General features: G+C 47.9%; 54 protein-coding genes and 1 tRNA gene (1 of these 55 running past the window's edge). 30 read left to right on the top strand and 25 right to left on the bottom strand.

Going from position 1 to position 57,671, the window contains the following annotated elements:
- The 19 genes from Q0135_RS00275 to Q0135_RS00185 form a co-directional block, all read left to right on the top strand.
- Positions 1 to 480 carry the 3' portion of a 4'-phosphopantetheinyl transferase superfamily protein gene (locus Q0135_RS00275; protein WP_297987311.1) on the top strand. Its footprint begins 63 nt before the window's first position, so the window shows 480 of its 543 coding nt (coding positions 64-543); its start codon lies off the left edge, out of view; it ends in the stop codon at positions 478 to 480.
- Entirely contained in the window at positions 477 to 893 is a 417-nt protein-coding gene (locus Q0135_RS00270) for a hypothetical protein (RefSeq protein ID WP_297987309.1), read from the top strand. The genes Q0135_RS00275 and Q0135_RS00270 overlap by 4 nt, the downstream gene beginning before the upstream one ends.
- Positions 874 to 2,364, top strand: a complete 1,491-nt coding sequence (locus Q0135_RS00265) for a beta-ketoacyl synthase N-terminal-like domain-containing protein (protein WP_297987307.1) — start codon at positions 874 to 876, stop codon at positions 2,362 to 2,364. Before Q0135_RS00270 ends, Q0135_RS00265 begins: the two co-directional genes overlap by 20 nt.
- Positions 2,361 to 2,789 (top strand): hypothetical protein, encoded by a 429-nt coding sequence (locus Q0135_RS00260; protein WP_297987304.1) that lies wholly within the window; start codon positions 2,361 to 2,363, stop codon positions 2,787 to 2,789. Before Q0135_RS00265 ends, Q0135_RS00260 begins: the two co-directional genes overlap by 4 nt.
- Entirely contained in the window at positions 2,782 to 3,516 is a 735-nt protein-coding gene (gene fabG / locus Q0135_RS00255; RefSeq protein WP_297987302.1) for a 3-oxoacyl-ACP reductase FabG, read from the top strand. The genes Q0135_RS00260 and fabG overlap by 8 nt, the downstream gene beginning before the upstream one ends.
- Complete coding sequence (locus tag Q0135_RS00250; RefSeq protein ID WP_297987301.1) at positions 3,510 to 4,739, top strand: beta-ketoacyl-ACP synthase; 1,230 nt, start codon at positions 3,510 to 3,512, stop codon at positions 4,737 to 4,739. Before fabG ends, Q0135_RS00250 begins: the two co-directional genes overlap by 7 nt.
- A 10-nt stretch (positions 4,740 to 4,749) precedes the next feature.
- The gene (locus Q0135_RS00245) at positions 4,750 to 5,172 is read left to right on the top strand and encodes an excinuclease ABC subunit A (RefSeq protein WP_297987300.1); all 423 of its coding nucleotides are present in this window, start codon (positions 4,750 to 4,752) and stop codon (positions 5,170 to 5,172) included.
- On the top strand, positions 5,162 to 6,697 hold the full coding sequence (locus Q0135_RS00240; protein WP_297987298.1) for a beta-ketoacyl synthase chain length factor: 1,536 nt from the start codon (positions 5,162 to 5,164) through the stop codon (positions 6,695 to 6,697). The genes Q0135_RS00245 and Q0135_RS00240 overlap by 11 nt, the downstream gene beginning before the upstream one ends.
- Entirely contained in the window at positions 6,687 to 7,232 is a 546-nt protein-coding gene (locus Q0135_RS00235; protein ID WP_297987297.1) for a hypothetical protein, read from the top strand. Before Q0135_RS00240 ends, Q0135_RS00235 begins: the two co-directional genes overlap by 11 nt.
- Positions 7,222 to 7,686: a hypothetical protein gene (locus tag Q0135_RS00230; RefSeq protein WP_297987296.1), complete on the top strand. Its 465-nt coding sequence runs from the start codon at positions 7,222 to 7,224 to the stop codon at positions 7,684 to 7,686. Before Q0135_RS00235 ends, Q0135_RS00230 begins: the two co-directional genes overlap by 11 nt.
- Positions 7,683 to 8,438: a lysophospholipid acyltransferase family protein gene (locus Q0135_RS00225; protein WP_297987293.1), complete on the top strand. Its 756-nt coding sequence runs from the start codon at positions 7,683 to 7,685 to the stop codon at positions 8,436 to 8,438. Before Q0135_RS00230 ends, Q0135_RS00225 begins: the two co-directional genes overlap by 4 nt.
- The gene (locus tag Q0135_RS00220) at positions 8,435 to 8,701 is read left to right on the top strand and encodes a phosphopantetheine-binding protein (protein WP_177388711.1); all 267 of its coding nucleotides are present in this window, start codon (positions 8,435 to 8,437) and stop codon (positions 8,699 to 8,701) included. Before Q0135_RS00225 ends, Q0135_RS00220 begins: the two co-directional genes overlap by 4 nt.
- Positions 8,694 to 8,972 carry an acyl carrier protein gene (locus tag Q0135_RS00215; protein WP_297987291.1) on the top strand — a complete coding sequence of 93 codons (279 nt, stop codon included), beginning with the start codon at positions 8,694 to 8,696 and terminating at the stop codon, positions 8,970 to 8,972. Before Q0135_RS00220 ends, Q0135_RS00215 begins: the two co-directional genes overlap by 8 nt.
- 766 nt (positions 8,973 to 9,738) lie before the next feature.
- Complete coding sequence (locus Q0135_RS00210; RefSeq protein ID WP_297987289.1) at positions 9,739 to 10,278, top strand: DNA gyrase subunit B; 540 nt, start codon at positions 9,739 to 9,741, stop codon at positions 10,276 to 10,278.
- Positions 10,259 to 12,409, top strand: coding sequence for an AMP-binding protein (locus tag Q0135_RS00205; RefSeq protein ID WP_297987287.1), 2,151 nt, complete (start codon positions 10,259 to 10,261; stop codon positions 12,407 to 12,409). The genes Q0135_RS00210 and Q0135_RS00205 overlap by 20 nt, the downstream gene beginning before the upstream one ends.
- Positions 12,390 to 14,510 carry a glycosyltransferase gene (locus tag Q0135_RS00200; protein ID WP_297987285.1) on the top strand — a complete coding sequence of 707 codons (2,121 nt, stop codon included), beginning with the start codon at positions 12,390 to 12,392 and terminating at the stop codon, positions 14,508 to 14,510. Before Q0135_RS00205 ends, Q0135_RS00200 begins: the two co-directional genes overlap by 20 nt.
- Positions 14,497 to 15,024: a thioesterase family protein gene (locus Q0135_RS00195; protein WP_297987283.1), complete on the top strand. Its 528-nt coding sequence runs from the start codon at positions 14,497 to 14,499 to the stop codon at positions 15,022 to 15,024. Before Q0135_RS00200 ends, Q0135_RS00195 begins: the two co-directional genes overlap by 14 nt.
- 32 nt (positions 15,025 to 15,056) lie before the next feature.
- Positions 15,057 to 15,584, top strand: a complete 528-nt coding sequence (locus tag Q0135_RS00190; RefSeq protein WP_297987281.1) for an outer membrane lipoprotein carrier protein LolA — start codon at positions 15,057 to 15,059, stop codon at positions 15,582 to 15,584.
- Complete coding sequence (locus Q0135_RS00185; protein WP_297987279.1) at positions 15,577 to 17,712, top strand: hypothetical protein; 2,136 nt, start codon at positions 15,577 to 15,579, stop codon at positions 17,710 to 17,712. The genes Q0135_RS00190 and Q0135_RS00185 overlap by 8 nt, the downstream gene beginning before the upstream one ends.
- 384 nt (positions 17,713 to 18,096) lie before the next feature.
- Here the strand turns inward: Q0135_RS00185 and Q0135_RS00180 are convergent, their stop codons facing one another.
- Positions 18,097 to 19,008, bottom strand: a complete 912-nt coding sequence (locus Q0135_RS00180; RefSeq protein ID WP_297987276.1) for a LysR family transcriptional regulator — start codon at positions 19,006 to 19,008, stop codon at positions 18,097 to 18,099.
- Between the two features lie 140 nt (positions 19,009 to 19,148).
- Between Q0135_RS00180 and Q0135_RS00175 the strand changes: the two genes are divergently transcribed.
- From Q0135_RS00175 to Q0135_RS00165, 3 genes are all read left to right on the top strand, one after another.
- Positions 19,149 to 20,690 carry a flavocytochrome c gene (locus Q0135_RS00175; RefSeq protein ID WP_297987274.1) on the top strand — a complete coding sequence of 514 codons (1,542 nt, stop codon included), beginning with the start codon at positions 19,149 to 19,151 and terminating at the stop codon, positions 20,688 to 20,690.
- 80 nt (positions 20,691 to 20,770) lie between these two features.
- Positions 20,771 to 21,202, top strand: a complete 432-nt coding sequence (locus Q0135_RS00170) for a cytochrome c3 family protein (protein WP_297987273.1) — start codon at positions 20,771 to 20,773, stop codon at positions 21,200 to 21,202.
- A complete protein-coding gene (locus Q0135_RS00165; RefSeq protein WP_297987326.1) occupies positions 21,199 to 21,870 on the top strand; it encodes a NapC/NirT family cytochrome c in 672 nt (223 codons plus the stop codon). Before Q0135_RS00170 ends, Q0135_RS00165 begins: the two co-directional genes overlap by 4 nt.
- 644 nt (positions 21,871 to 22,514) lie before the next feature.
- Here Q0135_RS00165 and Q0135_RS00160 read toward each other — a convergent pair.
- Together Q0135_RS00160 and htpG are read right to left on the bottom strand one after the other, a co-directional pair.
- Positions 22,515 to 23,906, bottom strand: coding sequence for an OprD family outer membrane porin (locus tag Q0135_RS00160; protein ID WP_297987271.1), 1,392 nt, complete (start codon positions 23,904 to 23,906; stop codon positions 22,515 to 22,517).
- A 447-nt stretch (positions 23,907 to 24,353) separates the two neighbouring features.
- Complete coding sequence (gene htpG / locus Q0135_RS00155) at positions 24,354 to 26,195, bottom strand: molecular chaperone HtpG (RefSeq protein WP_297987268.1); 1,842 nt, start codon at positions 26,193 to 26,195, stop codon at positions 24,354 to 24,356.
- Positions 26,196 to 26,527: 332 nt separating this feature from the next.
- Between htpG and Q0135_RS00150 the strand changes: the two genes are divergently transcribed.
- Positions 26,528 to 27,439 carry a hypothetical protein gene (locus Q0135_RS00150; protein WP_297987266.1) on the top strand — a complete coding sequence of 304 codons (912 nt, stop codon included), beginning with the start codon at positions 26,528 to 26,530 and terminating at the stop codon, positions 27,437 to 27,439.
- A gap of 229 nt (positions 27,440 to 27,668) precedes the next feature.
- Here the strand turns inward: Q0135_RS00150 and Q0135_RS00145 are convergent, their stop codons facing one another.
- Entirely contained in the window at positions 27,669 to 28,682 is a 1,014-nt protein-coding gene (locus tag Q0135_RS00145) for a UDP-N-acetylglucosamine--N-acetylmuramyl-(pentapeptide) pyrophosphoryl-undecaprenol N-acetylglucosamine transferase (RefSeq protein ID WP_297987264.1), read from the bottom strand.
- Between the two features lie 137 nt (positions 28,683 to 28,819).
- Entirely contained in the window at positions 28,820 to 29,980 is a 1,161-nt protein-coding gene (locus Q0135_RS00140; RefSeq protein WP_177389148.1) for an FtsW/RodA/SpoVE family cell cycle protein, read from the bottom strand.
- 1,182 nt (positions 29,981 to 31,162) lie between these two features.
- Between Q0135_RS00140 and Q0135_RS00135 the strand changes: the two genes are divergently transcribed.
- Positions 31,163 to 31,306: a hypothetical protein gene (locus Q0135_RS00135; protein ID WP_297987262.1), complete on the top strand. Its 144-nt coding sequence runs from the start codon at positions 31,163 to 31,165 to the stop codon at positions 31,304 to 31,306.
- Positions 31,307 to 31,836: 530 nt separating this feature from the next.
- On the opposite strand, the gene Q0135_RS00130 is transcribed toward Q0135_RS00135, so the two are convergent.
- The 15 genes from Q0135_RS00130 to Q0135_RS00060 all read right to left on the bottom strand — a co-directional run bounded on the left by Q0135_RS00130 (position 31,837) and on the right by Q0135_RS00060 (position 48,810).
- Positions 31,837 to 34,080 (bottom strand): DNA translocase FtsK, encoded by a 2,244-nt coding sequence (locus Q0135_RS00130; RefSeq protein WP_297987325.1) that lies wholly within the window; start codon positions 34,078 to 34,080, stop codon positions 31,837 to 31,839.
- A 159-nt stretch (positions 34,081 to 34,239) separates the two neighbouring features.
- Positions 34,240 to 35,484, bottom strand: coding sequence for a type II secretion system F family protein (locus Q0135_RS00125; RefSeq protein WP_297987261.1), 1,245 nt, complete (start codon positions 35,482 to 35,484; stop codon positions 34,240 to 34,242).
- Positions 35,481 to 37,229: a GspE/PulE family protein gene (locus tag Q0135_RS00120; RefSeq protein WP_040303655.1), complete on the bottom strand. Its 1,749-nt coding sequence runs from the start codon at positions 37,227 to 37,229 to the stop codon at positions 35,481 to 35,483. The genes Q0135_RS00125 and Q0135_RS00120 overlap by 4 nt, the downstream gene beginning before the upstream one ends.
- 5 nt (positions 37,230 to 37,234) lie before the next feature.
- Positions 37,235 to 37,774, bottom strand: a complete 540-nt coding sequence (locus Q0135_RS00115) for a hypothetical protein (protein ID WP_177389145.1) — start codon at positions 37,772 to 37,774, stop codon at positions 37,235 to 37,237.
- Complete coding sequence (locus Q0135_RS00110; protein ID WP_297987259.1) at positions 37,771 to 38,778, bottom strand: hypothetical protein; 1,008 nt, start codon at positions 38,776 to 38,778, stop codon at positions 37,771 to 37,773. The genes Q0135_RS00115 and Q0135_RS00110 overlap by 4 nt, the downstream gene beginning before the upstream one ends.
- Positions 38,771 to 39,601: an ATP-binding protein gene (locus Q0135_RS00105; RefSeq protein WP_005870282.1), complete on the bottom strand. Its 831-nt coding sequence runs from the start codon at positions 39,599 to 39,601 to the stop codon at positions 38,771 to 38,773. The genes Q0135_RS00110 and Q0135_RS00105 overlap by 8 nt, the downstream gene beginning before the upstream one ends.
- Complete coding sequence (mshL, locus tag Q0135_RS00100; protein WP_297987258.1) at positions 39,594 to 41,102, bottom strand: pilus (MSHA type) biogenesis protein MshL; 1,509 nt, start codon at positions 41,100 to 41,102, stop codon at positions 39,594 to 39,596. Before mshL ends, Q0135_RS00105 begins: the two co-directional genes overlap by 8 nt.
- Positions 41,080 to 41,484, bottom strand: a complete 405-nt coding sequence (locus Q0135_RS00095; RefSeq protein ID WP_297903512.1) for a hypothetical protein — start codon at positions 41,482 to 41,484, stop codon at positions 41,080 to 41,082. The genes mshL and Q0135_RS00095 overlap by 23 nt, the downstream gene beginning before the upstream one ends.
- A gap of 23 nt (positions 41,485 to 41,507) precedes the next feature.
- A complete protein-coding gene (locus Q0135_RS00090) occupies positions 41,508 to 42,161 on the bottom strand; it encodes a hypothetical protein (RefSeq protein WP_297987257.1) in 654 nt (217 codons plus the stop codon).
- Complete coding sequence (locus tag Q0135_RS00085; RefSeq protein ID WP_297987255.1) at positions 42,161 to 43,681, bottom strand: hypothetical protein; 1,521 nt, start codon at positions 43,679 to 43,681, stop codon at positions 42,161 to 42,163. The genes Q0135_RS00090 and Q0135_RS00085 overlap by 1 nt, the downstream gene beginning before the upstream one ends.
- A gap of 62 nt (positions 43,682 to 43,743) precedes the next feature.
- The gene (gene era / locus Q0135_RS00080; protein WP_297987324.1) at positions 43,744 to 44,613 is read right to left on the bottom strand and encodes a GTPase Era; all 870 of its coding nucleotides are present in this window, start codon (positions 44,611 to 44,613) and stop codon (positions 43,744 to 43,746) included.
- A 493-nt stretch (positions 44,614 to 45,106) separates the two neighbouring features.
- Positions 45,107 to 46,426: an HslU--HslV peptidase ATPase subunit gene (gene hslU / locus Q0135_RS00075; RefSeq protein ID WP_297987253.1), complete on the bottom strand. Its 1,320-nt coding sequence runs from the start codon at positions 46,424 to 46,426 to the stop codon at positions 45,107 to 45,109.
- Positions 46,423 to 46,971: an ATP-dependent protease subunit HslV gene (hslV, locus tag Q0135_RS00070; RefSeq protein WP_297987251.1), complete on the bottom strand. Its 549-nt coding sequence runs from the start codon at positions 46,969 to 46,971 to the stop codon at positions 46,423 to 46,425. Before hslV ends, hslU begins: the two co-directional genes overlap by 4 nt.
- Entirely contained in the window at positions 46,964 to 47,407 is a 444-nt protein-coding gene (rplI, locus tag Q0135_RS00065) for a 50S ribosomal protein L9 (RefSeq protein WP_297987249.1), read from the bottom strand. The genes hslV and rplI overlap by 8 nt, the downstream gene beginning before the upstream one ends.
- Positions 47,408 to 47,589: 182 nt before the next feature.
- On the bottom strand, positions 47,590 to 48,810 hold the full coding sequence (locus tag Q0135_RS00060; RefSeq protein WP_297880064.1) for an argininosuccinate synthase: 1,221 nt from the start codon (positions 48,808 to 48,810) through the stop codon (positions 47,590 to 47,592).
- An 88-nt stretch (positions 48,811 to 48,898) separates the two neighbouring features.
- On the opposite strand from Q0135_RS00060, the gene Q0135_RS00055 reads away from it, so the two are divergent.
- The 4 genes from Q0135_RS00055 to Q0135_RS00040 all read left to right on the top strand — a co-directional run bounded on the left by Q0135_RS00055 (position 48,899) and on the right by Q0135_RS00040 (position 52,097).
- Positions 48,899 to 49,144 (top strand): RNA-binding S4 domain-containing protein, encoded by a 246-nt coding sequence (locus Q0135_RS00055; protein ID WP_297904011.1) that lies wholly within the window; start codon positions 48,899 to 48,901, stop codon positions 49,142 to 49,144.
- A complete protein-coding gene (gene tsaE / locus Q0135_RS00050; protein WP_297987247.1) occupies positions 49,128 to 49,535 on the top strand; it encodes a tRNA (adenosine(37)-N6)-threonylcarbamoyltransferase complex ATPase subunit type 1 TsaE in 408 nt (135 codons plus the stop codon). Before Q0135_RS00055 ends, tsaE begins: the two co-directional genes overlap by 17 nt.
- Positions 49,528 to 50,250 (top strand): LPS export ABC transporter ATP-binding protein, encoded by a 723-nt coding sequence (lptB, locus tag Q0135_RS00045; RefSeq protein WP_297987246.1) that lies wholly within the window; start codon positions 49,528 to 49,530, stop codon positions 50,248 to 50,250. Before tsaE ends, lptB begins: the two co-directional genes overlap by 8 nt.
- Positions 50,251 to 51,278: 1,028 nt before the next feature.
- Positions 51,279 to 52,097, top strand: coding sequence for an ATP-binding protein (locus Q0135_RS00040; RefSeq protein ID WP_297987245.1), 819 nt, complete (start codon positions 51,279 to 51,281; stop codon positions 52,095 to 52,097).
- 454 nt (positions 52,098 to 52,551) lie between these two features.
- On the opposite strand, the gene Q0135_RS00035 is transcribed toward Q0135_RS00040, so the two are convergent.
- From Q0135_RS00035 to Q0135_RS00015, 5 genes are all read right to left on the bottom strand, one after another.
- The gene (locus tag Q0135_RS00035; protein ID WP_297987243.1) at positions 52,552 to 53,286 is read right to left on the bottom strand and encodes an arginyltransferase; all 735 of its coding nucleotides are present in this window, start codon (positions 53,284 to 53,286) and stop codon (positions 52,552 to 52,554) included.
- The gene (locus Q0135_RS00030; protein ID WP_297987242.1) at positions 53,279 to 53,560 is read right to left on the bottom strand and encodes a hypothetical protein; all 282 of its coding nucleotides are present in this window, start codon (positions 53,558 to 53,560) and stop codon (positions 53,279 to 53,281) included. The genes Q0135_RS00035 and Q0135_RS00030 overlap by 8 nt, the downstream gene beginning before the upstream one ends.
- A gap of 9 nt (positions 53,561 to 53,569) precedes the next feature.
- Positions 53,570 to 55,003: an acetyl-CoA carboxylase subunit A gene (locus Q0135_RS00025; protein ID WP_297987241.1), complete on the bottom strand. Its 1,434-nt coding sequence runs from the start codon at positions 55,001 to 55,003 to the stop codon at positions 53,570 to 53,572.
- A gap of 115 nt (positions 55,004 to 55,118) precedes the next feature.
- Positions 55,119 to 55,205, bottom strand: a tRNA-Leu gene (locus Q0135_RS00020).
- A gap of 69 nt (positions 55,206 to 55,274) precedes the next feature.
- Positions 55,275 to 55,571: an HU family DNA-binding protein gene (locus Q0135_RS00015; RefSeq protein WP_177389243.1), complete on the bottom strand. Its 297-nt coding sequence runs from the start codon at positions 55,569 to 55,571 to the stop codon at positions 55,275 to 55,277.
- A 326-nt stretch (positions 55,572 to 55,897) separates the two neighbouring features.
- Here Q0135_RS00015 and Q0135_RS00010 point away from each other — a divergent pair, with 326 nt between their 5' ends.
- On the top strand, positions 55,898 to 56,575 hold the full coding sequence (locus Q0135_RS00010; RefSeq protein WP_297987240.1) for a response regulator transcription factor: 678 nt from the start codon (positions 55,898 to 55,900) through the stop codon (positions 56,573 to 56,575).
- Positions 56,576 to 56,658: 83 nt separating this feature from the next.
- Positions 56,659 to 57,333, top strand: a complete 675-nt coding sequence (locus Q0135_RS00005) for a methionine ABC transporter permease (RefSeq protein ID WP_297902078.1) — start codon at positions 56,659 to 56,661, stop codon at positions 57,331 to 57,333.
- The last annotated feature ends 338 nt before the right edge of the window (positions 57,334 to 57,671 follow it).

Below are 57,671 nucleotides of genomic sequence, written 5' to 3'. Positions count from 1 at the left end.
AGGCGCGATAAGAAGCTGGCGCGAGCGCGAGGACATCTGCGCGAGTTTCGCGTTTCGCGGGCGCTTAAGGCGCGCTTTAAAAAACGCGGCGAATTTTGCATCTCGCACAAAAGCGCGGACGGCAAAACGATCGTCGCCGTGGCTCTAGCGAGGCAAAAGTTCGGACTCGATCTTGAAATTTTAAAACCGCGGAATTTTGCCGCGGCGAGCGAGTTTTGTTTCAACGCCTTTGAGCGCGAGCTTTTAGCGGCGGTGGACGAGAGCGAAAAGACGCTCATTTTTTATAAAATTTACACGATCAAAGAGGCGCTGATTAAGGCGCGAAGCCTAGGTTTTTACGCGCTTGCTCGCGTGGGGCTGGCGCGCGGCGCAGATGGAGAGGCTCTGGCGCTTGATGAGCGCGGCAGAGTGTGGTCACACAAGAGCTATATTTTGGAGGGCGAGATTTTGATTTCGCTAGTTTTTAGGGAGAATTTTTGAGACCTGTTTATCGTTTTTACGCTATTTCTAAAACGGCTTTCATTCTGCTTTGCACCGCGTTTTTTATAGGCGGATGCGCACACAAGGCGCCCGAGCGGATAGCGGAATTTAGCCAAAAGCAGTTCATCCTAACTGATCCTAACGGCGTGAAAAGCAGAGCCCTGATCTCCAAAATTTCGCCCGCAAGCAGCGAGGAGAGCCGCTACAAGCTCGTCTGGCTCGATATGCTAGGCGCGCCGATAGCACGCAAAATTTTATCGATCGCGGACGGCGAGGCGAAATTTCGCAACGACGGCTTCCTGCCGCCCGATTCGCAAAGCGAGCGAGTATTTTTAGCCCTGCTTGAGAATGCGGATAAAGCAAATTTCGCCATAAACGCAAAGGGGCGCCGATATGACGCAGTATCTAAGTAGTCCGGGGCTCATCTGTGCGGGCGCAAACAGCGCCGCAGAGCTTTTTGGCGCGCTGTGCGAAAAAAGATCCGCGCTGCAAAAGCTTAGCGTCTGCGGTAAAAATTTCATCTTTGGGCGCGTGGATACGCCGCTACCGAGGATCAAAGATCGCGCCTACGCCACGCGCACGAACGCCCTGGCGCTTTACGCCTGCCTCGGCGTGCAAGGACAGATCGAGCAAGCCGTGCAAAAATTCGGCGCGCACCGCATAGGCGTGGTATTTGCGACCACCAACACCGGCGTGCAAGAAAACTATGCGGAATTTTTCGCCTGCGACAAGGGCACGGGAAATTTTATCTCGCAAGACGGCGAAGGTTCCGCGCCGTGCAGCGAAATTTCTACTCCAAACGACAAAAATTTCGCCAAAATTTCAAAAAACGCGAACGATAAATTTAAAAACTTCTGCTTCGAGCGCAACTCCCACGCAAACCCCGCAAATTTTATCCGCGAACGCTTCGGGCTAAAATCCGTCGCGATCGGAGTTTCGAGTGCGTGCACCAGCGGAAACAAAGCTCTGATCGAAGCTTCGCGCCTCATTTCTTGCGGACTTTGCGACGCGGTCGTTTTCGGCGGCGCCGACGCACTCGACGAGCTCACGCTGCAGGGCTTTAGCGCGCTTGAAATTTTAAGCGAGCAGCCGCTAAAGCCGTTTTCAGAGGCACGATCAGGCACAAATCTAGGCGAAGGAGCCTGCGCATTCGTGCTCTCGCGCGAGCGCATAAGCGACGTCGCGTTTTTGGCTCACGCCGCAAACTCCGACGCCTACCACATCACCAAGCCCGATCCTAGCGCACGCATGCAGATCGCGGCGATCAAAACCGCGCTAAAATCGGCGCAGCTGCAAAGCGTCGACTACGTAAACCTGCACGGCACGGGCACTGCGGCCAATGACGCGATGGAGGCCTTGGCTATGAGCGCCGCCCTACCCTTAGCGCCAGCAAGCTCGTCCAAATGGGCGATCGGACACACTCTGGGCGCTGCGGGGGCGATCGAGCTTGCCGTATGCTACGAGGCGATCAGACAGGGCGTGATCCCGCCAAATTTTACAAACGATAAAATTTGGCGCGGCTCGGAGGCTGAAATTTTTCATAGCGCGCAGGCGCGGTACGGCGAGCGAAACGATGAAATTTTAAATAACGCAAGCGATCAAATTTTATGCAGCTCGGGCGGTGAAATTCTGCAAAACGCGCAGGGTGAAATTTTAAAAAGCGGCGCGGATGAAATTTTGACTGCGTCTAAAGCTTTGCAAGACGCAGGCGATAAAATTTTAAAATACGCCGCGGATCAAGCTTCGCAAACGAGTGAAATTCCGGCTGCGCTGTCTAAATTTAATCTCGCATGCGAAGCCAAAAAAGCGCGCGTAGATACCGCGATGAATCTAAATTTTGCTTTCGGCGGAGATAACGCCGTAACCATAATAGGACGCGTATGAGAGCCTCTAGTATCCTACCGCAGAGCGGATATATGGTCTTCGCAGATGAAATTTTAGAGATTAGCGACGGATATGCGAGCTGTGCGTTTAGCGTTAAAGAGGACTCGCCGTTTACCGAAAACGGGAAGCTCGGCAGCTACGCGTACATGGAGATCATGGCGCAGTGCATCGGCGCCTATTCGGGTCACCGAAACGGCGGCGAGGCGAGGCTCGGGTTTTTGCTGGGCGTGCGAAACCTGGATATTTCGCGCGCAAGCCTGAAAGTAGGCGAGCGCGTAATTACGACGGCGAGGCAGAGCGTAAGCGACGGTGAGGGGCTATATATCTTCGACTGCGAGATCCGCTGCGGCGGCGAACATATCGCAAGCGCCACACTTAGCGTAATGCGCGCGAGCGACGAAATGATAAAGAGTATAAATGGCTAAGAGAATTTTAATCACCGGAGCAAGCGGCGGTATCGGCGAGGCGTGTGCGTTAAATTTAGCGCAAAAAGGCTACGGCTTGGCGCTAAACGGGCGCAACGAAGCAAAGCTAAAAGACGTGGCGAAGCGTTGCTCGGATGCGGGCGCGGCGGAAGTTCAAATTTTAAAATTTGACGTCGCAGATACCGCTGCGGCGCAGGAGCATATCGAAGCAGATATAGAGGCAAACGGCGCATACTGGGGCATCGTGCTAAACGCGGGCATTACGCGAGATAACTCTTTCGTATGGTTTGAGCGCGAGGATTGGCAAAGCGTGATAGATACGAATTTAGGCGGGTTTTATAACGTCCTAAAGCCCGCGCTGATGCCGATGATCCGTGCCAAAAAAGGCGGGCGTATCGTCGTGATGAGCTCGGTTAGCGGAATTGCCGGCAACCGCGGCCAGAGTAACTACGCCGCCAGCAAAGGAGGGCTAATCGCCGCGGCAAAATCGCTAGCGATAGAACTTGCAAGCCGCAAGATCACGGTAAACGTGGTAGCTCCCGGGCTCATCAAAACGGCGATGAGCGAAGGTATAAACGAAACCGCAAGCGAGCAAATTTTAAGCGCGATTCCGTTAGGCCGCATCGGCGAGCCGAGCGAGGTGGCGCATTTGGTGGAGTTTTTGCTAAGCGAAAATTCCGCATATATCACAAAAGAGGTTATTAAAATAGACGGTGGATTATGTTAAATAGAGTAGTTATTACGGGTTTTGGCAACGTCTGTGCATTCGGGCGGGACTGGGCAAGCATAAAGCAGAATTTGGCGCAGCAAAAAAGCGCCGTAGTTTATATGAGCGAATGGGATATTTTCGGCGAGGAGCTAAACACTAGGCTTGGCGCGCCGATACCAAACTACGCGCCGCCTGCGCACTGGAGCCGCAAAGATACCCGCTCGATGGGCAAGGTAGCGATGCTTGGCGTAGATGCCGCGGGTAAAGCTCTGGCGGATGCGGGGCTTTTGGGAGATGAGCGTATAAAGGACGGCCGTATGGGCGTCGCAGCGGGTAGCTGTAGCGGCGATGCAAAGGCTACTGGCGAGGTCGTAGATATTTTGCACGGCAAGGATAGCACCTTCAACGCCAACTCATACGTCAAGATGATGCCCCACACCGTCGCTGCGAATATCGCGATCTACTACGGACTAAAAGGCAGACTCATCCCCACGGGCTCTGCGTGCACGAGCGCGTCTCAAGCGATCGGATACTCATACGAAGCGATAAAATTCGGCCTGATAGATATGATGCTGGCAGGCGGAGCGGACGAGCTACACCCGAGCCAGGCATTCGTATTTGATAAGCTCTACGCGACAAGCTGTAAAAACGACACCCCTACTCTCAGCCCCGCGCCTTTTGATATAGCGCGCGACGGGCTGGTTTTGGGCGAAGGCGGTGCCATATTCGTGCTGGAAAGCCTCAGAAGCGCACTTGCGCGCGGCGCTAAAATTCACGCCGAGATAGTGGGCTTCGGCACGACCTGCGACGGCACGCATATCACCCGCCCGCAGAGCGAGACTATGCGCGCGGCGATGCAGTTGGCGCTCAAAGACGCCGCGATTTCGCCGGATCTCATCGGGCACGTAAACGCTCACGCTACGGCGACCAGACAGGGCGACATCGCAGAATCTACGGCGACGCATGAAATTTTCGGCTCGCAAATGCCAGTGAGCTCTTATAAAGGCTATTTGGGTCATACTTTGGGCGCGTGCGGGGCGCTGGAGAGCTTCATCTCGGTGATGATGATGAACGAGGGGCTGTTCTATCCGAATCTAAATTTACAAGCTATCGATCCGCAGTGCGCGCCGCTTAGATACCTCACGCAGCCGCAGGAGATAAAGACCGACTACGTTATGAATAACAACTTCGCTTTCGGCGGCGTGAACACATCTTTGATTTTTAAAAAATTTATCAACTAAAGGAGAGAAAATGAAAAAATTTCTATTTTTCGTAGTTGCGACGCTTTTTGTCGCTAATTCGGCTTATGCCAAAAACGATATCGTGCGCTTCCCGATCGCTGCGGCACTCGCAGAGCCCGACGCTAAAGCCAAGCTTGATCCGAACATAAAATTCTACTTCGGCAACAAATCCGCAGGCAGAAAGATCACGCAGCAGCTAAGCTCGAATAAAAAAGCAAACGGCGTCGGCAAGAGCGATCAAGCCGCATGCAACCGCGCGTTTTTGTCGGCACTGCTTAGCTTTCAAGACCGAGCCAAAAAAGAGGGTGGCAACAAGGTCGTAAACATCACGAGCTACTATTACAAAAACGTTTTCGTGAGCGACAAGGAGTTTGAATGCGGCGTAGGCTCGATAATGAGCGGCGTCACGCTAAGAGGCTACATTGCAAAATAAACTAAGCTTCGGCGTAGCTTACGCAAGCGCGATAATTTCGGGCGAGCCGGCGGAGTTTTATAAAAATTTCGCCGCTTGCTCGGACGGAATTTCCGAAGTAAATTTAGGCGGAAATTCCGATCTCGCTTGCGATGCAAGTCAAAATTTTACGTATGATTTCGCGTTAAATTCTACGCAAGATTTTACAAATATTCCGGACTGTGAGCAGAACTCTATAAATCCCGCAAATTTTGCAGCGCGCGAAAATAGCGAAAGCGGGGGGCGCGACCTTGCCGCAGAAGGTCTTGATGAAAATTCTGCCAAGCTCGGCTCGGAGCGGAGATTAGATCGTGAAGCGAACGGGTCTAAATTTAGCGCCTCGCAAGGTTTTGATTGCAGCTCTGAGGGGGCGGCGGAGATTTATAAAAATTTCGTCGCCTGCGAGGATGAAGTTTTGCAAAAAAGCCTCGGAGAAAATTTGAAAATCTCTACCCGCGCTCGCTTAAAAGAGGAAATTTTAGCACTCGAAGCTTTAAAAAAAAAGCCGGCTCTTGATTATATTCCGCCGTTGCAGCGTCGCCGTTTGGGGCTCGGGGCAAAACTTTGCATCTCGCTTTTAGGCGAAATTTCGCAAAATACGCCGCAAAGTTTAGCCGAGGAGGGCTCCTTAAATCTCGCGCCTCAAAATTTAGATGCAAGCAAAAGCCGTGCCGCTGTGCAAAATCAGCAGCAGCAAGATTTTTCAAGCGAAAATTCTTTGAATTTAGTGTCGCAAAATTTAAATTCAACGCCACAGGATTTTTCAAATGAAAATTCCTTAAATTCGGCAAGGCAAAATTTGAAAGCAGTCGATGATGCCGCGACACAGCGCAAAGGGCTACCGCTCGTTTTTTGCTCGCGCCTTGGTGAGATCAACCGCTGTTTTGGCCTGCTCGGCTCGATGAGCGAAAGCGTCTCGCCTTCGAGCTTTTGTGTCAGCGTACTCAACGCGATTGCGGCGCAAAATGCGATTTTTACGCAAAATCATGCCGAAATTTCGACGATCTCTGCGGCGTGTGCGCTCGAAAACGGCGCAATAATCGCAGCTACGAGGCTGAAAGAAAGCGCGGAAAATTCCGGCTCCGCACAGGATGCGAACGAAGCAGGCAAAAACGGCGAATGCAAATCGGATAACGATAAAATCGCCCTGCTCTGCTATTTTGAGGAGGCAAATAACAACTATCTGAAGCGCTGCGACTTTGCCTGCGCCCTACTTTTGGTGCTTCAGCGCGGAGATGACGTGCAGATCGAAATTTCGCCGCACGTTGCAGACGCGACGGCACAGAGCATAGAGGCACAAAATCCGAAATCGCGAGCCGAAAATGAAATTTTACGAAGCTTTAAAAAGGGAGGCGAAATCCCGCTAGATACCGCGGTGGAATTTTTGGCTAAAATCCTCTCCGGCAAGTGCGAATGGCGCAGTAGCGACGGGGTTTTAGACTATCTTTGGCGCGTCAAAGATCCCGCCAAAATCGCAGCTTTTTTAAGGCAAAATTATGAACGTTAAAATAGCAAAATTTCATCGCATGAGCAGGCACGGCAAGACGAGCAATTTTGATCAAAATTCCGGGCTACACGGAGCTGCAAAGGCGCGAATGACGAGCTTTAAATTTAGCCGCTCCGCCGAACGCGGATATGGTGAAGATTTTAAATTTAGCCGCGCTATCAAACATAGGCTCAGCCAAACGGCGCATCTTAAAAACACGCCGAAAGGGCGCGCGCCATACGCCCCCAAATCGCGTTGCAATGAGGCGCGCCGCGAAAATGCGCCGCTGAGGCATACGCAACGAACTAAAAAAAATCCGCCTAAACGGTGCGAGTCGCGGGCTATAAAAATTTTACCGCAGCGGCGCGCGGAAGACACCGCAAAATTTCGCTATCAAGACAGATACGGCGAGCCGAAATGCTACGCGCAGCGGGCTGTAAATTTCATAAATTTAGCAGAGCAAAGCTTGGGCTACGAGTTTAAATTTAGCCGCGCGATGAATAGAGCGACCGCTCAGGCAAGATGCGCACGGCAAGGCGGTTGCGATGAATTTTAAATTTAACGACGCCGCGAGCTATAAATTTAATCAGACGGCGCGTCGTATGGCGGCGCAAAAACAGCGTGTATGGCGCTTCGCAGAAATTTTCTCGCGACGCCGCGCGTGGCAAACCGCGGAAATTTCACCGAGGCAGTACATGCGGCGAACGGCGAGAATTCTACAAAATCGCAGTTTGCCGCGCACCGCAAAAATTCTATTGCTTCGATACATACGCGGCGCCGAGATCGCCTCCGCTCAGACCATAAAAGCTCTATTACTTCGGCACATGCCGCAAGGCGAAATATCACGCGCAGAGAACCGCAAAAATTTCATTGCGATACAGCAGGCGGCAAGCCGTAGAAATTTTATCGAGATCGCGCGCATGATGCGCCATCAAATCACCGCCGATAGCCATAAAATCCCTAACGAGAGCTGCCGCACAATCTCCGCCGAAAGAGGCGCCGCGCGATGAAGCAGACAGATCCGCTAAGGCGCAAGCTCAAACAGATCGGCATCGCGCTGTGCTTCTCAAGCTTCGGCGCGCTGTGTATGATAGGCAACCTGCTCTTCCTCCCCGTAGCGCTGCTGAGGCTAAACCGCATAGAGGTCGTGCGAAATTTCGTGCGCGATTTTATAATGATCTCGTGGCGCATATTTTTGCTGCTAGCGCGTCTTTACGGCAGCATCGGCGTGAACTGGCGCTGCAAGCTCCCGCCTAGCGGCACTCTCATCATCGCAAACCACCCTAGCCTGCTTGACGTGGTGATCTTTTTAGCTCACGTGCGGCGCGCAAACTGCGTAGTCAAGGAAAGTCTGTGTAAAAATCCCTTCCTCTCCGCCGCCATCGCAGCCGCGGGCTACATCCCAAACACCGGCTCGGAAGCGATGATAGATGCATGCCGCAGCGCCCTTGAGCGAGGAGAAAGCCTAATCATCTTCCCAGAGGGCACGCGCACCGCAGATCGCATCGCCATGCACAAAGCAGCGTTTTACATCGCGATAAATTTCGCAAAAAATATGAATTGCGTCGCGATAAAAATGGATCCTAAAAGCCTAAAAAAAGGACAAGTATGGTACGATACGCCCGAGGTTCGGATGAAGTACGACCTCTACGAGCTGTGCGCGCTGGATCTAACGAGCTTTGAGCCGGATCGCCCAAACCCGATCCGAGTGCGCAAACTCTACGAAAAAATATCAAATCTATATGAAAAGGAGAATCTGTGAACGAAGAAATTTTGGAGCTTAAGGAACTGATCATTTCGGGGCTGAACCTCGAAGACGTCGCGCCGGGCGACATAAATGACGATGAGCCGCTTTTTGGCGACGGGCTCGGGCTCGATTCGGTCGATGCGCTGGAGCTAGGGCTTTTGGTGCAGAAAAAATACGGCATCGTGCTTAACTCAAAAACCCAAAATTTAAAGCAAATTTTCTCATCCGTTGCGTCTTTGGCGCAATACATCGCCGAAAATAGGAGTAAAAATGAGTAAAGATGAAATTTTTGAAATTTTAAAAAAGGCGCTCGTGGAGCTTTTTGAGATCGACGAGAGCAAGGTCGTGCCTGAGGCTAAAATTTACGAGGATCTGCAGATCGACAGCATCGACGCGATTGATCTGGTCGATTACGTCAAGAAAAACACGGGCTATAAGCTGATGCCCGATGATTTTAAAAATATCCAAACTCTCGGCGACATCGTGGATGCCGTAGCGGCGAAGCTCGATCAGGGCGCGAGTGGGGAAACTACGGGCGGCGAGAATTAAATTTCGCCGTGCGGCGCGGCAAGATCGCGCGTGCGGCGGCTTGGTAGTTTACTTTGCGGCGGCACAGAGGCAGCGGTTGGCTTGATAGATAACATACGGCGGCGTTTGTTTGACGACGCATGTTGAATTGATAACGTGCGGCGAATATTATCAAAGGTATGCGACGAGTGGCGATCGTTTTATTGAAAGAGCGTGGAGCGAGCGGCTTTTGCGGGCTTGGCGGTTAAGCGGCACGGCACAAAGCCCACTTAACCGCCACTTTTAGGCTAGTATTTAAAGCACTTTGCAGATCAAAATTTTAAAATTTTAATCTGCAAGTTCGGATGAAATTTTGAAATTTTAAAAGGCGTTGTTTCTTTTGCGACCGTCGCTTTCGTAAAATTTCAAAATTTTAAAATTTCGGCTAAATTTAATTTAGCAAATCTGATCGCGGGTGCGGCGCCGCGAGTTAAATTAAGGCGTAGCTAAATTTAAAAGCGGCACTGCTGAAATTTAAATGCGGCGAGCAAGGCTAAATTTAAATTTTAAAAGCATAGCGCCTAAAATTTGAACGCTGAAGCTAAATTTAAAGTATCGAAGTGTGGTAATAATCGCGCCGATCGCAACGATCGCGCTGCTAGCAACAAAACCAAAAACCGCCACGGCAAAACCAAAATCGCAGCAGCAAAAGCCTAGCCGGCCGCGGTAAAACAAAATTGCTGCGACAAAGCTAAAACCGCCGCGGCAGAAACTAAACCCTTGCGGCTAAATTTAAGGATTACAAAGATTGCGACGAACGATATTTTTAAAAACAGTTACCATAATTTTGAGCGTGCTCTACCCTTTCGGTCTCTATTTTTTGCACGGCGGCGCGCGGGTCTGCTTGCTTGTAGCGATGAGCGCGCTATGGGGAGCGCGAGCCGTTTTTGAAAGTAAAGATCGAGCTATTAAGGGCGCAAGCGCGGCATTTTTTGCGCTGTGCGCCCTATTTGGAGGCGGAGCGCTTGCGTATCTGTATCCGCTCATAATAAATTTCTCGCTCGCGGCGCTTTTCGCGCTCAGCCTAAGATCGACGCCCGCGATCACACGCCTAGCGCTTTTGAAGCAGCCAGGTCTCAACGAGCACGGCCGCGCCTACACGCGCAAGCTGACCGAAGTTTGGCTCGGATTTTTCGTGCTAAACGGTCTACTTAGCGCGGCGCTGCTACTACCGCGAGATAAAATTTATTGGAGCGTTTACTGCGGCGCGATCTCATACGTCCTCATCGGCGCGCTGATCGGCGGCGAGATGATTTTTAGGAAATTTTATGTTAAAAAATTTGATTAATTCTTTGAAGCCTTACGAGCGCGAAATCCTTGCTGCGGCGGCTCTTGCGCGCGATTTGGCAAAAACAGGATGCAAGCGGAGCGAAGCGGTAAACTTAAAAGGCGCGGACAAACTCCAAAGCAGCGCGGCAAGCGTAAATTTAAAAGGCGCGGAAAATTCTAACAGAAGCGCAAATTTAAAAGATGCGGAAAATTCTAGCAGTGACACAGATACCGCGCGCGCCTTGCAATCGGCGCAGACGCAAGAGCAAAAGCGCGCGCCGATGATTGAAATTTACGGCGAGGATGCGGCGGAGTTCATTGCGTTTTTTTTCGGCACGCTGATTGCGGGTTTTGCGCCCGTACTGCTGCGAGAGCCCAAATTTAGCGGCGAATTTCATCTCGGCGGCGACGTGAAAATTCTAAATCTCGCCGCATCGCAAAATTTAGACGAATTTAGCCCTCATGATTTAGAAAACATTTCGCCTCCGGGTACGGGAAAATCCGCGCCTAAAATTTCATCTAAAAACGCGCCGCAAAATCACGCGCCCTGCGAGCAAGAGGCTATCTCTTTGCGCCTACTGCGCGTAGAACAAAAATTTTATATCAAAACTTCAGGCTCCACGGGCGAGGCAAAAAATATCGAAAAAAGCCTGCGCGATATGGTTTTAGAGGCGGAATTTTTAGTAGAGAGATTTGGCCTTTGCGCAAGTGATCGATTTTTATCGGGCGTCTCGCACCAAAATATGTTCGGGCTTACCTTTAGCATCTTCGTGCCGCTGCTTTGCGGCTCGCGCACGCAAAAAGGCGGCCTAAACTACCCTGAAATCATCCTCGCAGCCGATCTTGCGGGCGCCGTGCTGATCAGCTCGCCCACGGTGCTCGGCGCGCTGTGCGAGTACGCAGACGCCGCAAATATAGCGCCTTTGGGCACCATTTTTAGCGCGGGTGCGCCGCTAAGTCCTGCGATCCGAGATGGGTTGCGCGCGCTTAGCAATGCCCGCATCATCGATATTTACGGCTCCAGCGAAACTGGCGTGATCGCTTGCAACGAGGGCGCGGGACTTAAGAAATTTGCTCCCGTAAGCGTGCAGGTCCGCACGGATATTGATAGCGGCGCGGCAAAACGCGAGAACAAGCCTTTCGATCCTACCGATCTTACGGCAAGCTCTTGCGGCGAAAATTCTATGGCAGAGCCTAAAACGCGCTGTGCGGGCGAGCAAAATGCGGACGGGCAAGACACAAGCCGTTCGGGCGAGCAGGCGTCTAAATTTAATGCAGACGTTAGCGATAAAACAGCGACCGATACAGAAAACAGCCCCACACCGAGCTCTGCGACGAAACACGATGATAAATTTACGCAGGCAGAGGGGCTTTGCGATAAATTTGGGGCAAAGCAGCCCGCCGACAAATTTTCGCAAACGGGCGAGTTTACGATCAGCTCGCCTTGGTGCGAGCGCTTCGAAAGCCGCGATTTCGGCTATGTGCGCGCAGACGAGATCACCCTTTTGGGGCGCGGCGATCGCACCGTCAAAATCAACGAAAACCGCGTGAGCCTCGATCTGCTTGAAGCCAAACTCCGCTCGCACGAATTTATCGGCGAGTGTAGGATCAATCTGCACCCACAGCGCGACCGCGCCGTAGCTCTTATCAAGCTCAGCGAGCGCGGCGAGCAGGCGTTTCGCGCAGGCGGTAAAAAGGGCGTTACGGACGAACTGAAGGCCTTTTTGAAGCCCGAATTCGGCGCGATTTTGCGCTACTTCAAGATCGCGAGCAAGCTGCCTTTTAATGAGCAGGGCAAGCTAAGCAAAAAGGACTTTTTAAGCGCTCTGCAGCGCTACGAGGTGCCCGTTTTCGAGCAAAGCGCGGAGAATGAGTTTCGCGCGAAGGTGCGCGCTAGCGACTTTTATTTCGACGGACACTTTGCGCGATTTCCGCTAGTGCCCGCGTTTATGCAGCTTCGCTTCGTATTAATCTGCGCAAAAGCCCTGGGCTACGAGCTGGACGGTACGCAAAAGATAGAAAATTTAAAATTTAAAAATTTCATCCGCCCGGGCGATGAAATTTTTATCAAAATCACCGAAGCAAGCGGCAAACTCCGCTTTGAAATTTCAAACGACAAGGTCTGCGCCAGTGGAAGAATTTGCCTTTAAGCCCGCGTTTTTGCTGCCCTACTTCAACCACCCCGCGCGCATCGCCGAGCTCGTAAGCGCCCTGGCGCCCATCGCGCCCGTGCTGATCGTGGACGACGGCAGCGACGAAGCGAGCAAAAGCGCGCTAAAGGGGCTTGCGGCTCAAATTTACACCCGCGCGCAAAACGGCGGCAAAGGCGCTGCCGTGTGCGACGGGCTGGCGTGGGCGAAGGAGCTTGAATTTACGCACGCCTTTCAGATCGACGCGGACTTTCAGCACGACGTAGGCGGGTGTGAGGAGTTTTTGGCACTTGCGGCAAAGCAGCCCGCCGCGTTGATCTGCGCCGCGCCAGTGTATGATGAAAGCGCGCCCAAATCCCGCCTACACGGACGCAAGATAATGAATTTTTGGTGCGTGGTAAATACCCTTTCGTACCGCATAAAAGACGCGATGTGCGGCTTTAGAATTTACCCGCTAGAGGGGATCGTGCCGCTTCTGCCCCGCACCAAAAGCCGCAGAATGGGCTTTGATGCCGAAATTTTAATCCTAGCTGCGCGGGCTGGGTTAGAGATAAAATGGCTCGATCTGGCGGTGCGCTACGAAGCGGGCGGAGTGAGCCACTTCGCGCCGTTTCGGGATAATTTCGGAATTTCGCTGATGCACGCTAGGCTATTTTGCGGACTTCCGCTTTGGCTTGCAAAAAGGGCGCTAAAGCGCGCCTGCGATAAATTTAAAAAGCGCGACTTGCAGGATGCTTCGCAGCAGAGTGCAGACGAAATTTTGCAAGGGATAGCGGGGCAAAACCTTTGCAGCGACGCGCGGCGCGATAGTTGCAAAGGTGCGAAAAAAGAGATGGACGGCGACGCAAACAAAAAAGCTGGTACCGAAAAATGCGGCGATAAAGTCGCAGCGCAAAGCCCGCAGGCGGAAAATTCAGCGCAAAGTTCGCTCGTAAAAGCCTCGTCGCAACATGCCGCCGCAAAAAGGACAGGCGCGATGGCTAAACACTGGAGCGAAAACAACGAAAAGGCGGGCGCGGCGCTTTTAAATTTAGCCCGCTTCGTCACGCTTCACACGCCCGATTTTTGTATGCGAGCTACCGCGCTTTTTATCTCGGCGATCTATTTTGCGCTGCTTAAAAACGAGCGACGCGCGATCAGGGAATTTTTGCGTCGCGCGCTTGATCGCGAGCCCAAGACCCGCGAAATTTATGCGAATTTTTATAAATTTTCCCTCACTCTATGCGAAAAAATCGCAGTTTGGAACGGCAAGATCGCGCTAGATCAAATTCGCGTGCAAGACGGTATGAGGGAACTTTTAAGCGACGGAACGGGCAAAATTTTAATCACTTCGCACTTTGGCAACACCGAGATCGCGCGCGCCCTTTCGGCAAGCACGGCGGGGATAAAAATTAACGTGCTGATCTTTCGCAAACACAGCGAAAATTTTATGAAATTTATCGAAAAGATGGGCGGCGGCGTGAAAATTCTTTACGTCGGCGAGCTAGGCATCGGCGAGATGCTGCAAATCAAAGAACTGCTGCAAAACGGCGAGCACATCGCGATAATGGGCGATCGCATGCCGGTGGGCTCGGATAAATTTCAAAGCGAGGATTTTTTAGGACGCAGCGCGAACTTCCCGATCGGCGGGTATCTGCTCGCCAAAATTTTGGACGCGCCGCTATTTAGCCTATGGTGCTACGAGGGGCGCAGCGGCCACGAGCTGCGGCTACAACCGCTGCCTGCGCCGCTAAAGAGCCGCGACAAGGCGCGATCGGTCGCGGCGCCGCTTAAAAGCTACGTGCGGCAGCTGGAGCTTTATGCCAAAGAATTTCCTTCTCAGTGGTATAATTTCTTTGATTTTTGGGCGCAAGGGAAAGACGCAAGCGATGCGGAGCGCGACGGCGCGCAAAATTTCGGCGAGACGGGTTCAAACGCTGCGTCAAATTTAAATGGCGCAGCGGATTTAAACGACACGGCAAGTTCGAATGCCGCGCCGAATTTGAAAAGTACGGCGGACTCGGATACTGCGCTAAATTTAGATAATTCAAATTTAGCCGCCGCAAAATCCGCCTCGCAGGACGAAAAATTTCATAGCGGAGAGAGGAATGAGAGAGTATAAATTTCGCGCTAGATTTTACGACGCCGATCCGATGGGCGTGATATGGCACGGCAACTACGTAAAGCTCTGCGAGGACGCTAGATGCGAGTTTTGGCGCGACGCGGGCTACACATATATGCAGATGAGAGATGATGGATTTATATATCCCATTATCAAAATGGAGTTTAAATTTATCGCTCCGATACTTTTTGACGACGAGGTTGCGGTAAGCATCGAGCTGCTCGAGTGCGACACAATAATAAAATTCTCCTACCGCATCAAAAGCCTATCGGGCGCGCTATTAGCCAAAGCTACTACGTCGCAAGCCGCGGTGGAGCTTGATTCCAAAAGGACGCTGTATGAGATACCGCCGCAGCTAAGGGCGTGCGCGGATAAAATTTTAGCAAAGAAAAATCCCGCGAGTAAAATTTCAATGGTAGATAAAATTTCAGCAGCAGATAAATCCGCGTCCAAGCAAGAGCGCTCTCAAAATGCCGCGGCAAATGAAATTTTGCCTAGCGATAACGAGCAGTGAAATTTAGCGAGCATAAAATTTAAAGGACTACGATGAAAATTTTAGCTTTATTTTTGGCGATTTTGGGGCTTGCGGGCGCGCTTGAAGTGAGCGATCTGGCACTTAAGACCGACAATATCGGCGGCAAATTTAGCGAAACGCTCAGCATCGAGGGCTTTGCCGAGCCCGTGCGAAGCAGCGGCGAGTTTAGGATTAAGGGTGGCGAGCTGTTTTGGACGACGCTAGAGCCCGTGCGAAGCGAGCTAAAAATCGGCGCGGACGGCGTTTTTGAGCGCAGCGGCGAGGCGTGGGTCAAAAGCGCCGATTCGCTTTTTGATAAGGACACCTTTTTGGCGATCTCGCGCCTGGACGTAGCGCGGCTTAGCAAAAATTTCTCGATCGCGCTAAGCGGCAGCAAAGATGCGTGGCGCGCCGAGCTAAGCCCCAAAGGGATGCTGCAAAATATCTTTAAAAATATCGTGATCGAGGGCGGCGCCTACGTCAGGGTGCTGCGGATTAGCAGCGCTAACGGCGACGTGAGCGAAAACGTATTTTCTGGCGTCGTGAGCTTAGATGAGTAAGAGCGCGATCCTAACGGTATTCGGCGCGGCATTCATCGCGCTTTGCGCCTTTATAGCGTTAAATTTAAACCGCGTAAATTCCGATTTTTACGAGCTAAGCGGCATTGAAATTTCGGGCGAGCAGAAACAAAGCGTCGAGGATTTCAACCGCGAGATTGCGCGGCAAATCATCGTCGCAAGCGCAGAGAAGGCGAGCTTTGACGCGTTCATTGCGGATATGCAAAAAAGCGGGCTTTTTGAGAGCATAATTTACGAAGTTAAGGACGCGAGAATGTATCAGAGCGAGCTTGCGCGCTTTGCGCCCGCGATGCTCGATGATGCGAGCGTGGAGCTTTTAAAAAGCGATCCGCAGGCCTTTTTTGAGCGTAGCGCGCGTGAGCTTTATTCAAAATTTCGTCCGCTTAGCCTCTCGCAGGACTTTTTCTCGCTCAGCCTTCACTCGCGCCTTAGCTCTCGCGGCGCAATCAAGCTTGATCCTGCGCAAAACCGCTTCATCGCGACCATTGACGGCGCGCCGCACTACCTCGCTACGGCCAAACTCGCTCCGAAAGCAAACGACGACGCGCTTAGCGCGCTGGTGCACAAGGCGCAAAAGAGCAAAATTTTAATCTCAGGCACCGCCCTTTTTAGCGCTTTGGGCAAAAGCGCGGGCGTGCGCGAAAGCTCCGTCGCTGGCGCCGTTTCGCTTAGCCTGTGTGCGGCGCTGCTGCTGGCGGCATTTTCGCGCGCACGGATCTTCTGCCTGCTGCTGCCCGCGCTTTTCGGGCTCGCCTGCGGCGTAGCCGCCACGATGGCGATCCGCGGCTCGATCCACATCCTAAGCGCCGTGGTTTCGACAAGTTTAATCGGGCTCATGCTGGATTACGCGGTGCATTGGCTCGGCGCAAACATCGCGCGCAAAATCGAGGCTAGCTCGATAAAAAGCATGCGAAATATCCTGCTTCTAGGGTTTTTCATCACTGCGGGAGGCTACTTCGTATTTTTATTCAGCCCGTTTTTTCTGCTCAAAGAGATCGCGATCTTTGCGATAGCCGCACTTGCGGGGGCGTTTTGCTTTAGCTACTTCGCCCTGCCGCTGCTACTCGAAGGAGCGGAATTTCGCCCCGCTCCGCTCTTTGCAAAAGCTCTTGAACTCTACGCAAAGGCGCTTTGCAAGATAAACCTAAGCCTCAAAGCGCTTGCCATCGTTTGTGCGGCGCTGCTTGCGTTTTTGTATTTTAAAATGGAGCTTAAGGACGACGTCAGCGAATACGCGAGCTTGGATAAAAACCTGATCGCGATGAGCGCCAAGCTCGCAAGCATCGGAGGCTCCAGCTTCGATCTGATCGTGGGCAACGATGCTGGCGCGGTAGCCAAAGAGGCCGTGGCGCGCGGTCTTGCAGACTCATACGCGGGTGCGCCGATTTTGGATCCCGCTACGCAGAGCTTTATCAAGCAGGCCTTTGCAAACTACGATAGAAGCGCATTTTTAAATCTCGGGCTTAGCCGCGAGCTCGTGGACGCGAACTTTGCCAAGATCGCGGATGCGCCCATTTTAAGCTACGAGCAAGCTAGAAGCTCCGTTCTTTTTGCCGCGATGCCGAGCATCGATCCGCATATCGCTTTTTTGCGCGGCGTGCGCGATAAAGCGGCCGTAAGCGAGCTTGCCACGCAGATGGGCGCGCTGCATCTAAACATGCGAAGCGCCATAAGCGAGGCGTTTTCGCAGATCAAAATCAACGCCTTGTATCTGAAATGCGCCGCGTACGCCCTTGCGTTCGCGCTATTGTGGGCGTTTTTCGGCGCGCGGACTGCGTGGCTGATCGTCATCTGCGTTTTTGCGACAAATTTGGCCGTGCTTGCCCTGCTTAGCGCATTCGGCGTGAGCGTGAATATATTTGCGATCTTTGCGCTGATCCTCTCAGGCGCCGTGGGGATCGACTATATGATCTTTGCAAACAACGATAAGATGGCGCTTAGCGATAAAATTTTCGGCATCACGCTTGCGTCTTTAACCAGCATAATCTCTTTTTTTACGCTCGCTTTCAGTTCCACCAAGGCCGTGGCGCTATTTGGGCTTTGCGTCAGCCTCAATATCGCGCTAGCGGCGATCTTGGCGCAAGTTTTGGCGGCAAGTAAGAAAAGCTAATCAAGCGGTAGCCAAAGAGCCGAAAGTACCGGATAGGCGCTCTTTGCCCGCTTGCAGATAAAATTTTATAAAAGAGTGCGCCCTAAATTTACGTAGCCGCGACGAATGAAAATTTAGTCTAATGCGCCGCGAGATAAAATTTAGTCTGCATGTGCAAGATAAAATTTAACCGATTAGAGCGCAAGATAAAATTTGAGATGAAATTTCGGCTAAGCAAGCTGCGAACCGGAATTTAAAAAATAAGGTTGCGGGATAAATTTTAAAAGTCGATCTTTGGCGCAGCGTCTCGAAGCATGCTATTAAATTTAAACCTATGCAGTGCATTTTTAAATTTAAACCCTTGCGGTGCGTTATTAAATTTAAATTTGCACGCCGTAGACCGCCCTACTCGCCGCTTTTGCCCGCTTTTATCATCTTTATAAATTCCTTTGCGAGCTTGGAGGGTTTTTTATACACGACCGAAAACGACACGTCCAAAAGCGGCTCATCCGCGACGTCAAAGAGCGTGATGTAGTCCTTTTGCGTCTCAAAAATGTACCGCGCGAAGCTGAAACTCACGCAAAGCCCCGCCGCAACCATCGCGTTAGCCACGTACAGATAGGAGGTGTCGCAGAAAATTTGAGGCGTAAAGCCCGCGTTTTCAAATATCTTTTTGAAGTTCGATTCGCTTTTTAAAATTTTACTGCTGATTGCAAATTTATCGGATTTGAACTCGCTAAGCGCGATTTTAGGGTATTTCTCAGTAGAATTTATACTCGCTCGCGAAACGGCAGGATGAGAGGAGCAGACGCTTAGAAGCAGCCTGCGCTTTTTTATAAACTCGCACTCAAGCCCCTCCGCAGAAAGCTCGCCGAAATGCGAGGCATAGACGATGTCAAGCTCGCCGCTTTTTAGCATTTCGATGAGCGCGGGCTCGGAGTGAGCGTGCACGATCCTGATATCGGCTTTGGAAAACCTGCTGTAAAACATCGCGATGATCTTTTCGATAAATTTAAAGCTGGTCGAGGTCGCGCCGATTACGAGCTTACCCGTCTTGATCGACGAAAGCCCGCGGATTTCGTTATTTAGCTCCTTATTGAGCCTAAGCATATTTTTCGCTCTGGCGATGTAAATTTCGCCCGCGTATGTAAGCTCAAGGCCGTTTTTTCTATCAAAAATTTCGATCCCGAGCTCCTTTTCTAAAAGCATAATGCTCTTTGAAAGCGACGGCTGCGCGATTCCAAGCTCGCTCGCCGCCTTTGTAAAGCTTTTAAGCTCCGAAATTTTTACCGCAAATTCCATATGTCGCAGGCTCATTTTTTGCCCCTTCGGTTGAAATTTTATAGCCTTTAGCTATTAAATTATATACCAAATAACATTTGACTTACATAAAGATTTAATATAAAATTACGACATTAATCTTTAAGATTAAAAAATCTCTAAGTAAAGGGGCAAATATGGAGAGACGCGACATACTGAAAATGGGTATGGTAGGAGCCGGTACACTCGCACTTAGCGCGGTGAATGCGCAAGCAAGTGCTGTGGACGCAAAGGACGTCAAATTTGACGAAGAGTGGGATGTAATCATCATCGGTAGCGGCTTTGCTGGACTTGCGGCGGGCTTAAAAGCAGCCGAGAAAGGCAACAAAGTCTTGATTCTAGAAAAGATGGGTCGTATCGGCGGAAACTCAGTCATCAACGGCGGCGGTATGAGCGTACCGATGAACCCCGTACAGGAAAAAACCGGCGTTAAAGACAGCAAAGAGCTATTTATGAACGACTGCCTAAAGGCGGGCCTTGGCATCAACCATCCAGAGCTTTTAAGCACCCTAGCCGATCGCGGCTTGGACGCGTTTAAATTCCTCGTCGATAGCGGCGTGCAATTTAAGATGGATCACTGCGCGCACTTCGGCGGACACAGCGTCGCGCGCTCGATGCTAACTACGAATGATAGCGGCTCTGGCTACATCCAGCCGATGCTTGAAAAATTTGAAGCGCTAAAAGATAAGGGCTGCGAGCTTCGCCGCCGCGCTAAATTTGACGATTTCGTAATGGACGGGGATCGCGTGGCGGGCGTCGTGATCCGCGAGGAGTATAAATTTGATCCGAATCTTTACAGCGACGATCTTGAAAACACGAGCGGCACCAAAAAGACGCTCAAAGCTAAAAAGGGCGTAGTGCTCGCAGCGGGCGGCTTTTGCCGCGATAAAATTTATCGCAAGCTTCAAGATCCGCGCATCCCTGATGACGTCGATAGCACAAATCACGCGGGAGCTACCGCGGGCGTGCTGTTAAAAGCCTTTGAGATCGGCGCGTATCCGGTGCAGGTCGATTGGATCCAGTTCGGTCCATGGGCAAGCCCCGATGAGAAGGGCTTCGGCACCGCTCCGATCCTAACTCAACAAGGCACCTTTAAATACGGTATCGCCGTGGACGTTCGCACGGGAAAGCGCTTTATGAACGAGCTTGCAGACCGTAAGACCCGCGCGGATGCGGAGTTTAAAATTTTACGCGAGGATCCGAAAGCCTATCCGATAACATTTGCGGACACCAAAATGGCATTTAAAGACCTAAGCGAAGAGGTTATTTCTAAAGGCATGGCAAGCGGAAAGCTAGTGGGCGAATGCGCGAGCCTAGATGAGATCGCCAGTAAATACGGCGTGCCTGCAGATGCCCTAAAAGAGAGCGTCAAAAAATACAACGAAGGCGTTAAGGCGAAAAAAGACGAGTTTGGCAAGCAAGAAAGCGCGCTTAGCGAAATCAACGAAGCGGGACCTTTCTACGCCATCCGTCTCTCGCCGAAGCCCCACCATACGATGGGCGGTCTAAAGATCAACGAAAAGGCAGAGGTTCTATCCTCTAAAACCAATAAGCCGATCCCTGGGCTTTGGGCTGCGGGCGAGATCACCGGCGGAACTCACGGCGCTAGCCGCTTAGGTACCGTAGCGATCACAGACTGCATAGTTTTCGGAATGATCGCTGGCGAGCAGATCGCCTAATTTAGTCGGAGCGTAGGCTCTCTTAAGCCTTACAGGCTAGCTTTCGCGGGCCCGCAAGGCAGTTTTATAAAAGGTTACAAATGAAGAATTTCAGTTTTACGGCATTAATTTTGTGCTGTATCATCGCGACTTTGTTCGGCGCACCGAGCGCTAACGACGCCAACGCCACGAACATAGTCGTTTCAGATGAGCTTAGAGCAAAGCACAAACTAAAGCCGCACCACGAGCATTTGGCGTTTGACTGCGTCGATTGCCATGTAAATCAAGGAAGCGATCCGTCTAAATTTAAAAGTATCGGCGACAAGGGCTGTATCAGCTGCCACGGCGACAAAAAGCAGCTCGCTTTGAGGCTTAAATTTATGGATACGCTTAAGGCCAATCCGCACAACTCCGTCCACGACGGTCCTACGCTATACTGCGACGAATGCCACAACGAGCACAAGGCATCTACGAATATGTGTACCGAATGCCACGAGCACGAAGTGCCGCAATGGATGGGGGTGACACCATGAGAATTTCTAAAAAATTACTAGCGCTTATCATCTTAATAAGCGGCATTATAGGGTTTTTCGTCGTCGTGCCGGTGCACTATGCGCTTGAGAAAACGAGCACCGATAAATTTTGCGACGTCTGCCACGAGATGGATCCGATGGTGATCGCCTATCAAGACGACATCCACTCGGGCAAGGGCAAAACGGGCGTCAAAGCCAAATGCGTCGATTGCCACCTACCGCACGACAATATCGTAAAATACGTCTATCAAAAGGCCAAAAACGGCGTGTTGGAGGGCTACTCGCACTTCTTTGACGAGCCTGAAAAATTTGATTGGAACAAAAGGCGCGAAAACCGCGAGCACTATGTGTTTGACAACGGCTGCACGAGCTGCCACGCCACCGTGATCGACAGCAAAATCACCTCCGAGCAGGCACAGCGTATGCACGCGCACTACAAAAAGCTCCTAGGCACCGAGCGCGAGCTTAAATGCGCGAGCTGCCATGTAAGCGCGGGGCATGGCATCGGGCTTCGCAACTACCTAGAGTACTGGCGACCGACGTATAAAATTTACGAAAAGAAGATGATGGAGGAGAAGATCAAAGCAAAGAAGAAATTCTTCGGCGACGAGTATAAACCGAGCGCCGAAGAGCAGGCCTTTATGGACGCTTCTAGCGCGAAGAAATAACGCTTTGAGATTGTAAGCGTTTCGATTCGCGCTTCAATTCATGCTCCGCCGCGGGTTAAATTTAAAGCTCAAATTTGGGCTTCGATTTAATCCGCGGCGAGTTAAATTTAACGGGTCAAATTTTATCTCGCTTTTATTCCGCTTGATCCGATAGGTAAAATTTTATCCTTTTTCATCTCTTTTACGCTTTACGGACGAGCTTTAAAATTTATCCAAATTTAAAATTTCATCGAAAGAAGCTGTGCAAAAATCATCGCTTTTTTGATATCTAAGTGCCGTATACTAGGGCGCAGTCAACGCCTGCTATATTAAGGGCCTAAAGACAACATCAGTTTGCCGATGTCAGATATACAGTGCGCTTATTCTACGAAATGTTGCTGAAATTTTACTAGATTACATAGCTGCGTTAAATTTAATAGTAAGGCTTTATAATTTTAAAATTTAGCGGATCGGATCGGCAAATTTAAAATTCCGTCTCCCTGAAATTTTGCCGAATCTATCATTTAAATTTATCGTCTAAATTTCGTCCTTATTTCATTAAATTTGAAAAGTCTGTGTAAATTTGGATGAAGCAATTTAGCAAGCGCGAGCTTGCTTGATGATACGGATGAGAAAGAGCGGAAAATACTCCACTCTTTAAAGCTTTAGTTGCCGCTTAGATCAAATTTATACGCAGCTTGCAACCATATCTCGTTCTCGTCAAACTTCCTATTTACGCCGCTAGCGTAGTGGTCGCTTCTCTCAAGCGCAGTGTAGGTTACGCCCAAGCTTAGCCCCTTAACGGCCTTAGGAGCGTAGTTTGCCGTTACCGCCCAGCCCTCTACGTCCATGCTGGTGCCGACCTTTTGGCCCGCAGCTCCGCTAGCATTGATATTATTCGTGCCGCCTACTCTGTCTTGATTGCCTTTTACGTAGTGTAGTGCGGTTTTGAAGCCATCTAGGCCAATAGCGCCGAAGTTGTAATCAAGCACGACCTTATGCGTATCCATACCCGCGTATCCTGTGAATACGAACGGACCTCGGATAGGCAGAGCGGTGTATGATCCTGGACCGTTGCCGACGCCCAAAATAACGGCATCATCGTCGCTAACGGTCGTATAGGCATACGATAGACCGAATCCGAAAAACTCGCTAACCGAGACTCTTGCGCCAAACATATCGCCGTCAAGCCTTCTTGGCTCCAGCCCTCCGTTTACGCGCGAGCCTTTGTAGTTAAGATCAAATCCTAGCTTTAAAATCTCGTCTACCGGCACTTTTACATTTGCCTCGGCAAGATACAAGCTAACGTCGCCGTCTTTTAATGCGTTAGCCGGTTTTACGTCCGTTACCGCTGCGTAAGCGCCGGTTAAAGTAGTATAAGGCAAGGATTTGTTTTGAACATATGCGGAGAAGATATTTTCAAATTTTACGGCGACCGGACCGGTCATATTGCCGAGTATCACCCTATCTTTAAATAAAGGAGCCTTTCCTTCGCCTGCTGGAGCGCCCATAGCGGTTTTGCTCCTGCCTTGGAATTTATAAAACCATCCGCCCCACAATGTAGTATCGGGGATATCTTTATTGGATATCGCTACGCCCTCGAAAGCCTCTTTAAACGCCCTCGTATAGTTGCCCGCAACGAGCGGAGTCACGACATATTGTCTACCCGCCTTTATATCGGTATTTCCTATGCCGTATCCTAGGTATAATTCCGATAATACCGCACCTTTAGTATACCACTCCTTATCGTAGGCGATCTTATTGCTTGAGCCTACGTGATACGGCATCAACCAGCCCTGTCCGGTAAGCCCTATTCTAAAGCCGTAAAGAGGATCGGTAACGTATCCGAGCTCAAGACCCACGCCGAATGCCTCGTAGTCGTTATCGCCCGTAGCGGCTTCGCCTCTATTGTCTACGGTTTTATTGGCGTAAGTTGTCTTTACCGTTCCGCCAAACTTACCGTTAGTGATCGCCTCGGCTACGCTATCCGCCGCGCTTAGCGAGGATACCGCACATGCGCAAACCGCCGCAGCTAAACTTAGTTTGATGAGTTTCATTCGAAATCTCCTTTCATAAAGATTTACAAATATTTATAAAATGAATTATATCAAACAATCTCGCTGTTTGCGATAAAAAAGGGGTAAATTTAAAATAAGATTACGCAACTTTGTAAAGATTAAATTAATGAATAGTGAAATTTATCGCCCGATTTATGATTTTATGATTTGACGGATATTTTCGGCTTGCGTCCCAGGCTCAACTCGCGGATAAAAGCGATCAAAACCTCAAAATTTTCAAAACACCAAACTGAGCCGCCGGATAAAATTTTACCGAAATCAAAGGGTGAAATTTCGCCGCTTTTAAATTTTAAAATTTAGAAAGCGTGGTGAAGCTTGCGAGCTGAAATTTCTTTTTAAATTTAAAAGCGCGGCTACATAGATTTATACAGCCTATGCAGCCGCGCGGAATTTAGATAACGGATAGAAGCCCTAAATTTAGATAATTTACAGAGCCTTTGCGATCAGATCGTTTACGTTTTTGATAAACTCGCTCGGATTTTCCAGCTCCTGCCCCTCGCTAAGGCGCGCGAGATCGTAGATTATCTCGGCTACTTGCGGTAGCATCAGCTTATCGGCCTGCAGCTTTTTGATGATCTCGTGATCTGCATTGATTTCCAAAATCGGCTTTATTGGCGGCAGATTGCGGCCTCCCATCTGCTTAAGTAGCTGCTGCGTCGCAAAATCGGGATCGTTCTCGTCAAAAACAAGGCAGGAAAGCGAGCCGCTTAGACGCGATGAAATTTTAACATCCTTGACGCGTTCGCCTAAAATTTCTTTGATCCTTGCGGCGATCTCTTTGGCTTGCGGCGTCGCGGCATCGTCGCTTGTGGCCTCCTGCTTGATCGAAGTCGCGTTTTTTACAGGCGTCTTATCAAACTCAAAAATGCCAGGCATCACGATCGTATCGATCTCATCGTCGCAGAGCAGCACTTCCGTGCCCTCGGCGTTAAATTTCTCGATCAGAGGCGAGCTTTTAAGCATCGCGGCGCTGTTTCCCGCGATATAATAGATCTCTTTTTGATCCTCTTTCATTTTTTCCTTATACTCACTAAGCGTGATGAGACCGTCTCGCAGGTTTGATTTGAAAAGACAAAGTTTTAAAATTTCCTCTTTGTTTGCGCCGAAGCCGTAAAGTCCCTCTTTCAAAACCTTGCCGAATAATTCGTAAAATTTTATGTATTTTTCACGATCGTTCTGCAAAAGCTTTTCTAGCTCGGATAGAATTTTTTTCACGCTCTGTTCGCGGACGTAGGCTAGAATTCGATTTTCTTGCAAAATTTCGCGGCTTACGTTTAGCGGCAGATCCTCGACGTCCATTATGCCGCGTACGAAGCGCAGGTAGCTAGGCAGCAACTCTTTGGCGTCGTCGGTGATGAAAACGCGCTTGACGTAGAGCTTCACGCCGCTTTGATAATCGACGCGGTATAGATCAAAGGGCTCGCTGCTCGGCACGTAAAAAAGCGTCGTGTATTCGTGCGTGCCCTCGGCCTTTGTGTGGATGTAAAACAGCGGATCGCCGCTGTCGTGGCTGATCTGCTTATAAAATTCATTGTAATCGCCAGACTTTAGGCTGCTTTTCGGCAGCTGCCAAAGCGCACTCGCGCGGTTGATTTGGACGTTTTTAACTTCGCTATGTCCCTGCTCGCCCTCTTTTTGCGCAGGAATGTATTCTTCTTTATCCATAAAGATCGGATAAGGGATGTGGTTGGAGTATTTTTTGATAATGCCTTCTAGCCTATATTCGTCCAAAAACTCCTCATCTTTCATATGCAGGATTATCGTCGTGCCGAAGTCCTCTTTCTGCGCCTTTTCGACCATGTAGTTGCTCGCGTCGCTGCTCCATTTATAGCCGTCCTGCGAGAGCGGCTTGCGGCTGATAACATCGATACGGTCCGCTACCATAAACGCCGAATAAAACCCGACGCCGAACTGCCCGATGAGGTTGCTGTCCTTCGCCGCATCGCCGCTAAGGCTCGCCATAAAGCCCTTCGTGCCGCTGCGCGCGATGGTGCCTAGATTGCTCTCTAGCTCGGTTTCGTCCATACCGATGCCGTTGTCGCCGATACTTAGCGTTTTGGCCTCTTTGTCGATCTTTATATCGATGCGCGGCACATACGAAAGTGCCTTGTAATCGTCGTTCGTAAGGCACAAATAGTTTAATTTATCCAGCGCGTCGCTTGCGTTTGAGATCAGCTCGCGTAGAAAAATCTCCTTGTTTGAATAAAGCGAATGGATCATCAAATTTAGCAGATCATTCACTTCGGTCTTAAATTTTTTCTTTGCCATTATGCGGTCCTTTTTGAAAATTTTGGCAGATTATATCATGGAGTGCTAATCTTGTCAAGAGTAGAATAAATAAACTTGATATGAATCCTATCAAGTTTTGGAAATTTACGCGCATCTGAAGAATATAAAATTTAAACTCGGCTGTGGATTATATAGCAAGGGCTAGTCCGAATTTGACGGCGCATCTGCGCTAAATTTACAAATTCTTTTTAGTCGTCGTTTTTTGAAAATTTCAAAATAAGATGATATAATTCACCCAGCTTCGATGCGATTTTGATGATAAAAACGGGCGTTTAACTAAAACAAAATTTATCGAGCAAAAAGGATCTCATTTGAATAACGAAGAAATCATACAACGCATAAATGAGCTGAGAGAAAAGCGTGGCAAAAATTTAAAAAGCCCAAGTGAAACTGTCTGCGAAACGGATGCCAATGCAGATATGGATACTGACGCTACCGTAAATTTAACCGAAAAATCAGGCGCAGGTTCGGCAGTAAATTTAACCCAAAAACCGAGTCCCAAGCCTTCCGTCGCTACTTTAATGGGTAGGCAATCGATCAAAGACGCAGATCTCCGCACTCCGCACAAAAATCGCTCCATGCCAAAAATATTTCCTCTCATCGTCGTGTGTATAGTCGCGATCTTTATAGCGATAAAAGCATCTTCTCGCACGGAGACTTTGAATGAAACCCGAATTCCGACCAATCAAGCAAACGAAGCCGCAGACAAAAATCCTAAAGAAATTTCTATTCGCACCAAAGACGGCACTTTAAAAATGAAAAACCCCGTAAGATTTCGCGAAGATTGCGACGGCGGAGACGGCGATGCCTGCGCCGTACTTTCGAGCCTGCTGCTATTAAATGGCGAAATTTCGCAAGATGGCGCCAAAGATCTACTTAAAAAAGGCTGCTACGAGCTTAACGGCGGCGAAAGCTGCACGAGACTCGCAGGCTACGAGGATAGAGATTCGCAAGAGGGCAGAAAACTGTATAAAAAAGCATGCAAGCTCGGTAACGGCGAGGGCTGCTTTATGTTCGGTTACGTCGCGTATTTTGACGACAATGACAAGGAGGCGGGCGCGCAATACTTTGAGCGATCGTGCGAGTTGCGATTTGCGGAGGCGTGCTATTTTCTAGTGGGAATTTATTCAAATGATCCGGCGAAATCGCAAAGATATCAGGCTCTGTTTGAAAAATATCAACAAGAAAACGACGATGCGATAATCAGCTTTAGGCGCAGATAATTTTACGGCTCAAATGCACTTTTGCGCATTGCGCTTGCGGGTTTAAATTTGCGCAAATCAAAAAGCGCCCTTTGCTCGGCAAGCATACAAATTTTAAATTTTTGCTCAAACCCAAGCGCCGCGTCAAATTTACACAAACGCAGAAAGTCAAATTTAATCGGTTTACAAATTTAAAGCCTCGCGCAGAGATCGTCTTAAATTCACCAAGCTCATACCGTCCACCGCCTTTTTAAATTTTACTCATCACATCGTCGATTATCGCTTGCGCGCCGTTTTTATCAGCGAGCTCAAGCAGCCCTTTGCTCGCGCGCGCCACGTCAAAGCTCTCAATCAAGCTCAAAATCCGCTCGCCGCTTGCGTCCTGCTGGCGTAAAATTTCGCAAAGTCCGCGCTCTTTAAGAAATTTCGCGTTATAAAACTGATGATCCGCCGCCGCGAACGGAAACGGCACGAATATCGCCGGCAGGCCATTTGCGCAGAGCTCCCACAGCGTACTAGCGCCGCTGCGCCCGACGCAAAGATCGGCGCTTGCGATGAGCTCGTGCATGTTTTTGCAAAAGCCTACGAGCTGTACATCTAGGCCCTGCTGCGCGTAGGTCTGGGAGATACGCTTAAACTCGCGCTCGCCGCACTGATGGATCACGCCGTAGCCGAGGCTCAAAAGCTTGGGCGCAAGCTCCACGGCAAGCGAGTTGATAAAGCTCGCCCCCTGCGAGCCGCCCAAAAAGATGACCCTCTTAAGCGCCGTGCGCGGCCGCGCCGTCTCGAAAAAAATATCCGCGATCGGATAAGCAAACGCGGGCTTTTCATAGGAGCTGTAAAATGCGCGCGCAAAGGGCCTTAGCAGGCGGTTGAGCCGCCCGCAAACGGCATTTTGCTCGTGGATAAAAAACGGCACGCGAGAAAGGATCGCCGCGATGGATGCGGGCGCCGAGCTGTATCCGCCCACGCTGATGAGCGCGCGGACGCCGTTTTGCTTTAAAATTTTACGCGCCGCAAGCGAGAGGCGCAGGATATTTAGCAGCGAGGCTAGCTTGGCAAAGCCCTTTTTATCGACGACGCCCGAGCTTTGCAGAAAATAGGTGCGCGCAAAAAGCTCGCTATTTTCAAACCACGCGCGATCCTGCCCACGGTTTGAGCCAATAAAGATCGTCTCGGTGCCCTGCTTCGCAAGATGAGCGGCTAAATTTTTAGCGATTATCAGATGCCCGCCGGTGCCGCCGCCGCTGATTGCTATGACCATACTTTTCCTTTAAATTTATAAAATTTTGCGCTTAAATTTAAGCCACGGCGCGCTTCAGCGTAGAATTTCAAACGCAAAATTCGGCTCTAAATTTACGCCTAAATTTAATCGCACTCGCTCCAAAGCCCGCAAAAGCCTTAAAATTTCGCCCTTTTCGACGCCATCAAAACGAGCCCCACCGCAAACGATGCCGCGAGCAGGTGGCTGCCGCCGTAGCTCAGAAACGGCACGGCGATACCCTTTACCGGCGAGATCGACGTGATGCCGTAGGAGTTGATAATGAACGAAAAGAAAAACATAAAGCCGATACCCAGGCAAAAGAGGAAATTTACGTTACTAGGCGACTTGCTCGCGGTCTGAAAGATGCGAAATAGCATCGCATAAAATAGCGCCACGATGAGCAAAATCCCGACAAACCCCCACTCCTCGGCAATACCTGCAAGCACGAAGTCGGTATGCACCTCGCTCAGATAGCCTAGCTTAAAGCTCCCGAGCCCAAGCCCCTGCCCGAAAAACTCACCGTTGTTTATCGCATTTAGCGAGTGTCCGACCTGATACGGCGCGCTAGCGTCCTCTATACGCAGCCCGGCAGCTGTCTCCGGCGACATAAACGACAGTACGAAATCCTGCACTCCGCCCCACCACGAGCGCACGCGATCGACTCTGTGCGCGCTCGTGACGATAAAAACGTAAGCAAGCCCCAAGATCCCCATAAAGCTAAAGCCGATGAGCTTGAAGCTAGTGCCCGCAAAAAGCGACATAAAAATCATCGTAAGCCCCAGCACCGCGACCTGCCCCAGATCGTTTTGCACGATAGCGACCAGGATCACCACAAAACCGAAAAGCGCTACGTAAGGAAGCAGCGTCGCGATCTCGCGCCCGATGCTTTTTTTGGAGTGATCGAGCTTACGCGAGAAGCTCCACGCCAAAAAGTAGATGAAGCCCACCTTGAAAAATTCCACCGGCGCGAGGTTAAAAAACGGCAGCCTGATCCAGCGCGCCGCGCCGTTTACGTCGGCGACCAAGGATTTGGGTAAAAAGCCCATCGCGAGCATCAAAATCCCCATTATCGCAAAAAGCGACATGCACACCGGCGTTAGGCATTTATCGGGATCGGCGCGAGAGACGATCCACATCACCGCGATGCAGGCGATCCCTACCGCGCACTGACGATAAAAAAAATGCAGTGGTGTAGCACCCAGCAGAAGCACCGTATAGGAGCTCAGCGACAGCGAAAATATCATGCCGATCGTAATGAGCGCGCAGGTGAAGTAATATAGCCATTTATCGGTTCTCAATCATCTCTCCGTTTTAAAATTTATTCGCATTTACGTGCGCCGTGCACGCTTTGTCTGCCGCACGATGTTTTGAAACCTCGCATCGCGCCCACGGCGCACGGTGCGAATCGTGGCACCGCCTTTTAAAAGTGTACGGCGCGACCGCGCATTATCTTTTGGCACGCAATGCGATCGTGCATCTTTGACGCGCGGCGCGCATTATTTTTCTCGCACATAGGCGGCTTTATGGCGCACACTACGGGATAGCACGCCACAAGGTACGATCTCGCGCTATTCCGCAAGCGCGTATTGCGTACGCTCTATTCTAACATATCGCGGCGACTTTCGATGCATACTGCGGATAGAGCGCCGCGAAGCGCAATCCACGCCGCTTTTTAAGCGTGCATTTTACTCTCGCGTATCACACAGCCTTTTGACACGAGCTGCAGCACCGTAGAGCGGGACCTCGCACTATTTTTTAATACACAGACGGGTGCATTCTACTCTGGCAGGCATATCGCGGCGACTTTCGGCACGCGATAACAAGGTCGCAAACTGCGACCATGCAAAATCGCACACGAGTAGCGCGCGGTAGCTGCAAAATTTTACGCCGCAACATCATTGCAAACGCGCTCACATGCCGATCGATTTTCAGCGCACGGACAACGTAAAACGCGCCGCATCTTACAATACAGCCACACTGCAAAATGCAACTTAGCTACAAAGCGCGTTTATACCGCAGGCAGTGCGAAATTTCGTTTTAAATTTATTCGCCGCTACGGCGCAAATTTTATTAAATTTATGTGCGCGGTGATAAATTTTCCGTTCTAAAATTTTACGCCGCAGAGCATGTAAACACTCGCTCGCAAAACATGCCGTATGCAGCCGCACTGCGAAACATGCCCGACAAAACACCGCGCGCCAAACAGCTTTGTTGCGCGGATTGCGACACAAGTTTTTGACATGCGGCACGAGCACTCGCGCTACAAATTAACCGTAACGCGCGACCGCAATACTCCACTACTGGCTTTCAGCGCGCGACCAACTTTCCACTCATGTACTCGCGCGCGGGCAAGCCAGTCTGCAGCAACTTCTTCCGCTTGCGCAGTCGCAAGACATTTCATGTCGGCGCGGCGCGATTTAAAATTCAGGTCCGCTGCGGCAAATTTTAAAATCAAAATTTGGGCCGCCTGGCGTCCCCGTATGCAGCAGTTTCGGATAAAATTTCAAATTTACGTCGCGGATCGCCGCGGTGCCTTGAACGAAATTCATCCGCCGCAGAGCGCCTATCGCTCACGTATCGGCAGTGCGGCAAGCTCTCAATTCTGCGTCGCAGATGAAATTTAAATATCGCCGAGCGTTTAAAATTTAAATCTCGAAGCTCTTTCGCTCAAATTTTAGAATTTTAAATCCTGTGCCTTTTTTTGCTCCGCTTATGCCTTAAAATTTCACGCCGCGATTGAAATTTAGTGCCAAGAGCACAGCGCTCAATTAAACCGCGCCTTAAATTTCAATACGTCTTAAAGCGGGCGCGCCGTAAACGCAAGCTGTAAAACGCGCTGTTTGCACCTGCCGAGCACTACCTTTAAAGCGCCCTGCCATACCGCAAAAAGCCTCGATCACATCCGCGCAAGCTGCCACACTTTGCCTCAGCCGCAGAGATACAAGTGCGAGCTGTGGGGCATGGACATACAAATTTAAAATTCGCAACAGGTACCGAAATTTTAAAATTCCGCTGCGACAAATCCGATAAATTTTAAAATTTCTAAAATTTAAAATTCTATCGACATAGACCCATCAAATTTTAAAAATTCCGACGCCGCAAATCCAATAAATTTTAAAATTTCGCCGCTTAAATTTCATCGAAATTTTAAAGCTTACTTGATTATGTCGCGCTGACCTTTGGCGTTGATCTCGCTCAAAACACCCATCTGTTCGAGCTGCTCGATGATCGTCGCGGCGCGGTTGTACCCGATACGCAAGCGGCGCTGTAGGTAGCTGATCGAGGTCTTCTCCTCCTCCAAAACGATCGCCTTCGCCTCGTCGTAAAGCTCGTCAAGCACAATATTTTGCGGATTGATTATGCCGCCTTCTTGCTTGGCGCCCTCGTTTTCGATCAAAAATCGCTCGTCATAAACGACGCTTTCTTGCGCTTTTAAAAATTCCGCGATCTTGTTGATCTCATTCTCGGTCGTGAACGGCGCGTGCAGGCGGATGAGCCCTGGCGCGGTAGGCGGCGTAAACAGCATATCGCCACGCCCAAGCAAGCTATCCGCGCCCATCTGATCCAAAATCACCTTGCTATCGACCTTCGAGCCCACGCGGAAGCTGATACGGCTAGGCAGATTCGCCTTTATCAGCCCCGTGACGACGTCCACGCTAGGGCGCTGCGTCGCTACGATGAGATGGATGCCGCTAGCGCGCGCCATCTGCGCCAGACGCGCGATGTAGTGCTCTACGTCCTTGCCGCTCGTCATCATCAGATCCGCGAGCTCGTCGATGATAACGACGATGTAAGGCAAAATTTCGCCCCCCTCGCGCAGCATCTTTTCGTTGTAGTTGTCGATATTTTTCGTCCTGTTTTGCGCCATGAGCGAGTAGCGTTGCTCCATCTCCGCAACGAGATTACTTAGCGCAATGATCGCCTGCTTAGGCTGCGTGATGACGGGCGTTAGCAGGTGCGGGATGTCGTTGTAGATGCTAAACTCGAGCATCTTCGGATCGATCATTATTAAGCGCAGGCTCTTGGGCGAGTTGCGATACAAAAGGCTAAGCAGCATGGCGTTGATACCCACGCTCTTGCCGCTTCCCGTGGTGCCTGCGATGAGAAGGTGCGGCAGCTTCTTAAGATCGGTGACGAATGGCTGCCCCACGATGTCCTTGCCAAGCACGATGGTAAGCGGACTGGAAGCGCTTTTAAACACATCGCTTTCTAAAATTTCGCGCAGATAGATCGTATCGATATTTTGATTCGGGATCTCGATACCCACGACGTCTTTGCCCGGAACCGGCGCTTGGATGCGGATGGTCTGCGCCCTAAGAGCCATCGCCAGATCGTCTTGCAGCGTTAGAATTTTACTTACCTTGATGTGCGCGGCGGGGCGAAACTCAAATGTCGTAACGACCGGGCCCGAGTAGGTCCGCACCACGTCGCCGTCGATCTTAAATTTACGCAGCTTATCGAGCAGGTCGTAAATTTTACGATCGATCTCACTCTCGTCGATATTGCTTTTCTTTTTCGGCGGCAGGTTTAAAAAATCAAGCGGCGGCAGTTTAAAATCCTTGGGCTTAGCCACCCTGCCCTTATCGAGCTGATCCAAAAGCCTTTTATTTTCGGCGACTTCGCTTAGGCGCTCGACCCTTTTTAGCCTGCTCGGCTTTCCCTTCTGCGGCATTTTAAGCTCGCGTTCAGCGGAAGCCTGCGGACCCTGTGCATCACTGAAATTATGTTCATTTTCAGGCTCGCGAGTATCGTTTAAATTTTGTAAATTTCGCTCACCTTCAAAACCGCGCCTGCTTGCACCCTGCTCCATAAAATTACCCTGTTTTGCCGAATTGTCCTCTGTGCTCAAAGCGTCATTCAAAGCGTTAAAATTTTCCGCACCTCTCAAGCCCTGCGCAGACGAATGCCTTGCAAGCCCGCCCCTTTGCGCTGCATCTGCATCGCTAGCGAAATCATCCCCAATTTCATCCTGCGAGCTTTCATCTCTTGAGCCAATAAAGCAATTTTTAATGATGTCGGTGAAGCGATCTTCAAATATAAGCACTAGCGAAAGCACAAAAATCGTAATATTAAAAATCCACACACCGACGCTTCCGATCATTCGCCTAAGTCCGTCCACCGCGAAGCTGCCGACCGCTCCGCCACTAGCGCCAAAGAGACTCGACTGCACCATCAAAATGGTAAAAAACAGCAAAATGGCTCCGATGCTAAACTCAAAAAATCTAAAGTCAAAACCGCGAAAATGCTTATAGGCTACGTATGCCAAGGCAAGTAAAAATAGCGGATAGATGTATGCAAAATAGCCGAATAGCTGGGTATTAAACGAGCGGATGGCATTGCCGGCGCTGCCTACAAGCGCGGAATCGGGCGCAATGGTAGCAAGCCCAAAAAATATTATGACGGCCGATACGACGATAAAATATACTTCTTTGATTATGATAGATCCTTAAATTTAAAGCGGTATTTTAGCCAAACGAAGGTTAAAATTTTATTTGAAGGATGAAATTTTAATGCTTTGATAAAATTCCGCGCCCTCGCAGGCGCGGAATTAAAGGGGTTAGTTTTTGACGGCTTTGCCCAGATCCCACATAGGCATAAAGATACCAAGAGCCAAAAGAAGAACCATGCCCGCCATAAAAAATAGCATGATCGGCTCGACGTAGCTTGAGATATTATCGATGATATCGTCGAATTTCTCTTTATAATAATCCGTGACGTTGCCGAGCATCTTATCGAGGTTACCGGCCTGCTCGCCCGCGCTGATCATCTGAATAAGCATACTCTCATAAAGCCCTGTATTGTTAAACGCCTCTGTTAGGCTCACGCCCTGCTGCACGGCAATTTTAACGGTAGAGAGTTTCTCTTTTAAAGTATGATTATCCACCATTAAAACAGATGTATCCAGCGCATCTGCAATAGGAATACCCGCTCGCACGAGCTCTGTAAAAATAAGCATAAATCGCGACATCGTCGAGAAAAATATGATCTTACCGAATAGATAGACCCTTAAAATCGTCTTGTCAAAGCCCTTTTTAAACTCAGGATTATTACGATATGCCCATCTAAGAGCTATGATAGTGCCTATGATGCCCGCTAAAACAAAAATTCCATAATTATTAAGAGTGCTTTCGATACCGAGCAAAATTCTAGTAGGCAGCGGCAGATCCGCGCCCAAATCCTCAAAAATCTCGCGGAATTTCGGCACAACATACATCATCAAAACCGAAAACGCAATCGCCATAACGATCATAAGGATCATCGGATAACGCATCGCCTTTTTAAATTTACGCTGGTTTTCCCAAAGCTCTTGAAGCATAGCGGCAAGTTTGGCTAGGGATTCTGCCATATTACCGGTAGCTTCGCCCAGACTTACCATCGCAACGACGACATCACCGAGCTGACCTCTAAATTTCTCCGTAGACTCTGTCAAGCTAAGACCCGCGTTAAGATCGTCGTTCATCGCGCTGAAAATTTCTTTTAGCGTCTTATCCTCTGCCGCCCTTGCAACTTCCTTGATCGAGTCGTGGATTGAAATTCCGGCATTTGTCATAACCGAAAGCTGCCTGATCGACGCTACTAACGGCATCGTTCTAACTCTTCCGCTACCACCCAGCATGCGCGAAATCTGCGCCTTAAAATCGCCGCCCGTATTGGCTACGACCTGGGTTTCACCTCTTTTTACGATCGTCCCACCTACGCGCTGCTTCATTAGGTTGTTTGCTTGCACTTTATCGCTGGCTTGCAAAAACATCTTTCTTCTTGCGCCCTTGGCGTTGTATTCAACTTCTAATTGCTTTTTCATTGTTTAGCCACCCTATAAATTTCTTCTATACTAGTTACTCCGCGCGCAGCACGTATAACACCGTCTTCAAACATATCTATAAAACCCTCCTCCTTCGCTAAGGCTCTCATATCGTCCTTTGAGCCGCCGTTAGCGATCAAGCTCTGCATTTTATCGGTAATAGGTAAAATTTCACTAATCATCTCACGCCCCATATAGCCCGTCTGACCGCATTGATCACAACCTACGGCCTTAAAAAATGTGTATTTTTCAGGCAAAAATTCCTTCAGCTGATCAAGCATCGATTTAGGTAGATTCGTAGGCTGCTTGCAGTGCGGGCAAAGCTTTCGCACAAGACGTTGCGCCTCTACCGCAATCAGTGCACCGCTTATGAGATAGGCTTCGATACCCATATCCACTATTCGCGGGATCGCGCTAACGGCGTCGTTAGTGTGTAGGGTCGAGAAAACCAAGTGTCCCGTAAGAGCAGCCTGGATCGCGATTCTAAGGGTCTCTTGATCACGAATCTCACCGATCATTATGATGTCAGGGTCTTGTCTTAAAATCGAGCGCAGTGCCGAAGCAAAGGTAAGACCTGCTTTTTCGTTAACTTGGACTTGTTGGATTAAATTTACTTGATACTCTACCGGATCTTCTACGGTAATAACCTTAGTGTCGATATTTTTAATATCGTTTAGCGCCGCATATAGCGTCGTAGACTTACCGCTTCCAGTAGGTCCGGTAACCAAGATAATACCATATGGAGCCTTCATAGCGTTATTAAATTTCTTAAAGCTATCAGGGTGCATGCCGAGCTTTTCCAGGCTTATGATAACTTTGGATTTATCTAGAATACGCATAACTGTAGATTCGCCGTTGATGATAGGCAGTGTCGAGATACGAAAATCATATTCGCGACCTGAAATTTTCATACTAAACCTGCCGTCTTGCGGCTTGCGACGCTCGGCGATATCCATATTCGAAAGTAGCTTCAATCGGCTTACTAGCGGCGGATAGATATCCTTATCAAAGATAAAAATTTCAGCGAGCATTCCGTCGATTCTGGTACGCACGACGCAGTTATTCTCGGTCGGCTCAATGTGAATATCGCTACCGCGCATCTTAATAGACTGGCTGATTATCATCTCGATGAGCTTTAAAATCGCCGAGGTATCATCGCTGCTTCCGCTACCGCCGGTGTTAGCAAGCTCTTTGCGGATCTCCGCTACGAGCCCTTTAATGCTCTCTGAAAGCTCAAGCTTAGATAGATATTTATTTACTTGATTCGGATCGGCTACTACGATTTTAAGCAGCTGTTTGCTAAACATAGCCTGCGCTTTATCTTGCGACTCAAGATTAAACGGATCAGAAAAAGCAACGTAAATATTCAGATCATCCGCTTTAACAGGTATCACGCCGTATCTTTTAAGCTGTGCGGTAGGAGTGCGTTCCGATAGCCTGAAGTCTATATCGATATCATCTAAATTCATATACGACAGGTTCATTTTCTTGGCTAGAATTTGCAAAAATTCCTTTGGATCCATCGAAAATTTTTCGCTTATATCGTCAAATTCTATCTGACGGCGCTTGTATAACTCAACTAAAATTGAGCAAAAATCATCCTGGCTTAGATAGTTATCTCCGACTAAAACCTCGCCTAGCGTCAAGCCAATATCCATCTTGTCCTTGATTTCCGGAACAACAGTGCTAGTAAGGATATTGTTTCGTATTAAAATCGCAACGATCTGCTCTTCAATCTTTGTCATCGCGATCACCAATAAATTTTAATCGAGCTAAGCTTATCGCCAGCATAAATTGCAATTACCATCTTTTTTACCTCTTCCTCTTCTTTGATAAAAAGCTCGGCACGCTCGCCGTTTTCTAGGGTAAAGACATACGTATCACTCTTTTTTACGTATGCTCTTTCCGTAAATTTATCAAAAATTTCAGACAAAATATAATTGATCTTAGGCGTGCGTATATAGCTAATATCCACGCCATCACAAAGTGCCAAATAAAGCATCTTCTTTTGAAAAATTATAGTCGAATAAAGAGAAGCATTCTCGCGAGCTTCTTTCGTCTTATAAAGCATCACCGTAGGCACGACGAGCTCATTTACTTTATCCATCTTAAGGCATGCCTTGGCATACATATTCGCAAGCGCCTCGCTCTGCTCCTCGATGAATAAATTTCGCACGCTTTCTTGGCAGATACGGTTGTACTGACCGATCTGATCCCAGTTGCGCACGTCATCGGCGCTAACTGCAAATAACGACGCGATCGCAAAAGCTAAAATATATAAAATTTTCATAGTTTATCACTTCTTATCTTTGAAATTAGGTTAGAAATTTCGCTATTTTTCGCCTTTGCATTAAAGGTCTCAAGAGCGTAAAGCGCGTCTTCCTTACGACCCTTTTTATAATTGGCTTTAGCAAAAATTATCCAGCTAGCGACGTTGTCCTTATCAAGCTCATTTGACGTAAGAGCCCATTTGATCGCATTATCGTAGTCTTTCTTATTATATGCTTCTTCGGCTAGCGATAGCGAATACTCAATCTTATTCGTCGCGTAAAATTTGCTCTCCAAGCTCTGCTTGTCTTCGCTTAAATTTGAAGTTTTTATCTCAATTCTAGAACTTAGTGGAGCGCTACTTGCGGTATTTGTAGAACCTCCAGAGAAATTTGATTTAGGCGGCAATGGAGCACGCCCAAAATCTATAACCTCGTTTTTAGGCGGCTGATTTGCAAAAGCTGCGTTATTGGTATTAGGCACATTAAATGTAGGAGCATTTTGATTGCCAAAATTCTGTCCGCCAAAATTTTGACCGCCGAAATTCTGAGCCTGAGCCTGCCCGCCATAGTTTCCGCCATTTTCGTAATTATTGGTTATCTTAAACCCACCGGAATCCTCGCTGGATAGCACACCCACATCGTTTAAATTTAAGCTTGGACGTTCCTTTTCGTGCTTAGAAGTACGAGCAACTTTCGGCGCGCTGATATTATAATCCTCTTTGGAAATATTATTTTGCACTGCAAGATCTGCCGCCTGCTGCTCGGCATCACTAGCAGAATTTGTAGCACCACCCTTGTCCTCAATATTTTGATTGATACTTGCCATACTGACGCTATCGCTATCTTTAAGCAGCCAAAATATCGCTCCGATCGCAACCGAGATCAATATCAAAAGCCCCAAAATCGTCTTATCGAATCTCAATACGAAATTCGGCTTAGATTTCAGGAAAGAAAACTGCTTTCTGTTTTTGTTATACTCTTCCCATTTTTTTTCAAGTTCGTTTACTTCGTAAAATTCAAGCATTTATTATCCCCGAGCCTATCGCTGCCATCTCTATGATTTTATTATTAATCTGCGAAAAACTAATTTCCGTAGGTTTATTTACCTCGTAATACTCAAAAAGCTCATACATCTTATACATAAGCTTGTTGATGTTCCTCATATTGCCGTCTGTTAAATTTAAAATCAAATCGAAATTATCGTCGCTAAACATAAAATAGTATTGTTGAAAGCCATGAAGCACAAGCTTTTTTTCAATATACAGCTTGACTTCGCCTAAATTTGAATTAGGAAGCTCAATGCTCTCCCAAATTCTGGTTTTAAAATAATCCTTTGCGAGGCGATCTTCCTCGTCAGTCTTATGCACCGTAAATAAAAATTTAAATAATCTAGTATCTGCCATAAGGCGAATTTTTTCTATTAAATTTCCTGGATACAGCTGAGCTTCGTCGAGCAAAATAACGACCTGCTCTACCGCTCCGACATTGGTAGAGATGCCAAATCTCTCTCTGTAAACCCGCATAAAATTTTCATAATTATCTATCGGTTCACTCGGCGTAGAGTGAAATATCTGAGAATAAAGCTCTAAGAAAAATTCTTTCTCATCAAAAAACGGCTGCGGCACAAATACGACTCTTACCTTTTTTTCAAGATCGACCTTGATCTTATTAAGCAAAAATGTCTTGCCGCAACCCGGTTTGCCGTAAAAAAGTATAAGTTTTAACGGCTTTTGCAAAGCATTTAAAATTTTATGATAAGCAAGGGTTGATTTATCGAGATTAACGAAGTCCGAGACTTCGTTATCCTCGATAAAAATCTCCTTGATCGCCGTATAGTTATTACTCATTTTCGTAGATGGATTTTGAGTAACCTAGCTCTTTAAGAGAGGTAGCAAGCGGCGCGCCGGTATTGTCGATGATATGTGGAGTTACTACGAAGATTAACTCCGACGTTCGCAAAACATCGGCAGTGCTTTTGAAAAGATTCCCGATTAATGGAATTTCAGCTAGCACAGGCACCCTAGTGTTATCTTTTGACTTAGTTGCACCAATTAAACCACCTAAAATTACAGTATCTCCATCATCTACCCAAACTACGCTTGAGAGTTTCTTTTGCAAGGTATCAGGTGCAATCTCTCTTCTATTATTTGTTCTTACATTGTCCTCTGCGTATTTAAGAGAGCTTAAAGATGGATTAATTCGTAGCATAATCCTATTATCATCTGAAATTTCAGGCAAGATATTCAAAAGAATACCTACAAATATCGAATACTGATCGTCTGACTGAGTACTACCACCCTGATAATCACCCGTATTAGTGGATTTTAATACATAGTTAATAGTATCACCTACAGAGATAATAGCAGGCTGATTATTCATCGTAGTTACCTTAGGGCTTGAAATAACCTTAGTTTTACCTTTAGTCTCTAGGAAGTTAATCAAACCGTCGATATTGAAATTTAGATTAGCCCCTATCGTCCAAGTTCCGTGAGTATCGCTAGCCTTTCCTCTATTTCCGTTATCTATGTGATATCCTGAAAGCTTAGTCGGATCTCCACCTACATAGGTATTAAATCCTAGTTGAAATTTACTCCAATCTATACCGGTGGTGTATTCGTTATTTAGCTCGACAGATATGATATTTACATCTAGCAAGACTTGACGACTAAGGCGTTTTTGCATACCGCTTAGATATCTATCGACGCGAGCTATCTGAGACTTCATAGCAGTAACGGTTACTAAACCGGCATTTTGATTTATAATAGGAGCGACTGCGACATATTTTTCAGTACCGTTATTTAAAACAGAGGTGATTTCCTCGCTAATCTTCTCCCAAAAATCAAATTTTTCTTTGGTAGTGATCTTATTATCGTCATTTTCTGTTTTATCACTATCGCCATCATCTACTTTAGTAGGTGCGGAATCGACAGAAGATTTAGTAACAGCAGTACCTTCTCTAATAGAAGTGATGTAATCCACTTTAAAAGTCCTAGTCTCTAGCGCTGAAATTTTTAATATGCCATGAGAATACTCATAGCTTAGATTATTCTCTTTTATGAGTAGATCTAAAACTTCGCGTAAAGAAAGGTCTTTGATGCTTACGCCTTGCAGTGGCTTACTCATCTCCTCTTGAGCGATAGCGTCTTTTGCTACCACCGAAAAGCGGCACATATCGGATAGCTGAGTTAGCATCTCGTTTAGCGTAACGGTATCGTTAATCTTAATATTTAGCGCCTTCCTATCGCAGTTACCTGCAGTTGCGGGAGCGGCATATAGACTAGTAGCCGTAACAGACAAAGCAAGCATAGCAGCTATGCTAAGCTTTTTACTTATATGTAATAATGACATTTTGACTTCCTTGTTTTAGTGTTAGTTCGACTTTATTTTCATCGTCGTTGGTAATAATAACGCTATTACCCGTTATTTGCACGATCTTATATGAGCCTACATACTCGCCCAAACCATACCACTTATCGTTTAGCTTAACCTTATCGCCCATAATACCTACTAGCTGATAACCTAGATCCACCTGCTGATTAGCTTCTCTAGGCACATTGGCTTCTTTAGGATAGAACGGATCCTGCAAAGAAGCTATCTGCTCATCGCTAAGACCCACTCTAGGCTTACTAAGATCATCGAATATCGCATCGTATTTAGCTTTATAGGCTCCATTACTAGGCGCCACCGTCTGATTATTATCTACAGCAAATAGAGCAGTAGAAAGTAGCAAAGAGCATAAAATTAACTTTTTCATTAGTAATTTACTCCCCAGATAGATATACCGATGCTTCCACCGATTTTGCCATTTTTAGTGGCATTGATATCCATCTTATTTACATCTACGATCATCTCCGATTGTTCGATAAGGTTGATATACCTAAGGACGTTCGAAAATGCTCCTTCAAATTTTACATCTATATCCAGCAAGGCTTCAGGCTGAAAAATTTGTTTGATGCTAGGCTCTCTTCTATCGCTGTGAATAGCATAAATTTTAATATTGTTATTCTCTGCGATCGTTGAGAGGCTATCCATAAATTTAGCCCAGTTCTTTTCATTATAGGTAAGCTTTGAAATTTCTTTTAGCTTACCGTCTAGATACCCACGCTCATCATTGATATTTTTAAGGTTGGTTTTAGCACCATTGAGGATATTACGCTTATTATTAACAAAAGCATCAGGATCACCGCCAAAAAACTCGTTATACTCTCTTTGTGCGCCTTCAAGCTTAGTCGTGGCAGTACTTAGATTTGTCTCGCTCTCTTCTAAATACGGATCCGCATAGTTACTCAAAATAAAGTAAGCTACCACACCTACAAACAATAAAGCTATGTAAAAATAGTTATTTGCACTATTTCCCTTGGAGGCAAACCATTGATCAAGTTGATCTAATGAACTTTTCTTTTTCATTATTTAACCTCCACACTGATGTTGCTATCGTAAAAGACGGTTTTATTACCCTCTTGCAGCGCGATTGTTTTAGTATCCACGCCATACACCTCTTTTTTACTGATATCCTCTAAAAGCTCGGTCATCTGCTTATCGTTTTTGGTGCGCACCTGAACAGTTAGAGTCCTATTCTCATCACCGATCCTAACCATATTGCCCTTATTTTTAACGACCATATTGGTTAGCTCAAAAATAGAAACACCCTTCATGGCGTAATTATTTTTCTTATCTAAGATGGCATTAATTAGTTTGCGCCTGTCGTTAAGCTCCTTACCACTCTTAGCAGCCTGGGCATTTACCTCTTTAGTCTCTTTATCCAAACGCGCACTTTCATCTCTAGCGGGACCCATCTTTTCCTCTAAACCTTTATATTCGCTAGTTTTGTCATCAGCTACCATATTATTATAATAGCCGTAGCCGAAGTTATACGCAGGATACGCAGCCCCAAGTAAGCAGCCTAGCAACATATAGCCTATCAGCTTGCCGGTTGATCTTTGGGTCAAAGGCGGAGGTCTCATAAACGGCGAGTAGTTGTGATCGTCGTCTTTAGTAACTAAATAATCTTGACCTACCAAGAACATCAAAATATCTAGCTGAGTGAGCGGATAATCTTTTGCGTTGATTGCAACGTTAAAATTAAAATCCTTGTATCTTAGCTTTAGATTATTTTCTACAAAAACCTCGATCGCAGGAATTTTACCGATATCCGTTCCGATATAGACGTTTTGAATATTGACGTTGTAAATTTTACTAATACCGTTCAATACGTCGTTGATGTAGTAAAACATATCGTCAAAAATTTGGATCATATAATCGCGTTCGGTCGGATTTTCTAAATTTACTCCCTGTTTGGAGAGCAGTCTATAAAAGCTCTCTTCATCGACCCTGCTACCGACTAGCTCGACATATTTTTCATGCAAAAATTTTAGGTTGTATCTTACTTGACGAGATTGAAAATATTCGCCGTTTTGATACACTACCAAAAACGCATCGTCGCGTTGCAAGTAGATGAAGCAATCGATTCCGTCGCGAGTTAGGACACCTCTATTATACAAGCCCTCGTATAAAAACGGAGCCATAGCCACATAGTCGATGTAGTTCGTCCTAGCGGCGATCGCATCGAATTCTGAAGTGAGTTTGGCATTATCTACGACAAAGACGTTGAAAATTCTATCATCGCCGCCAGCGCCTATTACCTCACTATAGGTGATTTTGTAATCCAAAGCGGTGTCAAGCCCCAGCTCCTCATACACCTTAACGACGATCGCATCTAAAAGATCCGCGTCCTCTACCGATCTGCTTATCTCGACCGTCGCAGTCATTATATCCTTATACGGAATATATGAGACGTAAGTTTCCTTCGCACGATTCGCTTTTGAGAAGTCGTGCTCGAAAACTTCATTCTCACTTAGACCGAATATGGTTTGCGTGACTTTGTTGATCGCAACAATCGAACTAGCATTTTTACTATTCTTTGCCATAACACTCCACTTCCAAATGAAATTTTCTACGCTGCTAATACTAATAGAAATAAAATAAAATGTCAATAGATAAAATCGGTTTTTACCCTAAATTCGTCATTTTTCCAGCTTTTTTTTACAAAAACTGTTAATTTTAAGTAAATTTTGACCTTAGAAAAATTTGAAATTAACTTTTTGGCTCGAATTCCGATCCGCTTGATCGCCTCGCCGTTTTTTCCGATCAACATCTCTTTGTGTGAATTGCTGTCCGTTATGATCCGCGCATACACCGAGGTTAGACCAGGTTTTTCCACCACTTTTTCCATCACGACGTCGCTGCAATACGGGATCTCGTCACTCATACTCTCAAAGATCGCCTCAAGTATGAAGTCGCGATAAATTTCGCGCTCGTTGGTCGCGCTTAAAATTTCGGGGTCGTAAAAATACTCATGCTCGGGCAAAATTTTACAAATTTCGTCCAAAACCTGCTTTTTATAGACCTTTTTTTTGATGCTAACGGGGATTATCGCTTCGAATTTATCGGTAAATTTTTGATATTGCAGGAGTCGCTGCACGATCTTTTCGTCGTTTGCTTCGTCAATTTTAGTTAAAATCACGATGTGTTTGGTGCCTGCGTTTAAATTTAAAAATTTCTCGTATTCTGAGGTATCGTCGTGCACCGGCGCCAAAAACAACACCAAATCGCAGCCTTCAATCGCCCCGAGCGCCACTTCGACCATCAGCTTATTCATCAGCTTGGCGCTTTCGTGCAGCCCCGGCGTGTCCGTGAAAATCACCTGATCTGCGCCGTTCATCGCGATGCCGTTAATCTTGCGGCGCGTGGCATTGATCTTGTGTGAGACGAGCGAAATTTTCTCGCCGCAGAGATAGTTTAGCAGCGAGCTCTTGCCCGCATTCGTCCGCCCGATGAGCGTTACAAATCCGCTTTTCATATTTTCCTTAAATTTATAAATTTTATCTTGCAACCGCAGCGCTAAGCCCTTGCGGGTAAATTTTAAAATCTCGTTTTGTGCAGGCAGGCTCCACACGAGCGTCGGAATTTTAAAATTCCAACGCCGCGCAAGAAAGTGAAATTTTAAAATTTCAAGCTGCACGGTAGCGCTAAATTCCGCTCCCCTCGGCGCAGAATTCTATCCACTTTAAATCTCGCGAGCCGCGAATCCTGCAACTTCGTAAATTATCTACGAAATTTTAAATTTTATCCCACGCCGACATTATATATAGTCAGCACTGCATAAAATTTAGATCATTCCTGAAATTTTACAGACTTAAAATTTCAAAGTATCGCCAAATTTAAAAGGATTAAATTCTGCGCATTTTTAAAATTTCGCCAAATCTCAAACCTAAAATTCTAACGCTTTGCAAATTTCAAAAGCGCAAAATTCCGCGACTCTGCAGAATTCTAAGAGCAGCTACCGCGCCGCCTTATAAAATGTATTTCACTAGATCCTCGTCGCTTGCGATGTCTGCGAGCTTTTCGCTTACGAGCTTTTCATCCACGACGATCTTTTGCCCTTTAAACTTATCCGCTTTGAAGCTGATATCCTCAAGCACCTTTTCCATTATCGTATGTAGCCTTCTAGCGCCGATGTCTTCGACTTTTTCGTTCGTACTCGCCGCAAATTTCGCGATCGCCTTGACCCCGTCCTCGCTAAACTCTAGCTCCACGCCCTCGGTCTTTAAAAGCGCCGAGTACTGCTTAAGAAGCGAATTTTTTGGCTTCGTTAAAATTTCACACAGCGCCGCCTCGTCCAAGCTGTCAAGCTCGACGCGAAGCGGGAAGCGCCCCTGAAGTTCGGGTATGAGATCGCTCGGCTTGCTGATATGAAAGGCGCCCGCGGCGATAAAAAGGATGTGATCGGTGTCGATATTGCCGAATTTCGTGCTTACGCTACTGCCCTCCACGATCGGAAGCAGATCGCGCTGCACGCCCTCTTTGCTCGGATCCTGCCTGCCGCTATTGCCGCTTGAGACCGCCACCTTATCGATCTCATCGATAAAGATAATGCCCTCGTTTTGCGCGCGCCTAACGGCTTCGGCCTTGATGCTCTCCATATCGAGGACCTTCTCGCTAGCCTCGCTTTTAAGGGCAACTTTGGCGTCTTTTACCTTCATCTCTTTTTTACTTTTGCGCGTCGAAATTCCGATTACTTTGATGAAGCTTTCCTGCATATTCGCCATCTCGGGCGGTAAATTCGGATTTGATTCAAGCGCGTTTTCGCTCACTTCAATCTCGATACTAAGATCATCCAGATCGCCGCGCTCAAGCTTGGCTGCCATCTTTTCGTAGCTTTTTTCGTAATCTGCGACCTTCTCCTCGCTCGCTCCGCGCGGAAGCGGCGGAAGGACTTTTTCTAAAATTTTACGCTTGATGTAATCATCGATCTTGTCTTTGTTTTTTTCAAATTCCTCGCCGCGCACTAAATTTACCGACGCAGCGGCCAGATCGCGCACCATGCTCTCTACGTCGCGCCCCACGAAGCCTACTTCAGTATATTTGCTCGCCTCGACTTTGATAAAAGGAAGTCCGAACATCTTCGAAAGCCTGCGCGCGATCTCGGTCTTACCCACGCCGGTAGAGCCGATCATCAGGATGTTTTTAGGCATCACCTCATTCTTCATCTCATCTTCAAGCGCCATTCTGCGGTAGCGGTTTCGCAAAGCCACCGCTATCGTGCGTTTGGCGCTATTTTGCCCGATTATATATTCATCTAGTTTCTCTACAATCTGCTTTGGCGTCATCATCTCTTTTCGTCCCAAATTACGTATGTTTTGATGTTTTCGTTCGTGTAAATGCAAATCTCACCCGCGATTTTAAGGCTTTGCTTTACGAGCGCTTCCTCGTCTAGGCTTGCAAATTTATCCAAAGCTCGCGCTGCGCTAAGAGCGTAATTCCCGCCGCTTCCGATCGCCGCGATCTTGCCGTCATCCGGCTCTACCACGTCGCCCGTGCCGCTAAGCAGAAAGATATTTTTGCGGTCCAGCACCAGCATCATCGCTTCGAGCTTTCGCAGATACTTATCCTTGCGCCACTGCTTGCTAAATTCTATCACCGCCCTTAAAAGATCGCCCTTTGCGCCATCTAAGCACTTCTCAAACATATCAAAAAGATTAAATGCATCGGCAGTGCTGCCCGCAAAGCCCGCCAAGACGTTACCCTCTTTGCCGATCTTTCGAATTTTAGTCGCATTGCCCTTCAAGACGGTGTTTCCGAACGTAACCTGCCCGTCGCCGCCGATGACGGAGCCCTTCGCGCCTTTGTAAGCTAAAATGGTAGTCGCTTCAAACACTAGCCACCTCTATCTCAAATTTAGCGCTTATGCCGTGCTTTAGCTTGGCATTTACGTCGTAAATCCCGGTCGTTTTGATGGCTTCGGTCTCTAAAATTTTCTTATCGATTTCAATCCCTTTTTGCTCTTTTATCGCGGTTGCGATCTCATCTTTGGTCACCGAGCCGAAAAGCGCGCCGCTCTCGCCCGTCTGCTTTACGATCTTTACGCGGATCTTAGCTAGCTCCTCGGCCAGTTTTTGCAAGCTTGCGACCTCGTATTTTTCTAGCTCGGCTTGCTTTTTCTTATCCGCTTCAAATTTACGCAAAACCTCCGTCGTAGCGGCTTTGGCGTAACCTTTGCCGATTAGGAAGTTATTGCCGTAGCCATCCTTGACCTCCTTTACCTCGCCCGCCTTTCCGAGCCCCTTAACGTCTTTTATTAGTAATACTTTCATCCATTATCCTTTTAAATTTAGCTTTAAATTTACAAAATTTTATAAGCGGCGCGGGCGGATCTGAAATTTAGTGAAATTTCATGAAACCTGCCCGCAGCCGCTCGCTACTTTTTCGATAAATTTTAAAATTTCGTTTTGCGAAATCCGCCTGCGCGCCTTGCCGCTATGAGGCAAAATTTCAGCTAAAGCTTGCGTCCGTTCTTACCCGCGATGATAAATCTTAGCGCGCTTAGCTTGATAAATCCGTCGCCGTCCTTTTGATTGAAAACCTTATCCTCTTCAAACGTCACAAAATCTGTATTAAACAAGCTATCGCTCTTGCTTTCCCTGCCTAGAACGGTCACGTTGCCCTTATAAAGCTCGAGCTTAACCTTACCGTTTACGTGCTCTTGGGATTTATTTATCAGCTCCTGAAGCAGCAAGCGCTCCGGGCTGAACCAAAAGCCGTTGTAGATGAGCTCGGCGTAGCGCGGCATCAGATCGTCTTTTAGATGCGCCGCGCCGCGATCTAGCGTGATGCTCTCGATCGCGCGGTGAGCCTTTAGCATGATCGTGCCGCCCGGAGTTTCGTAGCAGCCGCGGCTCTTCATACCGACGTAGCGATTTTCTACAAGATCAAGTCTGCCGATGCCGTTTTTAGCGCCGAGCTCGTTAAGCGCTGCTAGCATCTCATGCGGCTTAAGCGCCTTGCCGTTTAGCTTTACGGGATCGCCGTGTTTATATTCGATCTCGATGATCTCGCTCTTATCAGGCGCATTTTTAGGGCTCACGGTCCATCGCCACATATCCTCCTCAGGCGCATGAGCGGGATCTTCCAGCACCAAGCCCTCGTAGGAGATATGAAGGATGTTAGCATCCATTGAATACGGCGATTTGCCCGGCTTTGAAGCGATATCAATGCCGTTTTTCTTAGCGTAAGCAAGTAGCTTCTCGCGAGAGTTCAGATCCCACAACCTCCACGGCGCAATCACCTTAATATCGGGATTTAGCGCGTATGCGCCAAGCTCGAAGCGGACTTGATCGTTGCCCTTACCGGTCGCGCCGTGGCTTACGGCGTCCGCGCCGGTTTTTTTCGCGATCTCGACTAGCTTTTTAGCGATCAGCGGGCGCGCGATCGACGTGCCCAAAAGATACTCGCCCTCATAGACGGCATTTGCACGAAACATCGGAAATACGTAATCGCGCACAAATTCCTCGCGCAGATCCTCTACGAAGATATTTTCCTTTTTGATGCCCAGTTTCACAGCTTTGTTTTTGATAGGCTCCAAATCCTCATTCTGACCGATATCTGCGGTGAAAGTCACCACATCGCAGCCGTAAGTATCGCCGAGCCACTTTAAAATAATACTAGTATCTAGTCCTCCGGAATACGCCAAAACGACCTTTTTTACATCTTTTGCCATCTCAAATCCTTTACGTAAAATTTGGCGAAATTCTACCAAAAATAGTTTAATAGTTGCTTTTAAGGCAAATGTCGCTAAACTCACGCCCATGAGAATCGATAAATTTTTAAACGCAGTAAATATCACTAAGCGGCGTGCCATCAGCGAAGATATGTGCAAAAGCGGCGTCGTAGCCGTAAACGGCGCGGTAGCAAAGCCCGCCAAAGAGCTTAAAATCGGCGACGTTATCACAATAAGCTTTTTGGATAGGAAGCAAAGCTTTAAGGTCCTAGCCTTTCCTAGCGCGAAAAATACGCCCAAAAGCGAGCAAGCAAAGTATGTCCAAGAACTTTGAACTCATCTGCGGCGAGGATGAAATTTCACGCCTCGTGCAGGCTCTGCCAAAAAGCGGCATAATCTTGCTAATAGGCGATCTTGCCAGCGGCAAAACGACTCTTGCGCGCGCGATCGTGCGGGCTCACGGGTTAGACGAGCACGTGAGCTCGCCGACATTTTCGATCATGCAAAACTACGGCAAAATTTATCATTACGACATCTATAACGGCGGCTGTGAGGGGATTTTAAAAAACGGACTATTTGAAAATTTATTTGAAGAGGGGCTTCATCTGATCGAATGGGCGGATGAAAATTTGATAAATTTACTTAAAAAATATGAGCTTGATTTTTGCGTAGTGAGGATCACGCCGCACGCGCAAGGGCGAAAATACGAGGTAAGCTATGCATAAACTGGAAGTCAGGGGTCTTAAAAAAACCATAAAAGGCACGCCGATCATTAAGGGCATCTCGCTGGAGCTTTACAACGGCGAGATCGTGGGGCTGCTGGGGCCCAATGGAGCGGGCAAAACCACGACGTTTTATATGATCTGCGGGCTGATAAGCGCTAGCGGCGGCGATATCTTGCTTAATGAGAACAGCATCGCGAAGGTTCCGCTTCACAAACGCGCTAAGCTCGGCATCGGCTACCTACCACAAGAAAGCAGCATCTTTAAGGAGCTTAGCGTTGAGGAAAATTTAATGCTTGCCGCGGAGATTACATACAAAAACAAAACGGAGGCCTCGCAAAAGGTCGATGAGATGCTAAATCTACTCAACATCGAGCCGATCAGATTGCGCAAAGGTGTGAGCCTAAGCGGCGGCGAGCGCAGGCGCTGCGAAATCGCGCGAAGCCTGATGATAACGCCGAAATTTCTACTTTTAGATGAGCCGTTTGCAGGCGTCGATCCGATCGCCGTTAGCGACATCCAAAGCATCGTGCGCGATTTAAGCGATCTTGGCATCGGCGTGCTTATCACTGATCACAACGTCCGTGAAACACTCGCGATCTGCGACCGCGCCTACGTCATCAAAGACGGCGAGCTGTTTGCCGGAGGCACCGCAAAAGAGATAGCCAGCGATCCAAATGTGCGCAAATTCTACCTCGGCGAGGATTTTAGCATCTAAGTCAGCCAGAGCGCTTTAGATTTTCAGCTCCCGCTTCGGCGCGCGCATTAATTTCTGCAATTTAAATTTTACGATTTAAAATTCAAGTGTACGGCTGCGATTAGTCGTACGCGCGACACTTGATTTAAAATTTTGCATATTAAAATTTAAAGCCACTGCCACGGCCGTACGATAGAGCGATTTGATTTTGTGCTTTAAATCTTAAAAAAACCAATTTTATCGTTCGCGCCTAATTTCTAAAGCTGGGTTTTAATTTTACGCTTTAAATTTTTAAAGTAGTTGTAGCGGCGAGGTTTGAGTCCAGCGTTTAAAATTTAGCATATTAAATTTAAAAGCACAACGTAGATTGTACGGTGCATTCTATTCAAAGTTTGAATTTCACGTATTAAATTTTTAAAGAGCATGTAGGCTCGTTTTAAAATTTTTAAATTTCAAAGGGCGTTTTGTGCACTGTAAATTTTAAATAATTTTTGCGGCAGGTTCTCTTTTCGCGACCGAAATTTACACCCGCGGTACATAAAATTTAAATCGCATTTTAATCACACTTTGTTTAAATTAAATCAAATTTTAAAGCGGAGGCGTCTTTAAACGTAACGCTTTCATCTGCGCATCAAAATCACGCCCACAATTTGCAAAAGAATATCCGCTCGTAGAATTAAATTTCAAAACGAACACAGCCGCAAATGAATTACATATGCAACGGTGCTTGAAATTACGCGCGAGATGCTGTCTAATTTCACGGCTAAATTCTGCGAGCGATGGCGTAAACCAAAGCGCACACAAACCTACTCCACTTCGGCTTCGACGCATCAAATTAAAAGCGACGCGCGAAGCAAGGCCTTCCGACCCACTAGAATTTTGCCGATCAAGCCGCCTTGTTTAATTAAAATTACACTTTTATTTGCTCTGCGGGTTTAAATTTCGCTCATCTTAAAGCTCGCTGCGAATTTTAAAATTTTAACCCGGCACTCGTCGCTTCCCTTAAAATTTTAAAATTCTTAAAATTTTGGCGAGATCAAGGAGAGATTATGAAAAAGGTTCTACTTTTGTGCGCCTTGGCGGGCGCGCTTTTTGGCCTAGAGATCGACGGATTTAGCGCACCTAGTGGTTCACTTATTACCGATGACGCTTTTTATATCGCAAATCGCGGCAGTAGTGAAGATCCACAAGAGCGCGACGGCTTCATCAGCCGCATAGTAAAAAACTCGGGTGTCGTTGAGACAAATTTTATAGACGATCTGGTAAATCCGGGCGGAATGGCGCAGATCGGCGACGTGCTCTACGTGTGTGATCTGGACGCGATCAGGGGCTTTAGCAAAGGCCAGGAGGTTTTCAATCTAAAAATCGGGGGAGCGCAGGCCTTAAACGACGTCGTGGCGCTCGGTAGCGAGGTTTTGCTCGCAAGCGATCCCGCGCGTGGGACGATCTGGCGCATCGACCTGCTCTCGCGCACCGCGGATGAGTTTGCACGCATCGATCCATCGCTAGGTAGCCCAAACGGACTTTTGGCTAAAGGCGATAAGCTTCTGATCACTACATTTGATCTTAGTGGAAAGGTCCCGGGGCGCGTGCTAAGCATGGATCTGAAATCCCGCGAAATTTCGATCTTTGCCGATATGAAGGGGGTTTTCTACGGCATAGCGCGCGGAAAAAACGGCGAAATTTTAGTTAGCGACTGGGGTGAGGATCTTTTAAGCGGTAAAATTTGGCGTATCGATGCAAACGGACAGATACGCAAAATAAACCTCGGCGCGATGCAAAGACCTGCGGACATCTCAAGCGACGGCAAGGTTTTATTAATCCCAAAATCACTGGAAAACAAAGTAGAGCTGATAAATTTGCCCTGAATAAGCCGCTTTTTTGCTCCGCCGCTTACGCGGCGGTGTCCGCTAGAGAACCGAAGCTAGTTGCTACGATGCCGAAACTAATCGCCCTTTTTCGCGCGCACTCAAGAGCCGAGTACGCCCAAAAGCCGCGCATGCCGTCTTGCGACACGCAAATGCCGAGCCTACCGCAAAATTTGCAAATCCATCCGCTCTACTTTTAAATTTCCTCGCCTTAAATTTCATCACCGCGGATATTTCGCAGGTCGAGCGGCGCTAAATTTCAGCGTGAGATTTGACGCCGAGGCGCGTTTTTACATACCGCGTCGCATCTGCGCGCGACCGAATTCTACGCGGCAGCACGATCTCTACCGCGCGCCGTATTTATAGGCTGCAAGAGCGAGCGGAGCCTATCCTTCCACGTACCGCACAGCGCGTATGTCTGTCTAGGCTGCTCGGGGTACCTGCGCGCAGAACCTTATCTCTGTACGCGCCCCTCCCACACGGCGGGGGCGTCAAGCTCTACGTATGAGTTTAAAATTTCATATGGCTCGTAGTTAAATTTATACGCCAGGCTCGGGCACTGCTCAACCGCGTAGCCCAAATAGATCCATCGTAGCCCCAGATCTTGGGCGAACTCGATCTGTTTTAAAAGCGAAAATTTACCCAGACTTAGATGCGGCAGATACGGATCGTAGTAGCAATACACCGAGCTAATGCCGTCATCCACGATATCGATGAGATCGACGCAGATAAGCCGCCCATCCTCGCCGTAGTAAGAGATTTCTTTGCCGAAGTCGCCGTGGCCCTGGACGTAAATTTCATCATATCGCTCAAAATCGATCTCTTGCAGAGGCCAGCCCTTTTTTAGATGCATGTAGTCGTGATAGAGCGCGAAAAGCTCCAAACGAGCATCGTTTAAAAGCGGGCGAGATTGCCATACATAGGCGGTCGTGCGATTATTTTTATAGACGCGGCGGTGCGATCTGCTAAATTTAAAATTTGAAGCATCGACACGCAAACTTTTACACTCCGCGCAGGCTGCGCAAACGGGCTTTTGAAAATACCTGCCGAAGCGGCGGTAGCCGTGCTGCACTAAGTTTGAATTATACTCGAAGTCGCAGTCTTTTATGTAGAGATACTCGCTGCGTGCGGCTCTGCCGCCTAGATAGGGGCAGGCAAAATCCAGCGTACAAAATGGAATTTCAGTCATTCAGCTTTTTGATATTCGCCGCGTCCACGTATTTTAAAAACTCGTCTTTGAGGCGCTTTTCGCGTGCGGCGATGCTCTCTTTGGCTGCGTCGAATTCCTCCGCGACGCCATCTAAGCCACTTTCGCTTTGCAAGCTCAAATCATCATCTTTAAAAATATCTTTAAACTCGTCGCGATTTGGATTAGGTTTTTTGGGCTTTTTGGGCGCGGAGCTTGCCGCTTTGTCCTTAAGCATATCCTTTTTTATATCTCTCAGGCTCTCTAAAAAATCCATAACTCTTTCCTAAATCCGCGCAGATTTGCGCATCGCAGCGATGATAGCGGCGATCGCTTCGTTTTTATTCGGCTGCATATCGTCGATGGTGTTTTCTAAAATTTTGTCTAAATTTTTCTCTACATAGCTCGTGTCGAAAAAGCCGAGTCGGAATTCGCGCGATTTGCTGATGCTAAGCAAAAACGGAATGATAGTGCGCACCCCCTCGATACGAAATTCCTTCAGCGCGCGCTCTAGTTTATTAACGGCCAGGTCGTAGTCGGTGGTTTTAATGATGAGCTTGGCTAGAAGCGAGTCGTAAAACGGCGGAATTTTATAACCTTTGTAGATGTGGCTATCGACGCGCACGGAAGGGCCTAGTGCTGGATAATAATCGCTGACTGTGCCGGGAACGGGGGTGAAATTTTTCCAGACGTTTTCGGAGGTGATTCTAGCCTCGATCGCGTAGCCGTGCGGCTTGATATCACTTTGCTCAAGCTCTAAAATTTCGCCGTTTGCAATGCGGATCTGGCGCACGACAAGATCGACGCCCGTAACCTCCTCGGTGATGCCGTGCTCAACCTGGATACGGGTATTCATCTCCATAAAATAGAAGTTGTTGTAGTCATCGAGTAAAAATTCCACTGTACCGACATTGGTGTAATTCACTGCCTTCGCCGCAGCGACTGCGGTCGTACCCATCGTCTTACGTAGATGCTCGCTTATCGAGGGGCACGGCGCGATCTCGATGATCTTTTGGTGACGGCGCTGGATCGAGCAGTCGCGCTCGCAGAGGTGGATGATGTTGCCGTAATTATCGCCGATGATCTGAAACTCGATGTGACGCGGTTTGACGACGAGTTTTTCCATAAAAATTTCATCGTTATTAAAAAAGGTCTTCGCTTCCCTCGTGCACGAGTCGTAGGCGCTCTGCATATCCTTCTCGTCCCACACCTCGCGGATACCGCGTCCGCCGCCGCCGCCGCTAGCTTTTAAAATCACGGGATAGCCGATCTCGCGCGCATATTTTTTGATCGTATCCATGCTCTCGTGATTTAGCTTTTCGGTGCCTGGCACGATCGGAATGCCGTTTTTGCGCATTAGGTAGCGAGCGATGTTTTTATTGCCCATTTTGCGGATAACGTCGGGTTTTGGACCGATGAAAATAATGCCCGCGTCCTCCACCTCCTTTGCAAAGTCAAAATTCTCGCTCAAAAAGCCATATCCTGGATGTATCGCATCGGCGCCGCACTCTTTAGCGACCTCGACGATCTTTTTGGCATCCAGATAGCCCTTTAGCGCGTCAGCGCTAACCTCGTAGGCCTCGTCGGCGATTTTTACGTGCAAGCAATCGACGTCCGGCTTGGTGTAGATCGCGACGCTTCCGATATGCAGATCTCTGCAGGCTCTAATGATCCTAACCGCGATCTCGCCGCGATTGGCGATAAGAATTTTACGTATCATAAATAATTGCCTCTTTTAAAGAAATACCGCGGTAATAATAGTATAAAAAATTTTATAGCAAGTTGAAATTCATAAAAGGCGGTTGAAATTCCGGATAAAATTTAAAGAAGATTTATGGTGCCCGAGGTCGGAATCGAACCGACACGAGGTCGCCCTCGCCAGATTTTGAGTCTGGTGCGTCTACCAATTTCACCACTCGGGCATTTAAAAAGTTATGATTGTATAAATTTAAAAGAGAAAAGCCCCGAAGACGGGGCTTGGAGCAAGAAAATTATTTTTTCTTCTTGCCTTTTGCAGCTGCAACAGCCTCTTTTAGCTGTTTGCCGACTTTAAATTTTACTACTTTAGTAGCAGGAGATTTGTAAGTTCTGTTTGTGCCAGGAACTTTACCCTCGCGAGCTGCACGCTCTGCGATGCCGAAAGATCCAAAGCCGATGAAGCTTATGTCATCGCCTTTTACCAAAAGCTCTTTGATAGCCTCAAGTGCAGAATCTACTACCTTAACGGTATCTTTTTTAGAAAGACCTGCCTTCTCGGCAACTACTTGGATAAAATCAGCTTTTTTCATGCTAATCCTTTAAAATAAAGTGGTTTCGGCGGTATTCTACAATAGTTTCGCAAAAAATACAATAGTTTTTTAAGAAAAAAACGCAAAAATCGGCAAAATTTAGCCGAATTTAGCCCAAATTCGTCAATTTTTCAGATTTTGCTTCTTGAAATTTCAAAATTCCGCCATACTTTTGGGGCTAATCTTTGAAATTTCGCTCGGTTTCGAAAAATTTCAAAATTTCACCCCGCCACGCCTCATTTTTATAAAATTTCGCCCAAATTTGCCGCTTTAAAATATATAAACTATATTTTGTTATAATCCGCGCAAAATTTCAAAGGTTTTTTATGACTAAAATTTTAATGATAGAGGACGATTTAGAACTCGCCGAAATTTTAAGCGAATATCTGCAACAATACGATATTGAAGTAACCGTCGCGGACGATCCGTTTTTGGGGCTTTCTAAGCTAAATTTAGAAAATTTCAACCTCGTGATTTTAGACCTCACGCTTCCTGGGATGGACGGGCTTGAGGTCTGCAAAGAGATCCGCAAAAACACCGATATACCGATCATAATCTCAAGCGCCCGCCACGATCTGACCGATAAGATCAACGCTTTTGACTTCGGCGCGGACGATTATCTGCCAAAGCCTTATAATCCGCAAGAGCTTTTAGCGCGCATCAAACGCCACATCGAGCGCTACGACATAAACTCCATCCAGCGCGCCGCCAAGCCCAAAAAAGATCTCGAAGTGGATGATTTCCGCCACGTCATCAGCTTCAAAGGACAGCCTCTGTCGCTCACCATCGCCGAATACGACGTGCTTTCGTATCTCATCAAAAAGGAAGGCGGCGCAATCACCCGCGAGGAGCTCATCTACAACTGCAGCTCCATAAGCGAGGAATCATCGAGCAAAAGCATCGACGTCATCATCGGCCGCATCCGCCTAAAGCTTGGCGAAACGTCCAAGGCGCCCAGCTACATCCATGCCATCCGCGGCGTAGGCTATAAGCTGATACAGTAAGCGGGCTTGCGCCGTCAATTTTAAAATTTAAAATGGTGAAAAGCTCGATATAGCGCAAACAAGCACAAAATGAAAGGACATAAATGATAGAGTGGATACAAAATTTTTTTAGCGGAGTGATTCCGAAGCTGCTACTAAACGCGACGCTGGAGACGCTGTATATGACCTTCGTAAGCACCGCTTTGGCGTTTATTTTGGGGCTCGTGCTCGCGATCGTGCTTATTCTTACGCGCCGCGGCGGGCTTTGCGAAAACCGCATCGTTTACGCCGTGCTGGACGTCGCGATAAATACGCTGCGAAGCTTTCCGTTTATAATTTTGCTGATCGTGCTCTTTCCGCTTACGAAGCTTCTTGTCGGCACGAGCATCGGCACCACCGCGGCGATCGTGCCGCTTACTATCGGCTCGGCGCCCTTTATCGCGCGGCTCATCGAAAGCGCGCTGCTGGAGGTTGATAGCGGCGTGATCGAGGCGGCGAAGAGCTTCGGCGCGAGCAAGACGCAGATAATCTTTCGCGTGATGTTCGTCGAGGCGCTGCCTAGCATCATCGGCGCGATTACTCTAACGCTCATCGTCATCATCGGATTTACGGCGATGGCGGGCACGGTCGGCGGCGGCGGGCTCGGCGACGTGGCGATCCGCTATGGCTTTCAGCGCTTCCGCCCCGACATAATGGCATATACAGTCGTAATCCTGATCGTGCTCGTGCAGATAATCCAAAGCATCGGAAATTTACTTTATAAAATTACGAAAAAGTAGGAGCGCTGGCGGTTGTGGCGAAATTTTTGCTTACGGAATTCCGATTGCTCTGCTTTCGCCGTAAATTTTAAATTGAAAAAATTTCGTATCGCAAAATTTTAAAGCGGAGTAGAAAGCGTAGAATTTTAAAGCGGCATAGAAGGGATAGAATTTTAAAGAAGCGTAGAATTTTATAAATTGTATTGGCGCCGCTTTCGGTAAATTTTACGCGGGCAGATATGGCGCGTTTAATTAAGATTATTATCGCATAAGAGTGAAGCTATGAAATTTATCTAGTCGTAGCATCTAAATTTAAAAAGGGGCGAGAAATCTCCCGCCCCTGAAATTTTATATAGGAT

Source organism: uncultured Campylobacter sp. (assembly GCF_937981295.1).
GTDB lineage: Bacteria > Campylobacterota > Campylobacteria > Campylobacterales > Campylobacteraceae > Campylobacter_B.
Note: the sequence above shows the minus strand (reverse complement) of the source record. Positions and strands in the feature narration are given on the sequence as shown.

Bases quoted from the DNA above. Each gene is read 5' to 3' on its own strand.
- Q0135_RS00265 (WP_297987307.1), top strand. From the start codon at position 874: ATGACGCAGTATCTAAGTAGTCCGGGGCTCATCTGTGCGGGCGCAAAC.
- Q0135_RS00260 (WP_297987304.1), top strand. From the start codon at position 2,361: ATGAGAGCCTCTAGTATCCTACCGCAGAGCGGATATATGGTCTTCGCA.
- fabG (WP_297987302.1), top strand. From the start codon at position 2,782: ATGGCTAAGAGAATTTTAATCACCGGAGCAAGCGGCGGTATCGGCGAG.
- Q0135_RS00250 (WP_297987301.1), top strand. From the start codon at position 3,510: ATGTTAAATAGAGTAGTTATTACGGGTTTTGGCAACGTCTGTGCATTC.
- Q0135_RS00245 (WP_297987300.1), top strand. From the start codon at position 4,750: ATGAAAAAATTTCTATTTTTCGTAGTTGCGACGCTTTTTGTCGCTAAT.
- Q0135_RS00235 (WP_297987297.1), top strand. From the start codon at position 6,687: ATGAACGTTAAAATAGCAAAATTTCATCGCATGAGCAGGCACGGCAAG.
- Q0135_RS00230 (WP_297987296.1), top strand. From the start codon at position 7,222: ATGAATTTTAAATTTAACGACGCCGCGAGCTATAAATTTAATCAGACG.
- Q0135_RS00225 (WP_297987293.1), top strand. From the start codon at position 7,683: ATGAAGCAGACAGATCCGCTAAGGCGCAAGCTCAAACAGATCGGCATC.
- Q0135_RS00215 (WP_297987291.1), top strand. From the start codon at position 8,694: ATGAGTAAAGATGAAATTTTTGAAATTTTAAAAAAGGCGCTCGTGGAG.
- Q0135_RS00205 (WP_297987287.1), top strand. From the start codon at position 10,259: ATGTTAAAAAATTTGATTAATTCTTTGAAGCCTTACGAGCGCGAAATC.
- Q0135_RS00195 (WP_297987283.1), top strand. From the start codon at position 14,497: ATGAGAGAGTATAAATTTCGCGCTAGATTTTACGACGCCGATCCGATG.
- Q0135_RS00190 (WP_297987281.1), top strand. From the start codon at position 15,057: ATGAAAATTTTAGCTTTATTTTTGGCGATTTTGGGGCTTGCGGGCGCG.
- Q0135_RS00185 (WP_297987279.1), top strand. From the start codon at position 15,577: ATGAGTAAGAGCGCGATCCTAACGGTATTCGGCGCGGCATTCATCGCG.
- Q0135_RS00180 (WP_297987276.1), bottom strand. From the start codon at position 19,008: ATGAGCCTGCGACATATGGAATTTGCGGTAAAAATTTCGGAGCTTAAA.
- Q0135_RS00175 (WP_297987274.1), top strand. From the start codon at position 19,149: ATGGAGAGACGCGACATACTGAAAATGGGTATGGTAGGAGCCGGTACA.
- Q0135_RS00170 (WP_297987273.1), top strand. From the start codon at position 20,771: ATGAAGAATTTCAGTTTTACGGCATTAATTTTGTGCTGTATCATCGCG.
- Q0135_RS00165 (WP_297987326.1), top strand. From the start codon at position 21,199: ATGAGAATTTCTAAAAAATTACTAGCGCTTATCATCTTAATAAGCGGC.
- Q0135_RS00160 (WP_297987271.1), bottom strand. From the start codon at position 23,906: ATGAAACTCATCAAACTAAGTTTAGCTGCGGCGGTTTGCGCATGTGCG.
- htpG (WP_297987268.1), bottom strand. From the start codon at position 26,195: ATGGCAAAGAAAAAATTTAAGACCGAAGTGAATGATCTGCTAAATTTG.
- Q0135_RS00145 (WP_297987264.1), bottom strand. From the start codon at position 28,682: ATGGTCATAGCAATCAGCGGCGGCGGCACCGGCGGGCATCTGATAATC.
- Q0135_RS00135 (WP_297987262.1), top strand. From the start codon at position 31,163: ATGCAGCAGTTTCGGATAAAATTTCAAATTTACGTCGCGGATCGCCGC.
- Q0135_RS00125 (WP_297987261.1), bottom strand. From the start codon at position 35,484: ATGAAAAAGCAATTAGAAGTTGAATACAACGCCAAGGGCGCAAGAAGA.
- Q0135_RS00120 (WP_040303655.1), bottom strand. From the start codon at position 37,229: ATGACAAAGATTGAAGAGCAGATCGTTGCGATTTTAATACGAAACAAT.
- Q0135_RS00115 (WP_177389145.1), bottom strand. From the start codon at position 37,774: ATGAAAATTTTATATATTTTAGCTTTTGCGATCGCGTCGTTATTTGCA.
- Q0135_RS00110 (WP_297987259.1), bottom strand. From the start codon at position 38,778: ATGCTTGAATTTTACGAAGTAAACGAACTTGAAAAAAAATGGGAAGAG.
- Q0135_RS00105 (WP_005870282.1), bottom strand. From the start codon at position 39,601: ATGAGTAATAACTATACGGCGATCAAGGAGATTTTTATCGAGGATAAC.
- mshL (WP_297987258.1), bottom strand. From the start codon at position 41,102: ATGTCATTATTACATATAAGTAAAAAGCTTAGCATAGCTGCTATGCTT.
- Q0135_RS00090 (WP_297987257.1), bottom strand. From the start codon at position 42,161: ATGAAAAAGAAAAGTTCATTAGATCAACTTGATCAATGGTTTGCCTCC.
- Q0135_RS00085 (WP_297987255.1), bottom strand. From the start codon at position 43,681: ATGGCAAAGAATAGTAAAAATGCTAGTTCGATTGTTGCGATCAACAAA.
- era (WP_297987324.1), bottom strand. From the start codon at position 44,613: ATGAAAAGCGGATTTGTAACGCTCATCGGGCGGACGAATGCGGGCAAG.
- hslU (WP_297987253.1), bottom strand. From the start codon at position 46,426: ATGATGACGCCAAAGCAGATTGTAGAGAAACTAGATGAATATATAATC.
- rplI (WP_297987249.1), bottom strand. From the start codon at position 47,407: ATGAAAGTATTACTAATAAAAGACGTTAAGGGGCTCGGAAAGGCGGGC.
- Q0135_RS00060 (WP_297880064.1), bottom strand. From the start codon at position 48,810: ATGGCAAAAGATGTAAAAAAGGTCGTTTTGGCGTATTCCGGAGGACTA.
- Q0135_RS00055 (WP_297904011.1), top strand. From the start codon at position 48,899: ATGAGAATCGATAAATTTTTAAACGCAGTAAATATCACTAAGCGGCGT.
- tsaE (WP_297987247.1), top strand. From the start codon at position 49,128: ATGTCCAAGAACTTTGAACTCATCTGCGGCGAGGATGAAATTTCACGC.
- lptB (WP_297987246.1), top strand. From the start codon at position 49,528: ATGCATAAACTGGAAGTCAGGGGTCTTAAAAAAACCATAAAAGGCACG.
- Q0135_RS00040 (WP_297987245.1), top strand. From the start codon at position 51,279: ATGAAAAAGGTTCTACTTTTGTGCGCCTTGGCGGGCGCGCTTTTTGGC.
- Q0135_RS00035 (WP_297987243.1), bottom strand. From the start codon at position 53,286: ATGACTGAAATTCCATTTTGTACGCTGGATTTTGCCTGCCCCTATCTA.
- Q0135_RS00030 (WP_297987242.1), bottom strand. From the start codon at position 53,560: ATGGATTTTTTAGAGAGCCTGAGAGATATAAAAAAGGATATGCTTAAG.
- Q0135_RS00025 (WP_297987241.1), bottom strand. From the start codon at position 55,003: ATGATACGTAAAATTCTTATCGCCAATCGCGGCGAGATCGCGGTTAGG.
- Q0135_RS00015 (WP_177389243.1), bottom strand. From the start codon at position 55,571: ATGAAAAAAGCTGATTTTATCCAAGTAGTTGCCGAGAAGGCAGGTCTT.
- Q0135_RS00010 (WP_297987240.1), top strand. From the start codon at position 55,898: ATGACTAAAATTTTAATGATAGAGGACGATTTAGAACTCGCCGAAATT.
- Q0135_RS00005 (WP_297902078.1), top strand. From the start codon at position 56,659: ATGATAGAGTGGATACAAAATTTTTTTAGCGGAGTGATTCCGAAGCTG.